Source organism: uncultured Eudoraea sp. (genome assembly GCF_947258925.1).
GTDB lineage: Bacteria > Bacteroidota > Bacteroidia > Flavobacteriales > Flavobacteriaceae > Eudoraea.
Genome location: NZ_CAMYKG010000011.1, coordinates 57,672 through 99,580, shown reverse-complemented (window position 1 = coordinate 99,580; position 41,909 = coordinate 57,672). Strand labels below are relative to the sequence as shown.

The window sequence follows — 41,909 nt, the reverse complement described above, 5'->3', positions numbered from 1 at the left end:
CTGTAGCACTGACCTTTTTAGCATCTTTAAGATCTGAAGATAGTTGGATTTCACGCTGACCATCTAAATGATTGATAGCCACATCTCCCCGTGCAATAGTATAGGTAGCGATTTCTTTTAAAGGTATTCTGCTGCCATTTGGAGTAACTATTCGCATTTCATCCAGGTCGGTTATTGAAGATCTGTTTTCCCGATCATATCTTACCCATACCCTTATCTCATCCTGCCCTCTTTGAAATCGCTGGGCCTGAGTTCCAAAGAATCCTGCCCGAACCTGATTCATTACTGTCCTCAAATTAAGACCAAGCAAATATGCATTTTCCTTGAGCTCAAGGCGGATTTCTTTAATCCCTGCCGGATCATTATCTGAAATATCTTTGAGGTCAGGATTATTGATCATTGCATTTTTCAACTCCTCCTTTGCAGCCTTCAATTCCTGAATGTTATACCCCAGTAAGGATACGGAAACCGGATCACCTCCAAAATTACCTCCAGAGCCGTAAATAAGACTTTCAACACCAATTACCGGTCCAACCAATTCCCGTAGCCTTGTCGAAACTAAATCTGACCGGATTGCATCAGGACGCTCCTCACCCGGCAACAGGTTAATAGAAAGTGTTGCCGCTGAAGAACCGGGGCCTACATTTTTTATTACATTTTCATAGAGTTCTTTACCAGTGCCTTGAAGATATTGTTCTGTTAGTTCCTGATTGACAATTTCTGCCTTCTCCTCTATTAAGCTTATAATGGAATCTGTTATTTTTTCATTGGTGCCATTAGGCATAAGTAATTCTACCTGAACCCTGTCACTGGCTATTTGTGGGAAAAAAGCAGTCCGGATAATTCCGCCCCCAATAGATCCGAAAGTGAGGATTAATGCAAAAACGAAAAAAGAAAAAGTTAATAATTTATAGCGCAGGGCAAATTTTAGTGTGGGACTGTAGGCTTTATCCCGGAACCAGGTCATAATCTGATCTCCACCTTTATTGATAACCCTAAGCTTTGAAAATATTTTGGAAAGCCCTTTCTTTGGCCTTTTATCTTCTGCATGCAAGGCTTTAGAGTGAGCAAGGTGAGCCGGCAGAATTATAAGAGCTTCTACAAGGGAAACAACCAAAGTAAGTATGACTATTACAGAAACTTCTCCAAAAAATTCCCCTATCCGTCCATCCAGAAATAGAAATATTGAGAACGCAAGTATTGTTGTTATAATTGCAGATACAATAGGAGGGATTACCTCCATAGTTCCGTCTATAGCCGCTTGTACCGGAGTCTTTCCCTTCTCGTAATGTTGATATATGTTTTCGGCAATTACAATCCCGTCATCTACAAGTATCCCGATGACTATAATCATCCCAAAGAGGGACAGAACATTTATGGTAACATCGAAAAAACCGGCAAAAATAAACATTCCCAAGAAGGCAACGGGCAATCCAAATGCTACCCAAAAAGCCAATCTTGTATTAAGAAATATGGATAGAAAAATAAGTACCAGAATCATACCAATTATGGCATTTTCCGTCAGAAGTTGCGTACGCTGTGTAAGTGTGGTTGAAAGATCCCTTACCACACTCAACTGTACATTATTATTCTTCTGGTTAAAATCTTCAATATAGTTGCGGACTTTTTCGGCAGAAGAAATAAGATCTTCCGTATTTGTACTTGTTATAGTAGTTCGTACTGATAGGTCTCCGTTGAAATAAGATGCATTAGGTGTTTCCGAAAAACGATCCCTAATAATTGCTATATCCTTAAGCCGAACTGTCTGTCCGGCGGCATCTGCCCTTATGATTAGATTAGAAAGCTCATCGCCATAATAAGATCTATTATTTGCGCGTATCAGGTATTCTTCTTCACTGGTTTTAATATTACCTCCGGTGACCAATATATTGGCATTGGATACTGCGCTTGCTACCTCAGGGAAAGACAAGCCATACGCCAGGAGATTATTTTCATTAACAGCAATTTCAATTTCTTCTTGTGGAAACCCGGAAATAGCTATCTGGGATATGCCATCAATTGACCGGATATCATTTTCAATCTGACGGGCTATTTGCTTTAGGGTTGCAAGTGGAATATTCTCGCCGCTGATTGCAAAACTTATTGTTTGCCGTACTGCTTCTAATTTTGAAACAATTAACGGTTCCATACCAGTTGGGAACGTGGGCACCCTATCTACGGCATTTTTAACCTGCAACAACATGAAATCAATATCTCTGCCTTTTTCAATTTCCACATTGATATTTCCACTATTTTCCCTGGACGTAGAAGTAACCCTGTCAACACCTTCTAATCCTTTAAGGTTATCTTCAATTTTTAACACAATTCCTTCTTCAATCTCCTGAGGCGAAGCTCCCGGATAGGTAATATTAACTGAAATATTTTTGGAATCCGTTAAGGGAAAAAATGAAGATTTCAATGATAACGCCCCTACGATACCAAAAATGAAAAATGCTATGATAATTACATCTACGGCAACGTGATATTTTATGAAATAAGAAATTACTTTTCTCATTGGTCTTCTATTTTGGCTGTTTCTCTTTTATATTTTTTTACCAACATTCCATCAAAAGCACCGACAACGGGTTTTGTAAGTATTGAAATTCCTTCAGGGACATCTTTTAGCACAACTTTCTTATCGGAAAAATATACAGGCTTCACATCAATAAGATCAAGTAATGAATCACGTACAACAAAAATCTGGTCATTCTCCAATAAAAGGCTCCTGTCTATTTCGATCGCATCTGTTTCCTGTTTGGCATTGAGGTTTGCTTCGAGATACATCCCTTCTTTTAAATCAGGATCACTTACCTCAATAAAAGCCTTAATAGTCTGTGTAGCTAAATCAATATTTCCATTAATTCTGGAAACGACACCATTGTAGGTTTTAGTGCGATCGAGATTAACAAGGTCTACATGCTCATTAAGTTTTAATAGATCACTATAAGTTTTACTAATGGAAACTTCCAATTCATAGGTGTCTGTATTAATAAATTCTCCCAATTTCTGCCCGGATCTAACCAGCGAACCTTCTGTAACCAGCGCCTCGGTGAGTATACCATTAAACGGTGCAGAGATACTATATTTTCGTAAACGCTGCTCCTGATTTTTGACATTGTAATAGTTTGTGAGAATACCACGGCCCGAGATAAAGAATTTCTCTTTTTCAGTTGTCATTTCCGGGAGAGGTGGAGTGGTCCTGTTTAGGTCAAATCTGCTTAAATAAGCTTGCCATTTGGGGAATACTTCCGGATAATCCAGGCGAAGATCGGGCATAATAGAAGTAATCAGATTGTATAAATTACTTTTCGCCGACTGTACACTGGCATAATATTCGGATGCATCTATTTTAATAATGGTCTCACCTTTTCTATAGGGCTGTCCTGCTTTAAAAAGTCTATTTGTTTTTTGGAATACCCCCTGGACTTCAGCATAGAGTTCCACCCTCCTTTTTGCCCTTAAATTACCATTTGCCGGGACTATAATCGGAACCGTACCATTGGTAACAGTTTCGGTAAAAACGGTCTTTACAACTTTTTCTACTTTTGCCTTTGGCCTGGTTTTGCTGTTAATAATTTGCTTAGCCAGGAAAAACGAGGCTATTATTATTAGGATTCCTAGTATTGATAAAATTATTTTTCTCATTTCTTTCTTGTTAAATTTGGGCCTCTGCGGAGTTAATGTTACGTTGAATATTCTTAAGAGTATTTGTAAGTTGATATATTTCTTCTTCTTTAATATTTTTTTCCATGATTTCTTTTAGTTCAACAATAATGGGGCGGGTTTGTCTAAAGGTTGTTCTGCCGATTTCGGTAATAAAAACCCTGTTTACCCTTTTGTCGAATTCATCTTGTTCTCTGTTTATGTAATTTTTGCGTTCCATTTTAGCCAGTAATCTGGCCAGAGACGATTTATCTCTTAAAGTCAGATATGCCAATTCATTTTGAATAAGGCCATCATTTTCATGTAATTTTTTAAGGACAACCATTTGCTCTTTACTAAGATCAAGCCCGTGGCTTTGAAAAGCCTCGTGTAAATAATTATCCACCATCTTAGCCGTACTGCCGATCCAACGACCTACAGAGGTATCAAAATCTATTAAAATATCTGAATTGTTCATGGCTCAAAGATAACGCAATATTTCATTAGTTGCATATGCAACTAACGTTAAATATATCATAAATTATGTTTAACCTTTTAAATTTATTATAAAACAAAAAGGGATGCTTATCGCATCCCTTTGGCCTAACTAACTAAAGTATAAGTCAACTACTAATGTTCATTGTCATCTTCAAATTTCGTATCCGCCATACGAGTTTTGGTAAAATTAACATCTTTGAAATCTAATTTTATATCGCCCTTATCATAATCAAAAACTAAAAACTCCCGCGTATCCATGAGTTCCAGGTTTTTATATGAATTGAATTTGTTATTTTGAATTTGTAAAACCTTAAGGCTAGCCAACTGTCCAAATTCTTCGGGAATCTCACCGCCCAATTGATTATTTGCAAGAACTAATTCTTTTAGCAGAACCAGGTTTCCTAAATTTCTGGGGATATCACCTTCCAGTGTATTTTCAAAAAGTCCTAAACTTTCAAGCCTGGTCAGACTTCCTATTGAATCCGGGATCTTACCAACAAAATTGTTACTGGAAAGGTTTAGTACCCTGAGGTTTAGCAAATTGCCTATACTCTGAGGGATATGACCGGAGAAAAAATTATTGAAAGCGGAAAGCTCCAGCAGGTTTTCCATATTGCCGATCTCCTGGGGAAGATCTCCTTTGAACCTGTTCATCTCTATTTTTAATACTTCCAGCTTCTTAAGCTGTGATATAGATTTGGGCAACTCCCCACTTAATGTGTTAAACGCCAGATTAAGTATTCGCAGGTGAGTTAAATTACCAATACTTTGAGGAAGTGTTCCTGAAAGATTATTTCGAAATAAATTGATCTCAACTATATGATTTCCCTCAACCTTAACCCCATACCATTCATTCACCGGCTGCTGCAGATTCCACTGTTTCAACCAGGAACTTCCATTCGTATTTTCGTAGAGATCAATTAAAGCTACTTTTTCGGCTTTACTTACCCTCGCAAAAATCACCTGATTTGCCATTATTAAAAGCACCGAAAGAATGATTAGCTTCTTCATAAAATTAGGCTTTAAGAAATAGTAGTAATACAAAATAAATAAATACGTTTAAATAATTAAGAATTACCCTACAAATATACTAACGTTTATAGATAAAATGCTTATTTAATCGATGAAGTGTGCGTTTTTGTTGTGAAAGTTTAATTTTCTGTGGTGAAAAATTTTTTTTCTTTCCTTTTTATTCTTCTTTTACCGTGTTTTCAAGCTCTAACGTAAGATTTTCCCACTTGACCATCAGTTCCTCAAGACCCCTTTTTTTCTCCTGATACATATCAAAAAAGTCTGTTTTTGCAATCGTAGTATCATAATCCATAAGAAGGTCGTGATCTATTTTAGCAATCTCTTTTTCTAAGTCCGAGATTCCGCTTTCAACAGCGCTAAGTTTATTCTTTAAAGACTTTAAGCGTTTTTGACTTTCATAATTTGAAAGCTTACCAATGCTTTTTTCTTTCTTTTTCCGGTCGTTTTGTTTTTTTTCGATTTCCCTGAAATCCTGAACCTTGCGCTGATCAAGAAAATAATTGATATCCCCCAGGTATTCCTTTATCCTTTTATCTTTAAACTCATATACCTTGTTCGTAAGACCCTGCAAAAAATCGCGGTCATGGGATACCACAATCAAGGTACCTTCAAACTTCTTTAGTGCTTCTTTTAGTATATGTTTCGATTTTATATCCAAATGATTTGTTGGCTCATCCATTACGAGAACATTAAAAGGCTGCAGCAACATTTTAGCCAATGCCAATCTGTTTCTTTCTCCTCCGGATAAAACTTTTACGTACTTGTCTACATCCTCACCACTAAAAAGAAAAGACCCTAAAATATCTCTTACCTTACTTCTATTCTTTTCATTGGCAGCATCTATCATAGTATCTAAGATGGTTTTGTTGCTATCCAGGTACTCCATTTGATTTTGGGCAAAATAACCTATCTCTACATTATGACCGGCTTTCAATCTTCCCTGATATTCCAATTCACCAACAAGTATTTTAGCCAATGTCGTTTTACCTTGTCCATTCTGACCAACAAAAGCCGTTTTACTATCTCTTTCCAAAATTATGTCTATCCCCCGAAGGACTTCCTTATCGCCATAACTTTTAGACAAATCCTCCATTTCAAAGATCACTTTTCCGGGCGTAACTGAAACCGGAAATCTCAATTTCATGGCACTAAGGTCATCCTCATCCACTTCTATTCGATCCATTCTATCCAGTTTCTTAATAAGAGATTGCGCCATAGAGGCTTTTGATGCCTTAGCTCGGAACTTTTCAATTAAACGTTCCGTTTGCTGTATTTCTCTGTCCTGGTTCTTTCTGGCACTTAATTGTTGCGCTTTTATTTCTTCCCTGAGCTCTAAATATTTGGAATAAGGTTTATTATAATCATAAATTCTTCCAAGCGATATTTCAATTGTTCTGTTCGTAACATTGTCCAAAAACATTTTATCGTGAGAGACGATAACAAGTGCACCGGTATAATTAAGCAGAAATTGTTCCAGCCAAAGTATAGAATCAATATCCAGATGGTTGGTAGGCTCATCCAGTAATAGCACATCATTATTTTGCAGGAGGAGTTTAGCCAATTCAATGCGCATCCGCCAACCCCCGGAGAATGTATCCGTACTTTTATTAAAATCTTCTCTTTTGAACCCAAGGCCCTGAAGAACTTTTTCTGTTTGTCCCTGATAATTATAGCCCCCATGGACCTCATATTGATGTGTCCGATCATTGAGGTCTATTATAAGCTGATTATACTGGTCACTCTCATAATCTGTCCTATCTGACAGTTGTAGATTTATCTCATCTAATTGCTTTTCAAGGGCCTTTAACTCAATAAAAGCCTCATAGGTCTCATCCAGTACCGTCCTTCCATGTTCAAAATCGAGATCCTGTTTTAAAAAACCTATTTTAATATCCTTTTCAGAAGCCAAGGTGCCGGAATCAGGCTCCATTTCTTTCGAAAGCAACTTAAGTAAGGTAGATTTTCCCGCTCCATTTTTGCCGATAAGGCCAACTCTATCACCTGCATTTAATCTAAATGCTATTTCTTTAAAGAGATATTCGCCTCCAAACGAAACCGAAAGATTATGAATATTTAGCATTTTTTGTGATCCGTGTTACAATTAGAAACTTCGCAAAATTGTAGTTTTGCGTAAACTTTTGCAAATGTTAAAAAAAGGAAACAAACTCTACAGCATTTTAACAGGAAGTTGTCCTAAATGCCACAGCGAAAGCATGTATGAAAAATCAAATCCCTATCAATTGGGATCGATTTTTAAAATGAAGGAGCGTTGTTCGCATTGTAATACCAAGTATAAAATTGAACCTTCTTTTTTCTATGGAGCCATGTACGTGAGTTATGCAGTAGGCATTGCATTTGCAGTAGCAGTATTTGTCATAGCATTCTTAATATTTGATGCCGGTTTGCTAAATACATTTATTGCAATTGTAATTACACTTATCGTCTTCCTGCCAATAATTATAAGGCTTTCCCGAAATATCTGGATCAATATCTTTATTAAATACGATCCCAAGGCCGTGACTGTTTATTGAGAGTTCGCATACGCCTTTAAATACCTGCCGATATCCATTTCAGGAGCAACAGGCAAGTTATTCTCTATAAAATTATATAGTTGGTTTGAAGCGTAGGGTGCTATCATAACTCCTCTTGATCCAAAACCATTTAGCATATACAAAGATTTATATTTGGGGTGCCTGCCTACCAGAGGGCGCCTATCGGCCACTGTTGGTCTTATTCCGGCGACATGTTTTACTACTTCGTAATCACAGTTTAAAAAAGTATCCAGCTTTCTTTGAAGCTCTTCTCTGGCTTCAGGAGTAGGAACATTGGTCTTATCCTTCCATTTATAGGTTGCCCCTATTCTAAAGAGATCATGGCCAACGGGAATAATAAAAACAGAAGATTTAATAACCCTATTTTCCTTAAGTAATGGTGCCCTAATCGTTAAAAGTTCTCCTTTAGTGCCGTTGAGGGGCAAATAATTAAAATACGGATTGCTTTTTAGTCCAAATCCTGTAGCAAAAACAATTTTTTTTGCCTTGATTGATTTATACTTAATCCCGGTTTCTGTTATCTCCAAGTCCTCAAAGTTGAAGGTTTCGGCATATAATTGCTTCCTGGAAGATAAATACAACGAATACGCATCAACCAACCTTTTTGTATCTACCCTTCCGGTATGCAATACCTCTCCAAAACCGTATGGTGCCTTTATACAGGAATTGGTATTTTGAACCAATTTTGTGGACAAATAAGGTTTTAACTTTGGTTTATCTGCTGCTTCAAACCACATATTCTGCTCTTCTACAGAAGCAAATATCCTTAACACAGCTATTTTATAATCCAGAGAAACACCCAGTTTAGCTTCCAGGTTTTTATAAAATGGATAAGCCATTTGAAGTTGCTGATCTGCTTTCCAGGCCAGGCTAAACCTTTTTAATATTACCGGGTTGTAGAGGCCACCGGCAATATTCGATGATGTTTGAGAGTCATCATTGATCACTTTAAAGGTCTTACGGCCTTCTTCAAGCTTTTCACAAAATGCTATTCCAGCCAGGCCCAGGCCTACTATCAAGTAATCTAACATAATACAAAATTAAAAAACGCTGCACCAAATGGTGCAGCGTTTTCTAATTTATATTTGAATTGGAATTTACCGATTATTCTTAATAGGCCCACATGTCCTGTTCCCTGTCCCGTATTGTTTCTTTAATACGATCAGCTTCAAGCAACTGGAATAATGCATTATCGGCAATATAATTATCGATTTCACGATCGCCCTGAATATTATCTTCCCGGTATATAAGACCGTTAAACCTCCTGGCGTTCAACAACATATCGAAAGATATGGGCTGTGCCGAATTCCGTTGGTTAAAAACCTTGGCATCATGTAAAATCTCCCTGGCACTAGGATACCAAACCCAAAATAGTTCAACTTTATTTTCGTTTGGATTCATAGATTCATCATCAACAAAGTTTACATCGGGTGCCACCGGGGCAATTCCTAACATGCGATACTTCAATTCACCCTGCCGCTTGTCAAAATACCAAATCCCTTTGATACGATATTCCTCAATGTCTGCCGCAGTTAGTTCCCTTTCGTTTACATATTCCGGGGAAAGTTGCTCACCTGCATTGATTTGCTCATATCCAAGATCTGTGGTATCCACCTTTTTCAATGTCGCTTCCAAGTCACTCAATTGTCTTTTTTCAGTGAAATAGGAATCTACATAGACGTCGGTAAGCTTGCCGTTTTTAATGTTTTTCATAAAAACATCGTATAACGACCTTCTATCAGGACCAATATCAATAGTATCCAGCGGATAATACAAGGGGAAATTAACTCTTTCATCAAGATCAATCACCTCCCATACGGTCTTGGACCAGAGAATATCCCTGTCATCCACATAGCCGTAAGGCAGTGGAGCGTCATTATCCGCTGCTATTTGCGCTGCTGTCTTTTTCCCAATTTCCTCTGGCTTCTTGGCATTTAAAATATTAGCCTGTGCCATCATGGATATTGGTAAAAGTGCTACAGCTCCAGCAATTAAAACATTCTTCCAATTCATAAAATTATAATTTACTATTCTTAGTTCGTGATCTCCACAATTACCGGAGATACTTTCTTCAATTTATAGGCTTTATTATTAGTGATAAACGCTTGAATATCGAATATCTGCAAAGCATCACCTCTTTTAGCTCTCTTCAATGCCGATTTGGCTCTTGAATCCAGTTTATTACCTTTTACACTTACGGTAGGTTGACCCGGGACTTTAAATTTAAATCCGCTAATTGCAAGATTTAGATCAAAATCAAAGTCTTCAAGCAAGGCACCAATTGTTGCAATTTCAAGATTCTTTCTACCCATCTTAGCACTACCGGTTTCTCCTCTAATAGAACCTGAAGGCCTAGGTATATCCTTAATCCTGAATTCAGATTTTGAAGAAACACGTTGCCCGTCAGGCAAGGTACCTGAGGCCGTTATTGTCACAGTCCTTCCTGTTCCGGGATTCATGATATACTTGCTTCCTTGCCTTCTTTTAAGACCGGGAGCAGATGCACTTACCTTGTTATTCGGAATTCCGGGAATAGATATAGACATTGGGTTTGAAACCCCGCGATAAACCACATTCATCTTATCTGCAGCAATCAATGCAGCGTTAGGCTTAGTGATCGTAGCAAATGTTTGAGAAACAGGAACTTCTGTTCTCTCTCCATCCTGAATAAATACCAGGTTACCAGCAATCTTATGGTCTCCGGGAGTTCCGGCACTTACTAATAATTTTACCTGACCTTCCTTGATCTCATAGTCCTTACCTTCGCTAAGTTTTCTCCCATCCAAAGTAAGGTTTACCTCATTGGGTCTTGTTGTAGCATCTTTACGACCTAATACTACAGCTCCAGCAAATTTCTCACCAGCATAAAAAGCTGATTTCTCCTGCTCTAACAGCGTCGTATAATTGGTCATCGAAACCTCAGAGGTTAACTGACCTTCCAACATGGTCTGCAAAGCATCATGCTCTGTAGCCCTAACATCAGCCTGAAGCTGTGTTATTTTTGTCAGTGAAGCCACAACCGGGAAACCTTCAAAATGATAGTTGATCCAATCTTGTTTCGTTCCATCTCTTTTCTCAACCTTACCGTTAGCATCACCAGTTTCAAATCTGGTTTGTACAGAAGCCTTAACTTCTGACATGCTTTCCGGTAAAACGGCTGTAACCTGAGTACGGTAATCCGTAATCCTTTTCATGAATTCCTTTCCTTCGGGAGCCAGGTTATCGCCTTGAAAAAATTTCTGATCCAAATAATCAGACTTATCCATTACCTGATAATCCTTGGGATCTTTAATTTCAGATAACATTTTTCCTTTAAGAGCCTCCAGGTAGTCATAATAATCCTGAGACAATTCTTTTATCTTCTTGGCATCTTCCAGTAACGGACCAAATTTTTCCGAGTTTTCCGATGCTTTCGTTTCTAAACCACCTAAGAACGCGAGATTGTTTTCGGTAGTTTTTGCGTTAGAAGCTTCCAGCTTTTCGTTCATAAGACCGAATGCTGCCAGAACTTCTTTACTCATATTCAACGCCAGCATTGCGATGAAGATCAAATACATTAAGTTGATCATCTTCTGACGTGGTGACAATTTTCCTCCTGCCATGTTTTCTAATTAGTTTTGATTAAAATTTTGATTTGGGTTTACTAATACACTAATTAGTTATTATTCATTGCAGTTAACATTCCACCATATACTCCATTTAATGAAGATAGATTAGATGCAAGAGATTCCATTTGGTCTTTAAGTGCACTAGCATTTTGAACTACTTCTTCATTTACGGAAGCTTGTCTGCTAGCACTTTCCAATTGTACTTTATACAAGCTGTTTAAAGACTCCATTTGAGCCGCTGCCTGTACCATTTCATCTGAATATTTCTTGGTAGATTCCATCGCATCAACAGAAGGAGCAATTCCTTTTGCAGCACCTTCAAAATTGCGAATGCTCTCTCCAAGGCTTTCCATAAGGTTAGCATCGATATTAGCTTCCTTTAAAAGCTCATCTAATTTTCTTGATAATATCCCTTCTGCTTCCTGAGCATCCTGAACATCATTTCTTCCGTTGGTCATGCCACCTGTTAATTCAGGATATACAAGAGACCAATCGTATTCATCATCTACCGGTTCAAATGCACTAATAGCGAAAATAAGTGCTTCGGTAATAAGACCTACTGCTAAAAGAAGACCGCCGGTTAGTGGTCCAAATGTTAAATAATTTCTTTGTTGATTTTGACTGTGCCATAATTCTAAATTTAATTTAAGTTTAATGTTAAAAATAAGTATTTGGTTTATTGTTTGATTTATTATATACGTAAAAACTATTGTGTTGAGTCTTCTTCACCCATATAATCCTGAACGGTTCTAAAACCGATGTAACTACGGGCAGAATCTCTGTATTCATAATCACGTGTACTTACTTGCAGGAAATAAGCAACATCTTTCCATGAACCTCCGCGAATAACTTTTCTTTTATTTTCATAATCCCCTCCATTTGGGTTCATTGTTGATACATAATCGTAAGAGTTTGGGTCATAGCTTGAGTTGGTCCATTCCGCAACATTCCCTGCCATATTGTACAGGTTATAATCATTAGGCTCATAAGATTTAGCCTCTACGGTATAAAGTGCCGCATCAGCTGCATAATCACCTCGCTGTGGTTTAAAGTTTGCCATAAAGCAACCCGTATCACTGATAACATAAGGTCCGCCCCATGGATAAGTACCACTTTCAATACCTCCTCTGGCAGCATATTCCCATTCAGCTTCAGTAGGTAATCTGAATCCGTTTACAAATTGTCTCCCTCTGCTCTTCTGATCATCATTTTTAAATTTGGTTCTCCAGTTACAAAAAGCCTGGGCCTGTTGCCAGGAAACTCCAACTACCGGATAATCACTATAGGCATCGTGCCAGAAATAGTCATTATGCATTGGCTCATTATAGGAATACTGAAAGTCCCTGATCCAAACAGTGGTATCGGGATAGATCTCCAATTCCTCCTGCTTAATAAAGTCCTTTCTGCGCGCATCTCTTGAACGTGCAGCAGCTTCAATATCCATCCAGCTGTATTTGTATTTTAATTTTGTGACATCAATAGTACGCTGCCCATTATAGGATTCTTCTTCAGGAATATATATGGAATCCATAATTTCTGTATAATACTCATCCGGGTATTCGGAAGTATCCCAGATTAAATCTGCGTCCCTATTAAGTCCTCTTCCTTCGTAACCGGTCTCCCCCATACCAGAATAATTATCCAGCATGTATTTATCATAGGTAGACATTTCGGTGGTATCCGCATCCTTAAATGCATATTCTCCGATTCCTTCATCATCCGGACCCATTCCTAATTCATCAGCCAGGATGGCCAGCTTTGTTCTGACGATGGAATCTTTCACCCATTCTACAAACTGACGATATTCACTATTCGTTATTTCGGTATCATCCATGTAGAATGATCGAACGGTAACGGTTTTAGTTGGCGCGTTAAGAACTTTACCCATGTCCTCCTCACTTTTACCCATGATAAATGATCCCCTGGGGATCAGCTCCATTCCATAAGGTTTTTCCGGATGCCATTTTTTACCCTGGACTCCGACTAGTTCTCCTTTTGTCTTAGACCCACAGCTTGTGAGCAAAAAAACAAATGCTATAGACATTAACAATAGCTTCTTCATACTTTAGGTTAAATTTCGATTAAGACTATAAACAGTATTCACAATTATTACTCTCTAAAACTGAATTTTGAATAATTTATTGTATAAACCCGTCTATCCTTTAAAATAAATTAATGTTAGCTAAAACCTTTCTTGTAGGCCTTAAACCACCTTTCAGGAATATTTTGGTTACATGCATCTAGATAGTCCTGTTCAGTGCATGGTAATAACGCAGGTGAATTTAATTTATTATGTGAAGATAAAATTGATGGAACCTCAACCCACCATCTTTCCGTCAGCAGACTTTTAAAAAAAACCAATTGCTCGGTTTCGGTAGGGACATTAAACTTAGTGAAGTCTTTGCTTTTAGTACTAGGAGACTCCTTTATTCTAAAATTATATCCTTCTATAAAGTACCATATTATCTGGGCTAATAATTGGAAGGATTGGTTTGAATTTTCTATTTCATATATTCCGAATACAGCTACATTATCGCTCATACCCGCATACCTGGCTATCGCACAAATTTCCCTTCCATTAAACCCATTTGGAGAAAAATTCTTAGAGCCTCCTATCTCACCGGCCTTTATTGCCCTGGCATCCAGGCTTATAAGATGTGCATTTCTTAATACGGGCTCGGCGAGAGAAATATCTGAGGTTATTTCCCCCAGCCTGTAGGCATCAAAAAAAAGGCGCTCCATCAAATCAATTTCTTCCTGGGCATTAAAATAGCTTTGATAACCAATATTTGAAAAGTTGAAAAGATTATTCGGTTTATCAGTAATAATTTTGCTCATATAGGAGTGTGAAGAAATAAGTTCCTCATCTGCCCCGAAATCAAACCTGCTGTCTATAGACACCAGATTTACCATATCCTTGATTTTATCAAAAGCTCTATATGAAGGGTACGTTATATCCTGAGTGGCTCCAATAATAATAGGTATAACTTTTTCCTCGAGCAATTCAGCTACAATTTCCTTTACTACAAAATAGGTGTCTTCAACTGCTTCCCCTTCCTCAATATCGCCAAGATCTACAAAGATGGAATTCCAGTTACCCATCATTAGTTTATAAAGCTGTATCCTGATATTGGTCGTATCAAGACGCTCAGTTTTCTTTTCAAATGCATTTCTTGATTCCAGAACTCCAATCAGGGCAAAAGAAGCATTCGCCAGGACCGGCAGCCCTTTTTTTTCGGTATGCTTAAAAATATTTCGGCCAAGAGACTGGGGTGGTAAAAGCTCACAATGCGCAAGGGCTCGTTCATCAACCGGTAGTAAAAAATCAAACGCCATATTTGTACCTTATTCTTAGGTTTTCTTGGTCTTCTTCTTGGGTTTCTTCTTTTCCAATAATGCCTGGGCATCTTCCAAAGAGATATTTGCAGCATCCACATCTTTCGAAAGCTCAACCTTGGTCTTACCCTTAATGATGGAATGTCTTCCCCATCTGGCCTTTTCAATTCGGATGCCTTCTTTCGTCCATTCCTTTACAAGCTTTTCAGCTTCTTTTTGCTTCTTTAATTCTATCAACTCCTTAATATCCTCTTCTGTAAGGTTATCGAAGTCGTATTTCTTATTCACGTTAATGAACATGCCATCCCATTTGATAAAAGGACCAAAACGACCTTTACCTTTAATCACATCCTTATTTTCATAAACCGCTATGGGTGCATCCGCTTTTTGTTTTTCACGAATTAATTCAATGGCACGTTCGAGATCAACATCAAAAGCGCTTTCACCTTTATCCAGGGAAACAAATTTTTTGCCAAATCTAACATAAGGTCCATACCTCCCCACATTGGCCTCTATTTCCTCTCCTTCAAACACCCCTAATTTTCTTGGAAGCTGGAAAAGCTCCATAGCTTCCTCATAGGTAATTGTATTAAGGGATTGTTCAGGAAGTAAACTGGCAAACAATGGTTTGTCTTCTTCTTCAACTGTACCGATTTGAACCATCGGTCCAAAACGTCCCAAACGAACCGCAACCTGCCTTCCCGATTTAGGATCTGTTCCCAGCACGCGTTCTCCGCTTGCACGTTCAGCATTCTCTTGTACATCCAGCACATTAGGGTGAAAGTCCTTGTAAAAATCCTTCATGACTTTTTGCCAATCTTCATGGCCCTCAGCAATTTCGTCAAAATCTTTCTCCACTTTTGCGGTAAAGTTATAATCCAAAATATGTGCAAAATGATTTACTAAAAAATCATTTACAATGCTCCCTATATCAGTCGGCACCAACTTTCCTTTGTCTGAACCAACGATTTCGGTAAGGGCTTTTTCCTCAACCTTATCGCTTTTTAACAGTAGCTGTGTATACTTTCGCTCTTCTCCTTCAACACTTCCTTTTTCAACATAACCCCTGTTTTGAATAGTTGAAATTGTAGGAGCATAGGTCGAAGGTCTTCCAATACCAAGTTCCTCCAGTTTTTTAACCAGGGTAGCTTCTGTGTATCTATATGGTGCCCTTGTAAATCTTTCCGTTGCAGTCATATAATTATAGAATAACGGATCGCCGGTTTTCATTGCCGGGAGTAAACCTTCCTGCTCTTCAGCAATATCTTCTTCATCCTTACCTTCCAGATAGACTTTTAAAAATCCATCAAATTTGATGACTTCACCATTTGCTGTAAATTCTTCTTGATACGTATTGGATTTGATTTTTACATTCGTACGCTCCAATTGCGCATCACTCATTTGTGAAGCAAGCGTACGTTTCCAGATCAATTCATATAATTTAGACTGATCCCTTTCCAAAGAGGGAGACTGTAAATTCATATCTGTAGGACGTATGGCCTCATGGGCCTCCTGAGCTCCTTTGGATTTACCTTTATAATTTCTGACTTTACTATACTGCTCACCATAGTTCTTAATGATGGTGTCTTTTGCGGCACTTATTGCTTCTCCAGATAAATTAACACTGTCTGTCCTCATGTAAGTGATAAGTCCGGCTTCATATAAACGCTGTGCAACCTGCATAGTTCTGGATACCGAAAAATACAGTTTCCGAGACGCCTCCTGTTGCAAGGTGGATGTGGTGAATGGAGCGGCAGGTGATTTCTTTGCAAGTTTTTTATCAAGGCTGGCCACATTAAAGATAGCCCCGGCATTTTTATTTAAGAACTCCTCGGCCTCTTTTTTAGAAGAGAAGCTCTTCCCCAGTCTGGCTCCAAAGATGTTCCCATTCTCTGTTTTAAATTCTGCAACTACTTTATAAGAAGCTTCGGATTCAAAAACATCAATTTCACGTTCCCTTTCCACAATCAGTCTAACCGCAACAGATTGCACTCGTCCGGCCGAAAGTCCCGGTTTAATTTTTTTCCAGAGAACAGGCGATAGTTCGTATCCGACCAACCGGTCTAGAACCCTTCTTGCCTGCTGGGCGTTTACCAGATTATAATTTATAGCCCTCGGGTTCTCAATGGCTTTTTGAATGGCCGATTTCGTAATAGAATTAAAAACGATTCGTTTTGTTTTATCCCTATCAAGACCCAGGGTCTCCGCCAAATGCCACGAAATAGCTTCCCCTTCCCTGTCTTCATCACTCGCTAACCAAATGGTATCAGCTTTCTTAGCCAGATCTTTAAGCTTTTTAACCAGGCTCTTCTTTTCCTGATCGACTATATATTTAGGTTCAAAATCATTTTCTACATCTACCCCTAATTCCTTGGATGGAAGATCGGCAATGTGTCCAAAACTAGATTCCACCTTAAAATCCTTACCCAGAAATTTTTCTATTGTTTTAGCCTTTGCAGGCGACTCCACGATTACTAAATTCTTAGCCATTCATCAGTTTTTGAGAAAACAAAAGTATGTCAAATTTTTTATTTGGTATTTCCGGTAGTCCGTATTTCAAAAAAAAACATCCCAAATTTTGGGATGTCTCTTCTAAATTTCACTGCAAATTAATTTAAATCCATAGAACTAATTAACTCTATATTATTGTCCAAATAGCTATACTGATATAATATTTCATCCCCTATCATGATCAGAGTTTCATCCATAGGTATCACATCAAAAGTAACAATGTCCTCATAGTGATTTAACGATTGTAGATTCTCGATATCGGTTTTGTCATAAACCTTTAGACCTGATTTTCCATCGCAAACAAAAAGTTTATCATCCTTTATTCCAAGCCCATACGGTTCATCCATTGCATATGACGTAGCAAGCACGGGCGTGTTAATATCTGAAATATCCACAATAAACAATCCACTCTCAGTGGCTCCGCAATTATTTCCGCCACGTAATGTCACGAAGGCATAATCTCCATCTACCACAACAGGATCACAGGCGGTGCCATGCTGAAATTCTGAAATGAATAAGGGCAAGGCGGGAGTTGTTATATCATAAATATACATCCCTCGCATACTTCCCAGGAACAGATGGTCACCTCTGTTAAAAATTGTTTCAATATCAAAACCGGCATAAACATCTTCCAAATCCTTGGGGTTTCCTAAATCACTAATTTCAAAAACATTAATGGTATGACTGTCTACAGCGTACAGATAATCATTTACAATTTTAAATCGTGCCAGTGATCCTCCCTGTCCTACCCCACTATCATTTGCAGTTTCAGCCAGGAAGATCTGATCATCAAAACGATTATATACTTCTGATATTAATTTTCTTTCGGTTTTAACATCCCATCCCACCAAAACTTCATTCTGATAATCTACTCCCTCATATTCATATATATCGGCAACCGGCCATACCACATTATCGCGTAATACATTTTCAAGTCTGTTAACGATTTTAATTGCATTTATTTCTGAAATGTCCAATACAATCAGGTCTGTTAGACTATCTGCATAAAGGAAATTTCCTTTTACCGAAATATCTACATTACCGGCTATTTTGATAAATGAAATTTTCTTCGGAGAACTTGGATCACTATTATCAATTACGTGTACTCCTTTGTATTTATCGTTGACAAAAATGTAGTCCTGATAAGCATAAATTTTACCCGATTCATCAATTGAGCGAGGCGCAACTATATCCACACTGTTTTTAAATTCTTCGGTACTCATTGTTATTGGTGTTGCCACCAGGTAATCAGCATATTCACCTTCTTCTTTTTTATCACAGGAGAAGATTGCCAGGAGGAGCAATAGGCTTAATACATTTCTTTTCATAGGGCAATAGTTTAATTAAAAGGTATTGGGTTGTCTATAAATAGATACTTACTATAACGGCGAGTTGCGTAAATTTTGTTAAATAATTAACTGTCAATTTGTCACTATTATTTAGAATATACTATCTTTGCAGACTGTTTAAGCTATGTCAGAATAGAACAACGAATGGAGAAAATTATTGAGGAAAAAAATCAGGGTACGGTGCTTACGCTCGATAAAGATCAGAAAAATACACGTAACCTATATATTGAAAGCTATGGCTGTCAGATGAATTTTTCTGACAGTGAAATCGTGGCCTCTATTCTTGCACAGGAAGGTTTTAATACGACCAACTCACTGGAAGAAGCAGACCTTGTTTTGGTTAACACTTGCTCTATTCGCGAAAAAGCGGAATTGACAGTCAGAAAAAGACTCGAAAAGTTTAACGCGGTTAAGAAGGACAGACCGCATTTGAGAGTAGGGGTTCTGGGATGTATGGCAGAAAGACTGAAAAGCAAATTACTTGAAGAGGAAAAGATTGTGGATATGGTGGTAGGACCAGACGCATATAAAGACCTGCCAAATCTTATCCGGGAAGTTGACGAGGGACGGAATGCAGTTAATGTAATACTTTCTAAAGAAGAAACCTATGGCGATATCGCTCCTGTGCGATTAAATACCAATGGGGTAACGGCCTTTGTTTCTATTACCCGGGGCTGTGATAATATGTGTACTTTTTGTGTTGTTCCTTTTACTAGGGGAAGAGAACGCAGCAGGGATCCACAGTCCATTGTAAATGAAGTAAATGAACTTTGGGAAAAAGGGTTTAAAGAAGTAACACTGCTGGGCCAGAATGTGGATAGTTATTTATGGTTTGGGGGTGGATTAAAAAAAGATTTCAGTACGGCATCCGATATGCAAAAGGCAACCGCAGTAAATTTTGCCAAATTACTGGAATTAGTAGCCCTTGCACAACCTAAGATGCGGATTCGTTTTTCAACGTCAAATCCACAGGACATGACAATGGAGGTTATTGAAACCATGGCCAGTTATCAAAATATCTGTAATTATATTCATCTGCCCGTACAGAGTGGAAGTAATAGAATTTTAAAAGCAATGAACAGATTGCACACCAGGGAAGAATATTTTGATTTGATTGATAACATAAAAACCATTTTACCCGATTGCGCTATTAGCCAGGACATGATCACGGGATTCCCTACGGAGACTGAGGAGGATCATAAAGACACCCTATCCCTGATGGATTATGTGAAATATGATTTTGGGTTCATGTTTGCATATTCCGAACGCCCCGGGACCCTGGCAGCAAGGAAACTTGAAGACAATATTCCGCAGGAAATTAAAAAAAGAAGATTAAGTGAAATTATCGAATTACAATTAAAGCACAGCCATTTTAGGACAAAACAACATCTCGGAAAGGTTGAAGAAGTGCTTATTGAAGGTACATCCAAAAAATCAGATTTACAGTGGATGGGTCGTAATTCACAAAATACTGTTGTAGTATTTCCCAAAGAAAAATACGCGGTGGGAGAATTTGTTTTAGTGCGTATAGAAAATTGTACTTCTGCCACCCTAATAGGGAAAGCGGTAGGTTATTCTGAAAATAATTAAGCATGGAAGGTGTACAGGCGATAAAGCAACGTTTTGAAATAATTGGTAATGATCCCAAACTCAATCGCGCCCTGGAAAAAGCCATACAGGTAGCGCCTACGGATATTTCCGTTTTGGTCACAGGCGAAAGTGGGGTGGGAAAGGAAGCTGTCCCAAAAATTATTCACTCTTTATCACATAGAAAACATGCAAAATATATTGCTGTAAACTGCGGGGCAATTCCGGAGGGCACCATAGATAGTGAGTTATTTGGTCATGAAAAAGGGGCCTTCACCGGCGCAACGCAAACAAGAAGAGGTTATTTTGAAGTTGCAGATGGTGGTACTATTTTTTTAGATGAAGTAGGAGAACTTCCCCTCACCACTCAAGTAAGATTGCTCAGGGTTTTGGAAAATGGCGAATTTCTAAAAGTAGGGTCTTCTCAGGTGCAAAAAACAAATGTTCGTATTGTTGCTGCAACCAATATGAATATAACTGATGCTATAAAGAAAGGAAAATTCAGAGAAGATTTATATTACAGATTGAGTACTGTGGAAATTAATATTCCACCCCTGAGAGAACGGCGTGAGGATGTTCATTTACTGTTTAGAAAATTTGCATCAGATTTTGGCCAGAAATACAAAATGCCAACAATTAGATTGCAGAGCGATGCCATTCAATTGCTTACCAAATACCGATGGCCCGGAAATATCCGACAATTAAGAAATGTTGCTGAACAAATATCCGTTTTAGAAGGAGAAAGAAGCATTAGCTTATCCACCCTGAATGCCTATTTGCCCAATGCCAACGATTCCAATCTTCCGGCTGTAATTGGAACAGGAAAGAAAGAAACCGACTTTAGTAATGAAAGGGAAATTCTGTACAAGGTCTTATTTGATATGAAAGGAGATCTTAATGATCTTAAAAAACTTACCCTGGAATTGCTGCAAAACAATGATTTATCTAAAGTTCAGGCAGAAAATGAAAACCTGATCCGCAAGATTTATGGCACGAATGGAGAGCATATTAAGGAGGAAGAAACTAAAGCATTAAAAGTGTTACCTCTCCCTGAAGCCAGCTTAGAATCAAGACCTGAAGCGCCTCAGGAAGATAAATATGATTTTGCAGAGGAAATAGAAGAGGAAGAAACACTTTCTTTACAGGAAAAAGAAATTGAATTAATCCGTAAATCCCTGGAAAGAAATAGAGGCAAAAGAAAAGCAGCAGCTGCAGAGTTGGGCATTTCGGAAAGAACATTGTACAGAAAGATTAAACAATATGATTTATAACTTAAATTTGAACATATATCTTGAAAAAAGCTATTAACGGTATACTTAGTATTTCTTTTGCTTTATTATTGCATGGATGCGGAGCCTATAATTTTACCGGTGGCGATGTAGGATCGGCAACATCATTTCAAGTAAATTATTTTCAGAATTACGCAACTCAAAATCCCGGATCTACTTTTGAACCTGGTTTGGACAGGGATTTTACACTGGCATTGCAGGATCTTATCCTAAACCAGACCAACCTGGAATTACGGAATTCCGATGCAGATTTAATATATGAAGGAGAAATTGTACAATTCAGGATTTCTCCAATGACAGCAACTGCGGAACAGCGGGCTGCTCAAAACAGATTGACCATGGGTGTTAATGTTCGATTTTTTAATCGAACCAAAGAAGATGTAGATTTTGAACAATCGTTTTCTTTCTTTTATGATTACGATGCAAATGCACAGTTCTCAACAGTAAGAGATGAAGCACTTACCGCCATTTTTGAAAGGATAACACAGGATATATTTAATGCATCATTGGCAGATTGGTAGAAAAAATTTCAAATTAATGAGTAACCCAAGTTTTAAATACTCATTTTTTAGGCGAATTAATTAATATGAATGTAGCAGATTTTACTTTCTTATTGCAGCATCCTGAAAAGGTATTGGAACCTGTTCAGACAAACCAATTGGAAGATATCCTCAAGGAGTACCCATACTTTCAGTCTGCAAGGGCACTTCATTTAAAAGGATTAAAAAATCTAAATAGTTTTAAGTACAACAATGCATTAAAGGTAACGGCTGCGCACACTGCGGACAGGGATATCCTTTTTGATTTCATTACAAATGAAGAATTTCTTCAAAATTCAATCGCGGATACCATTTCAGGTAAAACATTACCTTTAGAAGAACAAGAGATCTTATCTGAAGAAGTTGAACCAAACCCAGATGCTGACACGCATTTAATAGATGATTCTAAGGATCATCCTTTACCACAAAACATTAAGGATGCAGACAATATCCTTGATCCTTCGCTTTTCGCTTCAAAAGATCCTGAAGTAGACAAGGATTTAGCAGCCATAAAAAAAGCTAAAGAAGAATTGGAATTAGGCAAGCCCCTACCCTTTACAAAAAGAGAAAAACATTCCTTTGGAGAATGGTTACAACTCACCTCTTTTAAATCTATAAAAAGAGAAAAAAAAGAATCTGAAACTGAGGAAATAAAAGACATCCCATTTCCCCTGGAAGAAAATCTCCAGAAAAAGAAAAATTTTGAATTAATAGATCGGTTTATAGAAAACAAACCGAAGATTGTTCCATCGGAAAATCTCTCTTCAGACATTAACATTAAGGAATCGACAAAGTTTGACAAAAATGAGTTGATGACCGAAACGCTAGCAAAGGTTTATTTGGAGCAGAAAAAGTTCAAAAAAGCCATTCAAGCATACAAGATTTTAAGTTTGAAATATCCGGAAAAAAGTAGTTTCTTTGCAAACCGAATAAAAGCAGTGCGAAAGCTACAGCAAGAAAACACAAAATAAATGAGCACATTTTCAATCTTCCTGGTCCTTATAATAGTAGTGTGTCTGCTATTGATATTGGTTATTATGGTCCAAAATCCTAAAGGAGGCGGATTATCATCTTCTTTTGGCGGAGGAGGCACCCAAATTGTTGGAGGCGTCAAAAAAACCGGAGATTTCCTGGATAAAAGTACGTGGACATTAGCAACACTTTTAATAGTTCTTATCCTATTGTCCAATGTAGCACTTAAAGGAAATTTTGGGGAGGCAGAATCAAAATTACTTCAAGGCGGTGATGATATTGAAAATGTAGTTCCGGAAACTGTTCCTGAGGAAGTGCCAGAACAGGTGCCTGCAACTGAAAGAGCTAATCCCACAGATTCAGTTAACTAGTTTACTGCAATGAAAAATATTTAAATGCCAGCATAAATGACAAGCTGGCATTTTTATTTCAACAAAATGTCAGTTTTTAAGTAATGGCATAATTTCTGTCAACTAGAAGAAGAAAATTATAAACTAAAAACTAAGTAATATGGCTAAAGTAAAAATTAAACCACTTGCAGACAGGGTCCTGATTGAGCCTATGGCAGCGGAAACCAAGACGGCATCAGGGATTTATATTCCGGACACCGCCAAAGAAAAACCACAAAAAGGTAAAGTAGTGGCAGTTGGCCCGGGAACCAAAGATGAGCAAGTAACTGTAAAAGTCGGAGACACCGTACTTTATGGCAAATATGCCGGAACAGAATTGAAACTTGAAGGATCTGATTATCTAATGATGCGTGAAAGCGACATTTTAGCAATTATTTAATAACCAAAATTACGAATAGAAAATGGCAAAAGATATAAAGTTTGATATTGAAGCAAGGGATGGTCTGAGAAGAGGTGTAGACGCCCTGGCGAATGCAGTAAAAGTGACATTAGGGCCCAAAGGTAGAAATGTAATTATTAGTAAATCATTTGGTGCCCCCATTGTAACTAAAGATGGTGTTACAGTGGCTAAAGAAATTGAATTAGAAGACGCTCTCGAAGATATGGGAGCGCAAATGGTGAAAGAGGTTGCTTCTAAAACCAATGATCTGGCTGGTGACGGAACTACAACAGCAACCGTATTAGCTCAGGCAATTGTTAAAGAAGGCCTTAAAAATGTTGCCGCAGGTGCTAATCCGATGGATCTGAAAAGAGGCATTGATAAAGCCGTTGAAGCAATTGTTGAAAACCTGACTAAACAAGCGAAAAAAGTAGGAGATTCATCCGAAAAAATTAAGCAGGTTGCTACAATATCCTCCAACAATGACGAAAACATTGGCGAGCTTATTGCACAGGCTTTCGGCAAAGTAGGTAAGGAAGGTGTGATCACTGTTGAAGAAGCCAAGGGCACAGACACTTATGTGGATGTTGTGGAAGGGATGCAGTTCGACAGGGGATATCTATCGCCATACTTTGTAACTGATTCAGACAAAATGATTGCCAACCTTGAAAATCCTTACATCTTGTTGTTCGATAAAAAGATCTCAACAATGAAGGACCTGTTGCCCGTTCTGGAACCGGTTGCACAATCGGGAAAACCATTATTGATAATTGCGGAAGATGTAGATGGTGAAGCATTGGCTACATTGGTGGTGAATAAATTAAGAGGATCTCTGAAAATTGCAGCAGTAAAAGCGCCAGGTTTCGGAGACAGGAGAAAAGCCATGTTAGAGGATATAGCGATCCTAACCAGCGGTACTGTGATATCTGAAGAAAGAGGTTTTTCACTTGAAAATACTACATTAGACATGCTTGGTTCCTGTGAAAAAGTGACCATTGATAAGGATAACACAACCATTGTCAACGGAACCGGAGCAGCAAAGACCATAAAGACCAGGGTTAATCAAATTAAATCTCAGATAGAGACCACTACTTCCGATTATGACAAAGAAAAGCTTCAGGAACGTTTGGCCAAATTGGCTGGCGGAGTAGCAGTACTTTATGTTGGTGCAGCCTCTGAAGTAGAGATGAAGGAGAAGAAAGATAGAGTAGATGATGCCCTCCATGCTACAAGAGCAGCTGTTGAAGAAGGTATTGTAGCCGGTGGTGGTGTTGCATTTATCAGAACAAAATCAGTACTGTCTAAGGTAAGCGTAGAAAATTCAGATGAAGAAACCGGCTTACAAATAGTTGCCAGGGCTATTGAATCTCCATTGCGTACAATAGTTGAAAACGCAGGTGGTGAAGGTTCTGTAGTTGTTGCTAAAGTATATGACGGTAAGGGCGATTTTGGTTATGATGCCAAAACTGAAACTTATGTGAATATGCTTGAAGCCGGAATCATTGACCCTAAAAAGGTTACAAGAATTGCATTGGAAAATGCAGCTTCCGTTGCAGGTATGATCCTGACAACTGAATGTGCATTAACAGACATCAAAGAAGATACGCCTCCTGCAGGACCACCAATGGGTGGCGGGGGAATGCCTGGAATGATGTAAGCATCCAATAGTTCATATAAAACCGCTCTTTAAGAAGAGCGGTTTTTTTATTCCTGAATGGTCTTAATTACTATATATTTCAGTGTTGTAAAAAGCCGGTATGGAAAACCAGTATCCCATAAATGCCGGGGAAGACCTTAATCGTTCTCCATTACGCGGACCGGACACAGCCTCTCCAAATATATTCCATTGGTTATTTTCACTATCCCGCAAAATAACATCAGAACCATCAAACACATATTCAAAATCCAAACTACCTGTATTGGAATCCAGCTCGAATGAGACCATAAAATTTTCATTCCCGACTATAAGGTGTTCAATACCCTTAAAAGAATCCCGTACAATATTTTCCGTCGTAAGATCTAAAAAACGATAGGTTTTGGCATCTGCTCCATCCACTATGGCAAGCACGCGTTCTTTTAAAGGCAATCTGTTATCTTTCTCTACCGGGAATAAAAAGAAATCGTTGCTAGTCTTATAGTCAAAATAAGGGTATATCCCATATGTTCTTGAGAAACCGGTATTTGAACTTAGTACTTTAGTAGAAGGATACATGGCTTTCCATGTCTTCCAGTCAGTTTCTACCAGGGAGATTAATTCTACAGTTTCACCAATAAGCTGGCCATTTACGGATTCGTTTAATATTTGCGACCAATTGCTTTGCGTTTCCCTGTCAAAGGGGATCAGGTTTGTATTATAAAGCAATCCTGAGACCCCAAAAGTGGTTTCTTTCCCATTTATTACCCTATTCCAACCAATTCCTGTTCCGGTTAAAGGACAGTAAGTAACAGCCACGGAAACATCACCCACATTATCATTAATTATTTCATGCCAATCCAGTACCAGGTGCTGATATGCCCTAATATCATCACCATTCTTGTATCCCAGGACCAAATCGTTATCTAAGAGTAGAAAATCATCCTCGACCGTAACAAATCCGGGATTCTCAAGCGCAGGGATCCCATCGCGGCCAGGACCCCCATCAAATACATCTGCAATAGGTATACTCCATTCAGAGGACTCAGTTGGATTTTGATTAACAGGATCTGTATTCGGATCCTGATCCTGGGTGTTGGATGAACTGCACGAGACCTGAAATATCACAGCGCAAATAGTTAACAATACGATCTTTTTCATAGCTATATGTTTATTGTTGTGTTTTTGTTATTCAGCTTAAAATATAACCCGGCTGTAAATCTGGTTGTGGGAGTTAATTGAGTTCCATCAACATAACTATAAATGGGTAATTCTAAACGAAGGGTTAGCAAAAGGCTGGTAATAATATGAACACTTAATTCCGGTCTGATAAAAACCCATTCACCACCGGTATTTGGGAGGTTTAAATCATTTATTTTATCGTTGGAGGCGTTTCTGTATTTAAATATTAGTCCCGGATTAAAAATAGTATTAAAAAGCAGAAATTGATCAGTGTACCCTACATTGGCCTGAACTACATTTCCAAATTCGTAGGTAGAAGTATTATTTAAATATGAATTATTAACACCCGTAAACCTATAAGTGAAGTTACCGGAAAAAGTGGCCGATGGTCTAAAATCAAATGCTTTTGAGGCCGAAAACCAACCCAAACCATCCCAGGCGCCGCTACCTGGCTGCAGGTCTGCCGTTAAAGTAATCCCATCCTCATTAGTGAAATCTGACTTCCCCAGGGGTGCTTTAATTCCAAGACCTAAATTAATTACGCTTTTTGTCCCGAATACTTCGGGGAAGGCATACTTTGCCAAAAGTAATGCATCTCCAATACCAGCGGTTTCTGTAAAATTCTCATTTCCAAACTGAGTAATCGTTCTGGTCTGATTTACCCAACTAAAAAGGGCTTCCAGTGCAAATCTGTCTGTAATGGAATACCCTAAACTTAACAAAAGAGAATTTGTTATCCTTTGCCGGGAATCATCATTCAATTTGTCATTACCGGCGTAGAGGGTATTTAAATTATTGTGGTCATAGTTCAGTCCAAACTGCCATATCCCTTTTTGTTCTATAGGCAATCCTAAATTGTTGGATAAAGGTACGCCGCCCGAACAACAGGTTTGCGATACCATAGGAGAACTAAGGAGAATAAAACTTATAATAAGGATAGATCGTAAAAGCATTCTTTTTCATCTGCACATATTTAGTGTGATGAAATCTATTTTCCTTACAACACTCATATTTCCTTTAGTATTAAATCAGGATATCATAAATAGAATATTTACAAACCGTTAGTTTCTAGTTATGATTCTCATGACCTGTCGTTACTTTTTCGGCTTTATCATTCATCATAGATTTTTTTCCTTTGAGTTGGGCTGAAGCATCTACGGTAAACGTTCCATTAACAACAATTTCTTCGCCGTTGACTAAGCCCGACAACACTATATACCCCTCAGTGATAAGATCGCCAATAAAAATTTCTCGCATCTCAAAAGTTGGATTTTCCGGGTCAGTCTTGACATAGACCACCGAGCGTTCCCCCGTCCACAAAACAGCACTTTCGGGGATAACAATCATCTCATTTTTCATTTTCGATACAACCTCCAACGTGCCGGCAACGAACATCCCGGGTTTTAATTGGCCTTTTGTATTTTGTAAAACTGCTCTTACCTCTATTGTCCTTGTCCCGGAATCCAATACTGAACCTATAAAGGAAATTTTAGCATCGAACTTAGTATCTGGATAGGCCTTGGTGACAATGTCAATTTTTTGGCCTTCCTTTAACAGCGAGACCTGATTTTCATAGGCATCAAAAACCGCCCATACAGAACTTAAATTAGCGATTTTAAACATAGGTGATCCTTGTTCTACATAGTCACCCGCTTTTACCATAATTTCAGTTACTGTTCCGGAGACATTGGCATAAACCGGGAAGTTTTCCCTAACCATACCTGAATTCTCTATCTGCCGTATTTGATCTTCAGAGAGTTTCCAAAGTTTAAGCTTGTTACGCACAGCTTTATACAATGCAGGCTGCGATTCTTTCAAACTGGCAGCTGTAATCAATTCCTGTTGTGCGGATACAAGATCTGGAGAATATATTGTGGCCAGTTTCTGCCCTCTTCTGACTTCCTCCCCTTCAAAATTAACAAATAGCTTTTCTATCCGTCCGGCAAAGTAAGAAGCTTGTGTTTCAAGAGCTTTTTCGTTCTCTTTTATTTTTCCGGAAAGTTTAAGGGTATTATCTCCCGAATCACCCAGACCAACTTTGGTAGTTCGAATATTGGCCAAGGCCATAGCATTCTTAGTCAGTTTAAACTCACCTATTGCCAAACCATTCACTTCGGATTCAGCCGGAATCAAATCCATTCCACAAATTGGACAGGCCCCAGGTTCGGGTTGCATAACTTGTGGATCCATTGAACATGTCCACATTTGGCCTTGTATCATTTCCTGACTATGGTCATGCTCTTCGGCTACACTTTCATTTGAGCTATTACCAAAAATCAGGTATCCGACCAACATACCACCGATAACTGCTAATCCGATATAAAAAATATTTTTTTTCATAATACAGAAATTTACATTTTTGTCTTTTTATTGATGGTTCCTTTTAAAGTTGAACCAATAGGGACCTCCCTTGTCTTAAATTGTGATTATCTTATTTTATATATTATTTTCTTTTGAACCATTAGTTTAATCTATCATTGTATTTCTTAATCTGAGTGAGTTGGCTATTACAGAAACAGAACTAAAACTCATGGCCGCAGCAGCTATCATCGGAGAAAGCAATATCCCGAAAAAGGGATAAAGAACCCCGGCAGCAATGGGTACGCCCAAAGTGTTATAAATAAGGGCAAAGAATAGATTTTGCTTGATATTTTTCATCACTGCATCGCTCAGGTTTCTTGCTTTTACAATACCGTGCAAATCCCCCTTTACCAAGGTAATCGCTGCGCTCTCGATGGCTACATCGGTACCGGTTCCCATGGCAATGCCCACATCACTTTTTGCCAAAGCCGGAGCGTCATTGATGCCATCGCCGGCCATGGCGACCACTTTTCCGCTTTCCTGAAGTTTTTCGACTTCCCTGAGCTTGTCTTCCGGTAACATTCCCGACTTGAAATCGGAGAGGTTCAGTTCGCTGGCCACGGCTTGTGCGGTATCGTAATTATCGCCCGTAAGCATGACCACATCGATACCTTTTTCCCGTAACTCCATGATGGCCTTGGCACTTGTTTTTTTGATTTTGTCCCCAATGACCATATAGCCCGAAACCGTTCCGTCAATGGCGAGATACGAAACCGTCTTTCCCTGTTTTTGATAGCTTTTGGCCTCCTCCTTCATTTCCGATGAAATGGTCGCATTGGCATAGTCCATCATTTTAAGATTGCCTAAATCCAATTTTTTACGATCGACTTTTCCTTCTACACCTTTACCGGTTACCGCACTGAATCCATAGACCTTTTTGATTTCCTTATTTTGTTTCTTTCCATAGCTTACGGTCGCTTCCGCAAGAGGATGCTCACTATTGTTGTTTAATGAGACGATATACTGCAATATTTCTTCTTCCGAATAGGTGTTACCGAAAGCACCTATCTTTTCTACAGCGGGTTTTCCTTCGGTAATGGTTCCCGTTTTGTCTACAATAAGCGTATTGACCTTATCCATTTTCTCCAAGGCCTCGGCGTTCTTGATGAGCACACCGTTCTGTGCACCCTTGCCGACACCGACCATTACAGACATCGGTGTTGCCAATCCCAGGGCACAGGGGCAAGCAATGATAAGTACCGCGATGGCGTTGACCAAAGCAAAGACGTAGGCCTGATCAGGGGCCCAAACAGCCCAGATTATAAATGTAATTATCGCAATCAGCACTACTATGGGCACGAAATATGCGGATACCGTATCGGCCAAGTTTTGGATGGGAGCGCGGCTGCGGCTGGCATCGTTTACCATATGGATGATTTGTGCGAGCAACGTGTCCGAACCTACTTTCTCGGCCTTCATCAGAAAAGACTGGTTCCCATTTATGGTTCCACTACTGATTTTATCATCTACGGATTTGTTGACCGGAATAGGCTCGCCAGTAATCATCGATTCATCCACGGACGTGCTCCCCTCAGTCACTATGCCATCCACAGGAATTTTGTCCCCCGGCTTTACCTTTAGGATGTCGCCCAATGCGATTTTATCTATAGAGACTTCCACTTCTTCGCCATCGACAATCTTAATGGCTTTGTTGGGGGCTAGTTTCAGCAGTTCCTTTACCGCCGAGTTGGTCTTGCTGTGTGCACGGGCTTCCAATAGTTGTCCTAGCAGCACCAAGGTCAGAATAACGGTGGCCGCCTCGAAATAGACATGGACCGCCCCCGATTCCGTCTTGAACTCCGAAGGGAATATATCCGGAAACAGCATACCGACCACGCTGTAAAGCCAAGCCACGCCCGCACCGATTCCGATAAGCGTAAACATATTGAGATTCCATGTTTTGATACTACGGTAGGCCCGTTCAAAGAACATCCATGTTGCATAAAACACAACAGGAATGGATAGGGCAAACTGGATCCAGTTCCAATATTTCTGCTCCATCATATCATATAATGGATTATTTGTTATCATTTCACTCATCGCGATCAGGAAGATGGGCAATGTGAACGCAGCGGCAACCCGGAACTTCTTAAGTAATTTTTTATAGGTCTTCTCCTCTGCGGAAAGGTCGGGTTGCATTGGCACCAAATCCATACCACATATTGGGCAGCTTCCTGGCTCGTCCTCAACAACTTCGGGATGCATCGGGCATGTCCATTGTTCGGATGATGAAACGGACAGATTTTGTTCCTCGACCAAATCCATTCCGCATACGGGACAATCGCCCGGTTTGTCATAGGTTTTGTCGCCTTCGCAATGCATCGGACAATAGAAGGTTCCTGAACCGTTCCTATTAGGCGCATCTTTCTTTTTCATTTGTTGTTCGTGCTGATGCTCTCCACTTTGATGGATGGTGTATCGACCGCCATCATTCTTTAAAACTTCCTGAAATTTCTCGATGGGAATATGTTTATCCATCTCAATGGTAGCTTCTGCTTGTTCCAAATCCACCGATATTTGGGTCACACCTTCCACTTCGGAAAGTGTTTTCTCCACATGGCTTCGACAGCCGTTGCAGGTCATTCCGTGTATGTGATAGGTGTGTTGCAAATTTTATTAATTAATGATTTCAGTAACTTTTCCACATTTCAGCATCTTGTCACCGTAATACGGATTTCTAATTTCTTCAACATTGGAAATCCAATACCCGCCTTTTCCTTCAAAAGCCATCGGGCAATACTGCTTATAGATCTCACCATCAGAAATAGATTCTTTGAACAATGATTCCACCTCTGTTGTCAACTGGGAAAACAACTTCCTTTGTTCTTCAATGTCATTGGATTCTGCCATGGCCATGCCCAAAGACTTCATCTCATTCCTTTCCACGGTCAAACTTTGAACAAGATTTCCGGCAGCAAGATTCACTTCTTCGGCATTAGAATTTACCAGAGCTATTCGGATCTGCTGGTAAACATTGAATACCTTTCCGATCATTTCATCCGAAAAGGAAGCTTCGACGATTACAGGAGTGCTAGCTTTATTAGTTTCAAGTTCTTCTTGTTTACTTATTTTGTTAATTTCCTTGTTCTTCGCATCCCCGCATGAAGCCAAAGCAATAAGTAAGAGAGTCGAGATCGTTAGTGTTACATTTCGTTTCATTATTTTTTTGATTTAAAATTGATAATTAGTTAATTGTAATTTCTATTGATTAGTGAGGTAGTTAATTATTGCTGTTTGAACATAATAATCTTTTACCGCGTCTATTAGTTTCATCTGGAAGCGCAATTGCAGCTCCTGGATATCAAGTACATCGTTAAAATCTATAGTTCCTGTTTCATAACTTTTTATAAGGATTTCTTCGGCATCTTCGGCCCGTTCCAAATTCTTTAGTTGCGTTCTGCGTTTGATATAAGAGGCTTCCTTATTATTAAGTGCTTCACTCAAAATGGTTTCTAACAGATTTCTACGATTGGCCTTTTGAGAATTTATTTCCTCTTGCCTAAGTTCATTCTGAACGGATCTCGATTTATAATTGTTATTAAAAATAGGAATGGACAAGGATACCATTGGCATAAGAATATCTTTCCCATTATCGCTAAAGTCCAAACCCGGTCTTTTCGCCACAGGTATATAGTCCAGTCCAAATCCAATATTGGGATTCCCCTCCTTTTGATTCAAAACTTCAGAATGTGTTACGGACTCATAAAGTCTGTCATATTTTTCCAATTCCGGATGCAACTCTAATTGATTCATTCCTATTTCAATGGGCTCAAATATTGCCAGGTCATCCACTACCGCGATAGAAGCATTTTCATCCCTATTCAAAAGATTATTAAACTGCGTTTGGACTGCCTGAAATTCTTGCTCCAGGATTAAGTTATCTTCCATCAGTTCATTCTGTCTTATTTGGAGTCGAAGAACATCAACTGCTGATGCGCCACCAACCTCGACAGAGGTCAAGGCCAACTTTTCATAGGTTTTCAGAAGCTGGATATTTTCCTCCAATACTAGTTGCTTTTCCTTAATGGCGTATAGTTTATAATAAGACTGTGATACCGATAGCCGTAATTTTCTTTTAATAATCACAATATCCAAATAATCGACTTCGGCTAAGGAACTTGCATAGTTTTCTCGTAATGTAATGGTTCCAAACCAGGGAAGCATTTGTTTAATTGAAAACCGTGCTTTTTGAGCACCGGTTCTCGTTTCAGGTTCGCTTACAAATACACCTGCACTTAATTCAGTCCTTGGCAGGACATCCGATTCTTCAATCCTTTCCTTTGAGATATTGTATCTCAGTTCAAATGCCTGCACTTCGGGATTGTTGTTTTCTGCCTCCAGAATATAAGACTCCAGGGTCTGAGCTTTTACAGCTGTAACCATCAATAATCCTATTATTATAGTCGTTATATTTTTCATGCATTTATTTTTTTAAGTTGCCACTCGCTTTTCCAACTATACAATACCGGAACCACCAAAAGGGTAATAAGGGCAAACAACATACCCCCAAATGAGGGTATTGCCATGGGAATCATAATATCGCTTCCCCTTCCTGTAGATGTCAGTATCGGCAATAAGGCCAGAATGGTAGTTGCCGTGGTCATCAAACAAGGACGTATCCGTTTTTCTCCTGCCTCCACTACCGATGCCCTAACGGTTTCAACGGTTTTAGGCTTGTTCCTCTCAAATGTTTGTGTTAGGTAAGTGGCCATAACAACACCATCATCTGTAGCTATTCCAAACAGGGCAATAAATCCTACCCAAACTGCTACACTGAGATTAATAGTATGGATCTGAAAGAGATCCCTTAAATTTTCACCAAAGAAATTAAAATTCAGAAACCAATCCTGTCCATAACACCAGATCAATAAAAATCCTCCGGCAAACGCCACTGTAATTCCGGAAAAGACCATCAGCGAAGTTGTTACTGAACGGAACTGGAAATACAGAATTAAAAAGATGACTAGTATTGACATTGGCACAACTATAGATAAAGTTTTTTCGGCCCGTAACTGATTTTCATAGGTCCCCGTAAACTGAAAGTTGATGCCTTTGGGAACTACCAATTCACCGCTATCAATTTTTTGATGGATAAGAGCCTGGGCATTCTCTACCACATTGACTTCTGCAAAACCATCTAACTTATCGAAGAGGACATATCCGACCAAAAAGGTATCCTCGCTTTTGATAACCTGAGGACCTTTTTCATAACGAATGTTCACCAGTTCGCTCAAAGGAACAGGTCTGCCTTTAGCCACCGGAACATAAATATTCTTAATGTCCATTGGATTTTCCCGAAGCTCCCTTGGGTAGCGTACTCTAACCCCATAGCGTTCCCTACCCTCAACGGTCTGAGTTAATATCATCCCACCCACAGCCACTTCCAACACCTGTTGAACATCTTCAACCTGGATACCATATCTAACTAAAGCCTCTCTATCAATATCAATCAGCAAATAAGGTTTCCCAACTATCCTATCTGCGAATACGGCTTCATCCTTAACCCCTTTCACATCTTTCAGAATATTTTCCAATTCGATGCCAAAGGCTTCTATTTGACCTAAATCCTGACCCTTGACCTTGATACCCATAGGAGCGCGCATTCCCGTCTGGAGCATGACCAACCTTGTTTCTATGGGTTGTAGTTTGGGGGCCGAAGTAACCCCTGGCAAATTTGTTACACGGATAATTTCCTTCCAAATGTCATTTGGGGAATTAATTTCCGGACGCCAATTTCGATAATAATCTCCATTTGGGTCTGGCACCAAATTATTTTTACCTATTTCCGAGAATTCTTTGATCTCTGTTTCCTTGTAAGTATCCGTATTTTCGTCGAGTACTGTATTTGGGTTTAAAGTAAAATTGCCATCTTTTAATAGAAATAATCCGTTTTCATTTACTTTAAAACGTTGCCGTTTACCAGTTTTGTTAAGCATGTATTCAGGTTTGTACTGTATCAAATTTTCGTACATTGATAAGGGCGCCGGATCGAGTGCGGATTCCGTTCTTCCTGCCTTACCAATAACCGTTTCTATTTCAGGTATGCTGGCTACGGCCATATCCAATTGTTGCAAGACCCTTTTATTTTCAGCAACTCCAGCATGCGGCAGGGATGTTGGCATCAACAAAAATGATCCTTCATTTAAAGAGGGCATAAATTCCTTGCCTGTATTTTGCATGATGAGTACTCCAAAGAATACAATTACTGCTGGCACCGACAGGAATAATACTTTGTTAGAAAGGGCCCAAATCAAAATTTTGGAGTAATATTTACGAAATGTTATGAATACTGCCATAAGTCCAAAACAGATAAGTGCTACGAACAGTAAATTCCAGAAAATATTCCTGTCCCACCCTAAAGGCCGCCAATATTCGGCAAGAAGAAAAATGATAACCAAAATGGAGATGACAATATTGATGAGATTTGCCCTTTTATCTGTTAACGAGAAGCCTTTGAACAAGTGCGAACCCAGTTCTGGGTTCTTTAAAAGTCCTACTATTCCAAATGCGACTAAAACCAAGCCTGTCCAGTATCCAAAACCTATAGCCAGAATCCCCAGAAATGCAATAATTCCGTTTGTTAAATAGCTCAATATATTTTTATTGCTTTTCTTTCTAAAGAGAAATGCGGCAAAAGGGGGTATGAAGAATAAAGCGATAATTATGGACGCAGTCAGGGCAAAGGTTTTGGTAAATGCTAAAGGACGGAACAGTTTTCCTTCTGCCCCTATCATTGTAAATACGGGAATGAAACTGATAATGGTAGTCATGACTGCTGTAACTATAGCACCGGAAACCTCTGCTGTTGCATTATAAACAACTCTGTTTATTGGTTGTCTATCTCCATTTTCTTCTAGATGTCGGATAATATTCTCGGAGAGGATGACACCCACATCTACCATTGTACCAATTGCTATCGCAATTCCTGAAAGCGCCACTATATTGGCATCCACATCAAAAAATTTCATAGCAATAAAAACCATCAAAACCGCTACAGGCAATAATCCTGATATGAGAATAGAAGCTCGTAGGTTGAATACCATGATAACAATAACCAAAATAGTTATCAGTATTTCCAGAGTCAATGCTTCATTTAAAGTTCCCAAGGTTTCTTCTATGAGTTCTGTACGGTCATAAAAAGGAACAACTGTTAATTGGGAATTGCGTCCGTCACTTAATTGTTTAGATGGCAGTCCTGAACTTAGCTCTTTGATTTTTTCCTTTACGTTGTTAATGACTTCAAGTGGGTTCGCTCCATATCTGGCTACCACGACGCCGCCCACAACTTCTGCGCCTTCCTTATCGAGAATACCACGCCGAACAGCAGGGCCTAATGATACATTGGCAATATCCTTTATACGAATCGAAGTGAAATCCTCGGAAGTTACTACAGCATTTTTGATGTCATCCAAAGATTTCACATAGCCAAGGCCTCTAACCAAATATTCAGCCTGATTGATTTCCAAAGTTTGTGCCCCAATATCACGATTACTTTTTTTAACTGCATTGACCACATGATGAAGACTTATATTATATTGCCTCATCAATTCGGGATTAACGTCAATCTGATATTCCTGCACAAAACCACCCACAGAAGCTACTTCGGAAACACCACCGGCTGAGGAAAGGGCATATTTTACATAGTAATCCTGAATACTCCGCAATTCCTGTAAATCCCAGCCACCTGTAACGTTTCCATCATCATCCCTGCCTTCCAGTGTGTACCAAAAAATCTGTCCTAAACCTGTTGCATCTGGCCCCAAGGCAGGATTTACCCCATTCGGCAGTAAATTAGTGGGCAGGGAGTTTAGTTTTTCAAGGATTCGACTGCGGCTCCAATAAAATTCTACATCTTCTTCAAATATGATGTAGATACTCGAAAATCCAAACATTGAGGAACTTCGTATTGTTCTTACTCCAGGTATACCCAAAAGAGAAGTTGTCAATGGATAGGAAATTTGGTTTTCAATATCCTGCGGAGAACGACCAGGCCATTTGGTAAAAACGATCTGTTGGTTCTCTCCAATTTCTGGAATAGCATCTACGGCTACAGGATTGCTTGGCAAAAAGCCCGTGTCCCAGTTGAAAGGTGAATTTACAATGCCCAGTCCTACAAAAAAGATAAGAAGCAGAACGGCAACCAGTTTATTATTTATAAGATAATTAATGCTTTTGTTTAGCATGTGAATTGATTATTAAACAGTTAGAAACTAGCGTTGATCAAAAAACTATATCAACACATTAAGCCCAGTTTACAGTTTTAACTGTCGGGCTTTAATTTCAATGTTTAAAAATCAAATAAGAAAGGTCTGATCCAGAATCTGAATGTCCCTGATCAGGGGCGGTGGTGAATACTCGTTAAAGGAATTCGTGTCTTTATCAACTCCTTTAAATAAGTTTATATAGGAGTAAAAGAATGCAGTAACAAAAATCTGTTGCTCAAAGGTCAATTGATCGATGGAGATTTTCAGATCATCCTGGCCTTCCATTACAATTTCTAAATCGGTACAGCAATCCATTGACATTTCCATAAAAGAATTGTCATGATCCATTTGAGACTGATTTGCTTCCATTGCACATCCTTCAGCGGCTTCAAAGAAACTATAATCTACCAACAGATCCCCACAATAATGCATATCTACCGTAAAAGAGAGGGTAGAGAATAAGACCATAAGAGCCATGCAAAAAGATGCTATTTGACGTAAAATTTCCTTCATCTGTATAACAAAACTACTAAAATTTGTCTTTTATTGTATTGATTAACATAAGTTTAAAATATAATTTTGCTTAATTCGCAATCATATAGAGGTAAGATTTATCATAATTTGTACCATTGAAATTTCCAATTTGAATACTTTTACAAAAAAGAAATATGCTGAACGAATTACGCCCCAATATCCTATCTATTCTAAACGCCAGGGCCGAAGCAAATGACAAGTTGCAGGAAATCTGTGATTTGTTACAAGAAAATATTTCTTACTATGACTGGGTTGGTTTTTACTTTCAAAATGGAAATAAAAAAGAATTAAAACTTGGCCCTTATGCCGGTGAGCCTACAGACCATACGATAATCCCTTTTGGAAAAGGAATTTGTGGACAGGTTGCCCTAAGCAATGAGAACTTTGTTGTACCCGATGTTAAAGCCCAGGACAATTATATTGCCTGTAGTATTAATGTTAAGGCAGAAATTGTTGTTCCTCTATTTGTAAATGGCAAGAATGTGGGTCAAATTGATATAGATTCCAATACTCCAAATGCATTTAGCAGCGATGATGAAGACTTTTTGGAATTCGTCAATAAAGAAGTGGCAAAGATTCTTTAAAACTTTAGTCTTTTTGTTAATAACACATTTCCTTTTGTAGCCTCAAAAAAATTACATTTGTGACTTACACGAGTTCTATTTAAGCACCAAATAATGAGCACAACAAAAAAAATAAAATCGGCGTTAATTTCTGTATTTCACAAAGACGGACTTGAACCCATTGTAAGGAAATTAGATGAACTGGGAATTTCAATATATTCCACAGGAGGTACTGAAAGATTTATACGGGAATTAGGAATCGAGGTGATCCCTGTTGAGGAGGTGACCAGCTATCCCTCCATATTGGGCGGCAGAGTCAAAACCTTGCACCCTAAGGTATTTGGGGGTATCTTGAACCGCCAGGATAATGAAGGAGACGTTGCCCAATTAGAGGAATACGATATTCCTCAGCTAGACGTCATTATTGTAGATCTGTATCCCTTTGAAAAAACTGTAGCCAGTAGTGCCTCTGAACAGGATATTATTGAAAAAATTGATATTGGCGGAATCTCCCTTATACGAGCGGCCGCTAAAAATTACAAAGATGTATTATGTGTTTCTTCCATGGAAGATTACAATGAGTTTTTGGAATTACTTAACAGTTCTGAAGGATCCAGCACACAAGAAGACAGAAGACATTTTGCCACAAAAGCATTTAATGTTTCCTCCCATTATGATACTGCCATCTTCAATTATTTTAATAAGGATCATAAAAGTACCGCTTTAAAGATTAGTGAAACCAGAGCGAAGGTTTTGCGGTATGGTGAAAATCCGCACCAAAAAGGATTCTTTTTTGGAGATTTTGACGCCATGTTTACCAAATTGCATGGTAAGGAATTATCTTATAATAATTTATTGGATGTTGATGCTGCTTTGAATCTAATCAACGAATTCAAAGACGATGATCCAACTTTCGCGATTCTTAAACACAATAATGCCTGCGGTCTAGCCACAAGAAAGACTATACACCAGGCCTATGTTGACGCTTTGGCTGGAGATCCTGTTTCCGCTTTTGGAGGAATATTGATCAGTAATACAAAAATTGATGCCCCCACAGCTAATGAAATTCATAATTTATTTTGTGAGGTGGTAATAGCCCCAAGTTATGACGATGAGGCACTTACTGCATTAAAAGGCAAAAAGAATAGGATAATACTGATTCAAAAAGAAACATCCCTCCCTGAAACAATTGTCCGGACCTGCTTAAATGGCTTTCTGCTTCAGGATAAAGATTTTAAGACCGATACACTTGGTAATCTGGAATATGTAACCACAAAGAAACCAAGCCAGGATGAATTAGATGACCTCATTTTTGCATCTAAACTATGTAAACATACCAAATCCAATACAATTGTATTGGCCAAGAACAAACAATTATGCGCAAGTGGTACCGGACAAACCTCAAGGGTAGATGCTTTAAACCAGGCCATACACAAAGCCAAATCCTTCAATTTTGAACTGGAGGGGGCGGTAATGGCAAGTGATGCATTTTTCCCATTTCCTGATTGCGTGGAGATTGCAGGCACAAATGGTATTAAAAGTGTTATTCAACCAGGAGGTTCAATCAAGGACCAATTAAGCATTGATTATTGTAATGAAAATGGAATGGCAATGGTAATGACAGGGACGCGTCATTTTAAGCATTAATTTTACTACTTTTGTCGATGAAATTCACCTTTTAAACCGAAACTAAAGCGAATGGGATTTTTTGATTTCTTAACTGAAGAAATAGCTATAGACCTGGGTACTGCAAACACCCTTATTATTCATGCAGACAAGGTAGTTGTTGATAGTCCGTCTATTGTAGCAAGAGACAGGATTACTGGTAAAATAATTGCCGTGGGTAAGGAAGCAAATATGATGCAGGGGAAGACCCATGAAAATATCAAAACAATCCGACCTCTGAAAGATGGGGTAATTGCCGATTTTGATGCTTCTGAAAAAATGATCAATATGTTCATTAAGAACATACCTGCGCTTAAGAAAAAATGGTTTCCTCCTGCTTTACGGATGGTAATTTGTATTCCTTCGGGCATTACAGAAGTTGAAATGCGTGCTGTAAAGGAATCAGCAGAACGCGTGAATGGAAAAGAGGTATACCTTATTCATGAACCTATGGCCGCAGCTATAGGTATTGGCTTGGATATCATGCAACCTAAAGGTAATATGATTGTGGATATTGGTGGTGGGACTACCGAAATAGCCGTAATTGCTTTAGGAGGTATTGTTTGTGATAAATCTGTAAAAATTGCAGGGGATGTTTTTACGAATGACATCATCTATTATATGCGCACACAACATAACCTATATGTAGGAGAAAGCACTGCCGAAAATATAAAAATACAGATAGGGTCTGCTACTGAAGACCTTCAGTCTCCTCCTGATGAAATGTCTGTGCAAGGCCGGGATTTGCTTACCGGTAAGCCTAAGCAGGTTTCTATTTCATTTAGAGAAATTGCTAAAGCCCTGGACAAATCTATTCTAAGGGTGGAAGATGCGGTAATGGAAACTTTATCGCAAACTCCTCCGGAACTCGCCGCGGATATTTATAATACGGGAATATACCTTGCAGGTGGTGGATCCATGCTGAGAGGATTGGACAGAAGGTTATCCCAAAAGACCGACCTGCCTGTTTATATAGCAGAAGATCCTTTGAGGGCAGTGGTTAGAGGAACAGGTATTGCGCTTAAAAACCTGGAGCGCTATAAAAGTATTCTTATTAAATAACCCGAATTCGAGGTGGATTTAAGTTAATACTTAGTATCCCATATTGAACACTTAATATTACAAGTGAATGCAGCAGATAATCAATTTTATCATAAGGTATAAAATTACACTGCTTTACCTGTTATTGCTGTTTATTTCCCTGGGCTTTACAATAGATTCCCATTCCTATCATAGATCGAAATACCTTAATTCGGCAAATCTCATTTCAGGTTCCATCTATAATGCCTCTGAAGGTATTACTCATTATTTTAAACTGGGGGAGGAAAACAAGAAATTGGTGGAAGAAAACCGACAGCTACGAAATTTACTATTCAATAAGGGTATGGATGATACCCTTGAATTAGACACTACTGCTATTGATTTCATCATAAGATCGGCTAAGGTCATTAAGAACAGCTACGCAAGTCCAAATAACTATTTAACTATTAATAAAGGTACCAATCATGGCATAAAGCAGGATATGGGTGTCATTACTGCCCAGGGAATTCTTGGTATTGTAGAGCATACTTCTAAGAAATATGCTTCCGTACAAAGTATCCTGAACATGAAATCCAATATAAATGCCAAAATTAAAAACACAAATTATTTTGGGTCTTTAATCTGGGATGGGCAAAGATATGATCAGGTAAAACTGGAAGATATTCCAAGATTGGTACCCCTCTTGGTCGGAGATACCATTGTAACAGGGGCTATGTCAAGTATTTTTCCTGAAAATATCCCCATTGGAACCATCAAAAAATTTAATCTGAATGAATCAAAGAGTTTTTACAGTATAGATGTCGAACTTTTTAATGATATGACCAATGTTAAAAATGCTTATATCATATATAACAAAAACAGACCGGAGATTCTTCAGCTGGAAGCGGAAATAGCAAATGACGAGTAATTATTATTTTATTAATTTCATTAGATTCACCTTACTCGTATTAGTTCAGGTGTTGGTATTTAACAGGTTGAATTTTTTTGGCTTTATCAATCCAATGCCCTATATTTTATTCCTA

At 38.7% G+C, this 41,909-nt stretch carries 31 protein-coding genes and 2 pseudogenes; 12 read left to right on the top strand and 21 right to left on the bottom strand.

Annotated elements, in window-relative coordinates; translation table 11 throughout:
• The 5 genes from Q0X77_RS05515 to Q0X77_RS05495 form a co-directional block, all read right to left on the bottom strand.
• Positions 1–2,515: efflux RND transporter permease subunit (locus Q0X77_RS05515; RefSeq protein ID WP_297794235.1), on the bottom strand; the 2,515-nt coding region annotated here is incomplete at its 3' end.
• Positions 2,512–3,645, bottom strand: a complete 1,134-nt coding sequence (locus Q0X77_RS05510) for an HlyD family efflux transporter periplasmic adaptor subunit (RefSeq protein ID WP_297794232.1) — start codon at positions 3,643–3,645, stop codon at positions 2,512–2,514. The genes Q0X77_RS05510 and Q0X77_RS05515, both read right to left, overlap by 4 nt.
• Before the next feature lie 10 nt (positions 3,646–3,655).
• Positions 3,656–4,120, bottom strand: a complete 465-nt coding sequence (locus Q0X77_RS05505; protein ID WP_297794229.1) for a MarR family transcriptional regulator — start codon at positions 4,118–4,120, stop codon at positions 3,656–3,658.
• A gap of 152 nt (positions 4,121–4,272) precedes the next feature.
• Positions 4,273–5,151: a hypothetical protein gene (locus Q0X77_RS05500; RefSeq protein ID WP_297794226.1), complete on the bottom strand. Its 879-nt coding sequence runs from the start codon at positions 5,149–5,151 to the stop codon at positions 4,273–4,275.
• 178 nt (positions 5,152–5,329) lie between these two features.
• Positions 5,330–7,252 (bottom strand): ABC-F family ATP-binding cassette domain-containing protein, encoded by a 1,923-nt coding sequence (locus tag Q0X77_RS05495; protein WP_297794224.1) that lies wholly within the window; start codon positions 7,250–7,252, stop codon positions 5,330–5,332.
• 64 nt (positions 7,253–7,316) lie between these two features.
• On the opposite strand from Q0X77_RS05495, the gene Q0X77_RS05490 reads away from it, so the two are divergent.
• On the top strand, positions 7,317–7,703 hold the full coding sequence (locus tag Q0X77_RS05490) for a DUF983 domain-containing protein (protein ID WP_297794221.1): 387 nt from the start codon (positions 7,317–7,319) through the stop codon (positions 7,701–7,703).
• On the opposite strand, the gene Q0X77_RS05485 is transcribed toward Q0X77_RS05490, so the two are convergent.
• From Q0X77_RS05485 to Q0X77_RS05450, 8 genes and pseudogenes are all read right to left on the bottom strand, one after another.
• Positions 7,697–8,755 (bottom strand): FAD-binding oxidoreductase, encoded by a 1,059-nt coding sequence (locus Q0X77_RS05485; protein WP_297794218.1) that lies wholly within the window; start codon positions 8,753–8,755, stop codon positions 7,697–7,699. The two genes, Q0X77_RS05490 and Q0X77_RS05485, sit on opposite strands and share 7 nt — an antisense overlap.
• Before the next feature lie 79 nt (positions 8,756–8,834).
• On the bottom strand, positions 8,835–9,737 hold the full coding sequence (gene gldN / locus Q0X77_RS05480) for a gliding motility protein GldN (RefSeq protein WP_297794215.1): 903 nt from the start codon (positions 9,735–9,737) through the stop codon (positions 8,835–8,837).
• A 20-nt stretch (positions 9,738–9,757) separates the two neighbouring features.
• Positions 9,758–11,326 (bottom strand): gliding motility protein GldM, encoded by a 1,569-nt coding sequence (gene gldM / locus Q0X77_RS05475; RefSeq protein ID WP_297794212.1) that lies wholly within the window; start codon positions 11,324–11,326, stop codon positions 9,758–9,760.
• 53 nt (positions 11,327–11,379) lie between these two features.
• Positions 11,380–11,962 (bottom strand): annotated as a pseudogene (gene gldL / locus Q0X77_RS05470) (gliding motility protein GldL).
• 76 nt (positions 11,963–12,038) lie between these two features.
• Entirely contained in the window at positions 12,039–13,394 is a 1,356-nt protein-coding gene (gene gldK / locus Q0X77_RS05465) for a gliding motility lipoprotein GldK (protein ID WP_297794210.1), read from the bottom strand.
• A 116-nt stretch (positions 13,395–13,510) separates the two neighbouring features.
• Positions 13,511–14,668 (bottom strand): formimidoylglutamase, encoded by a 1,158-nt coding sequence (locus Q0X77_RS05460; RefSeq protein ID WP_297794207.1) that lies wholly within the window; start codon positions 14,666–14,668, stop codon positions 13,511–13,513.
• A 15-nt stretch (positions 14,669–14,683) separates the two neighbouring features.
• Positions 14,684–17,158, bottom strand: a complete 2,475-nt coding sequence (gene topA, locus Q0X77_RS05455) for a type I DNA topoisomerase (RefSeq protein WP_297794204.1) — start codon at positions 17,156–17,158, stop codon at positions 14,684–14,686.
• Between the two features lie 119 nt (positions 17,159–17,277).
• The gene (locus Q0X77_RS05450; RefSeq protein WP_297794201.1) at positions 17,278–18,507 is read right to left on the bottom strand and encodes a hypothetical protein; all 1,230 of its coding nucleotides are present in this window, start codon (positions 18,505–18,507) and stop codon (positions 17,278–17,280) included.
• A 165-nt stretch (positions 18,508–18,672) separates the two neighbouring features.
• On the opposite strand from Q0X77_RS05450, the gene miaB reads away from it, so the two are divergent.
• The 7 genes from miaB (at position 18,673) to groL (ending at position 25,361) form a co-directional block, all read left to right on the top strand.
• Positions 18,673–20,118, top strand: a complete 1,446-nt coding sequence (gene miaB, locus Q0X77_RS05445; RefSeq protein WP_297794198.1) for a tRNA (N6-isopentenyl adenosine(37)-C2)-methylthiotransferase MiaB — start codon at positions 18,673–18,675, stop codon at positions 20,116–20,118.
• A gap of 2 nt (positions 20,119–20,120) precedes the next feature.
• A complete protein-coding gene (locus Q0X77_RS05440) occupies positions 20,121–21,386 on the top strand; it encodes a sigma-54 dependent transcriptional regulator (RefSeq protein ID WP_297794195.1) in 1,266 nt (421 codons plus the stop codon).
• A gap of 20 nt (positions 21,387–21,406) precedes the next feature.
• A complete protein-coding gene (locus Q0X77_RS05435) occupies positions 21,407–21,925 on the top strand; it encodes an LptE family protein (protein WP_297794192.1) in 519 nt (172 codons plus the stop codon).
• A gap of 65 nt (positions 21,926–21,990) precedes the next feature.
• The gene (locus Q0X77_RS05430; RefSeq protein WP_297794189.1) at positions 21,991–22,914 is read left to right on the top strand and encodes a hypothetical protein; all 924 of its coding nucleotides are present in this window, start codon (positions 21,991–21,993) and stop codon (positions 22,912–22,914) included.
• On the top strand, positions 22,915–23,286 hold the full coding sequence (secG, locus tag Q0X77_RS05425) for a preprotein translocase subunit SecG (protein WP_297794186.1): 372 nt from the start codon (positions 22,915–22,917) through the stop codon (positions 23,284–23,286).
• A gap of 139 nt (positions 23,287–23,425) precedes the next feature.
• The gene (locus Q0X77_RS05420) at positions 23,426–23,704 is read left to right on the top strand and encodes a co-chaperone GroES (protein ID WP_297794183.1); all 279 of its coding nucleotides are present in this window, start codon (positions 23,426–23,428) and stop codon (positions 23,702–23,704) included.
• 22 nt (positions 23,705–23,726) lie between these two features.
• Complete coding sequence (gene groL / locus Q0X77_RS05415) at positions 23,727–25,361, top strand: chaperonin GroEL (protein ID WP_297794180.1); 1,635 nt, start codon at positions 23,727–23,729, stop codon at positions 25,359–25,361.
• Positions 25,362–25,424: 63 nt separating this feature from the next.
• Here the strand turns inward: groL and Q0X77_RS05410 are convergent, their stop codons facing one another.
• The 8 genes and pseudogenes from Q0X77_RS05410 to Q0X77_RS05375 all read right to left on the bottom strand — a co-directional run bounded on the left by Q0X77_RS05410 (position 25,425) and on the right by Q0X77_RS05375 (position 37,597).
• A complete protein-coding gene (locus Q0X77_RS05410; RefSeq protein ID WP_297794177.1) occupies positions 25,425–26,498 on the bottom strand; it encodes a DUF3179 domain-containing protein in 1,074 nt (357 codons plus the stop codon).
• Between the two features lie 2 nt (positions 26,499–26,500).
• Positions 26,501–27,472, bottom strand: a complete 972-nt coding sequence (locus Q0X77_RS05405; protein WP_297794174.1) for a hypothetical protein — start codon at positions 27,470–27,472, stop codon at positions 26,501–26,503.
• A gap of 160 nt (positions 27,473–27,632) precedes the next feature.
• Positions 27,633–28,859, bottom strand: a pseudogene (locus Q0X77_RS05400) (efflux RND transporter periplasmic adaptor subunit); the annotation flags it as partial.
• A 126-nt stretch (positions 28,860–28,985) separates the two neighbouring features.
• Positions 28,986–31,490: a heavy metal translocating P-type ATPase gene (locus Q0X77_RS05395; protein ID WP_297794171.1), complete on the bottom strand. Its 2,505-nt coding sequence runs from the start codon at positions 31,488–31,490 to the stop codon at positions 28,986–28,988.
• A 6-nt stretch (positions 31,491–31,496) separates the two neighbouring features.
• A complete protein-coding gene (locus Q0X77_RS05390) occupies positions 31,497–32,039 on the bottom strand; it encodes a DUF3347 domain-containing protein (protein WP_297794169.1) in 543 nt (180 codons plus the stop codon).
• A gap of 42 nt (positions 32,040–32,081) precedes the next feature.
• Positions 32,082–33,299 (bottom strand): TolC family protein, encoded by a 1,218-nt coding sequence (locus Q0X77_RS05385; protein WP_297794165.1) that lies wholly within the window; start codon positions 33,297–33,299, stop codon positions 32,082–32,084.
• Positions 33,296–37,063 carry an efflux RND transporter permease subunit gene (locus tag Q0X77_RS05380; RefSeq protein ID WP_297794162.1) on the bottom strand — a complete coding sequence of 1,256 codons (3,768 nt, stop codon included), beginning with the start codon at positions 37,061–37,063 and terminating at the stop codon, positions 33,296–33,298. Before Q0X77_RS05380 ends, Q0X77_RS05385 begins: the two co-directional genes overlap by 4 nt.
• A 111-nt stretch (positions 37,064–37,174) precedes the next feature.
• On the bottom strand, positions 37,175–37,597 hold the full coding sequence (locus tag Q0X77_RS05375) for a hypothetical protein (RefSeq protein WP_297794159.1): 423 nt from the start codon (positions 37,595–37,597) through the stop codon (positions 37,175–37,177).
• A gap of 155 nt (positions 37,598–37,752) precedes the next feature.
• Between Q0X77_RS05375 and Q0X77_RS05370 the strand changes: the two genes are divergently transcribed.
• From Q0X77_RS05370 to mreC, 4 genes are all read left to right on the top strand, one after another.
• Positions 37,753–38,202, top strand: coding sequence for a GAF domain-containing protein (locus tag Q0X77_RS05370; protein WP_297794155.1), 450 nt, complete (start codon positions 37,753–37,755; stop codon positions 38,200–38,202).
• A gap of 93 nt (positions 38,203–38,295) precedes the next feature.
• Positions 38,296–39,828 carry a bifunctional phosphoribosylaminoimidazolecarboxamide formyltransferase/IMP cyclohydrolase gene (gene purH / locus Q0X77_RS05365; RefSeq protein WP_297794152.1) on the top strand — a complete coding sequence of 511 codons (1,533 nt, stop codon included), beginning with the start codon at positions 38,296–38,298 and terminating at the stop codon, positions 39,826–39,828.
• Positions 39,829–39,879: 51 nt separating this feature from the next.
• Positions 39,880–40,908: a rod shape-determining protein gene (locus Q0X77_RS05360; RefSeq protein WP_161435855.1), complete on the top strand. Its 1,029-nt coding sequence runs from the start codon at positions 39,880–39,882 to the stop codon at positions 40,906–40,908.
• Positions 40,909–40,975: 67 nt separating this feature from the next.
• Complete coding sequence (gene mreC, locus Q0X77_RS05355; RefSeq protein ID WP_297794143.1) at positions 40,976–41,794, top strand: rod shape-determining protein MreC; 819 nt, start codon at positions 40,976–40,978, stop codon at positions 41,792–41,794.
• The last annotated feature ends 115 nt before the right edge of the window (positions 41,795–41,909 follow it).

Bases quoted from the DNA above. Each gene is read 5' to 3' on its own strand.
- Q0X77_RS05510 (WP_297794232.1), bottom strand. From the start codon at position 3,645: ATGAGAAAAATAATTTTATCAATACTAGGAATCCTAATAATAATAGCC.
- Q0X77_RS05505 (WP_297794229.1), bottom strand. From the start codon at position 4,120: ATGAACAATTCAGATATTTTAATAGATTTTGATACCTCTGTAGGTCGT.
- Q0X77_RS05500 (WP_297794226.1), bottom strand. From the start codon at position 5,151: ATGAAGAAGCTAATCATTCTTTCGGTGCTTTTAATAATGGCAAATCAG.
- Q0X77_RS05495 (WP_297794224.1), bottom strand. From the start codon at position 7,252: ATGCTAAATATTCATAATCTTTCGGTTTCGTTTGGAGGCGAATATCTC.
- Q0X77_RS05490 (WP_297794221.1), top strand. From the start codon at position 7,317: ATGTTAAAAAAAGGAAACAAACTCTACAGCATTTTAACAGGAAGTTGT.
- Q0X77_RS05485 (WP_297794218.1), bottom strand. From the start codon at position 8,755: ATGTTAGATTACTTGATAGTAGGCCTGGGCCTGGCTGGAATAGCATTT.
- gldN (WP_297794215.1), bottom strand. From the start codon at position 9,737: ATGAATTGGAAGAATGTTTTAATTGCTGGAGCTGTAGCACTTTTACCA.
- gldM (WP_297794212.1), bottom strand. From the start codon at position 11,326: ATGGCAGGAGGAAAATTGTCACCACGTCAGAAGATGATCAACTTAATG.
- gldK (WP_297794210.1), bottom strand. From the start codon at position 13,394: ATGAAGAAGCTATTGTTAATGTCTATAGCATTTGTTTTTTTGCTCACA.
- Q0X77_RS05460 (WP_297794207.1), bottom strand. From the start codon at position 14,668: ATGGCGTTTGATTTTTTACTACCGGTTGATGAACGAGCCCTTGCGCAT.
- topA (WP_297794204.1), bottom strand. From the start codon at position 17,158: ATGGCTAAGAATTTAGTAATCGTGGAGTCGCCTGCAAAGGCTAAAACA.
- Q0X77_RS05450 (WP_297794201.1), bottom strand. From the start codon at position 18,507: ATGAAAAGAAATGTATTAAGCCTATTGCTCCTCCTGGCAATCTTCTCC.
- miaB (WP_297794198.1), top strand. From the start codon at position 18,673: ATGGAGAAAATTATTGAGGAAAAAAATCAGGGTACGGTGCTTACGCTC.
- Q0X77_RS05440 (WP_297794195.1), top strand. From the start codon at position 20,121: ATGGAAGGTGTACAGGCGATAAAGCAACGTTTTGAAATAATTGGTAAT.
- Q0X77_RS05430 (WP_297794189.1), top strand. From the start codon at position 21,991: ATGAATGTAGCAGATTTTACTTTCTTATTGCAGCATCCTGAAAAGGTA.
- secG (WP_297794186.1), top strand. From the start codon at position 22,915: ATGAGCACATTTTCAATCTTCCTGGTCCTTATAATAGTAGTGTGTCTG.
- Q0X77_RS05420 (WP_297794183.1), top strand. From the start codon at position 23,426: ATGGCTAAAGTAAAAATTAAACCACTTGCAGACAGGGTCCTGATTGAG.
- groL (WP_297794180.1), top strand. From the start codon at position 23,727: ATGGCAAAAGATATAAAGTTTGATATTGAAGCAAGGGATGGTCTGAGA.
- Q0X77_RS05410 (WP_297794177.1), bottom strand. From the start codon at position 26,498: ATGAAAAAGATCGTATTGTTAACTATTTGCGCTGTGATATTTCAGGTC.
- Q0X77_RS05405 (WP_297794174.1), bottom strand. From the start codon at position 27,472: ATGCTTTTACGATCTATCCTTATTATAAGTTTTATTCTCCTTAGTTCT.
- Q0X77_RS05390 (WP_297794169.1), bottom strand. From the start codon at position 32,039: ATGAAACGAAATGTAACACTAACGATCTCGACTCTCTTACTTATTGCT.
- Q0X77_RS05385 (WP_297794165.1), bottom strand. From the start codon at position 33,299: ATGAAAAATATAACGACTATAATAATAGGATTATTGATGGTTACAGCT.
- Q0X77_RS05380 (WP_297794162.1), bottom strand. From the start codon at position 37,063: ATGCTAAACAAAAGCATTAATTATCTTATAAATAATAAACTGGTTGCC.
- Q0X77_RS05375 (WP_297794159.1), bottom strand. From the start codon at position 37,597: ATGAAGGAAATTTTACGTCAAATAGCATCTTTTTGCATGGCTCTTATG.
- Q0X77_RS05370 (WP_297794155.1), top strand. From the start codon at position 37,753: ATGCTGAACGAATTACGCCCCAATATCCTATCTATTCTAAACGCCAGG.
- purH (WP_297794152.1), top strand. From the start codon at position 38,296: ATGAGCACAACAAAAAAAATAAAATCGGCGTTAATTTCTGTATTTCAC.
- Q0X77_RS05360 (WP_161435855.1), top strand. From the start codon at position 39,880: ATGGGATTTTTTGATTTCTTAACTGAAGAAATAGCTATAGACCTGGGT.
- mreC (WP_297794143.1), top strand. From the start codon at position 40,976: ATGCAGCAGATAATCAATTTTATCATAAGGTATAAAATTACACTGCTT.